The 57,671-nt window shown below is 45.3% G+C and carries 57 protein-coding genes, 1 tRNA gene and 2 pseudogenes (1 of these 60 running past the window's edge); 26 read left to right on the top strand and 34 right to left on the bottom strand.

Annotated features, from left to right (window positions below):
• The 6 genes from VX941_10400 to rfaD all read right to left on the bottom strand — a co-directional run.
• Positions 1-586 carry the 5' portion of a ribose-phosphate pyrophosphokinase gene (locus VX941_10400; protein MEE2933813.1) on the bottom strand. It extends 350 nt beyond the left edge of the window, so only the first 586 of its 936 coding nucleotides appear in the window; it begins with the start codon at positions 584-586; the stop codon falls past the left edge of the window.
• Between the two features lie 189 nt (positions 587-775).
• Positions 776-1,756 (bottom strand): hypothetical protein, encoded by a 981-nt coding sequence (locus VX941_10395; protein MEE2933812.1) that lies wholly within the window; start codon positions 1,754-1,756, stop codon positions 776-778.
• 149 nt (positions 1,757-1,905) lie between these two features.
• The gene (gene pgeF / locus VX941_10390) at positions 1,906-2,688 is read right to left on the bottom strand and encodes a peptidoglycan editing factor PgeF (protein MEE2933811.1); all 783 of its coding nucleotides are present in this window, start codon (positions 2,686-2,688) and stop codon (positions 1,906-1,908) included.
• Complete coding sequence (locus tag VX941_10385) at positions 2,685-3,773, bottom strand: SAM-dependent methyltransferase (GenBank protein ID MEE2933810.1); 1,089 nt, start codon at positions 3,771-3,773, stop codon at positions 2,685-2,687. The genes pgeF and VX941_10385 overlap by 4 nt, the downstream gene beginning before the upstream one ends.
• The gene (gene lgt, locus VX941_10380) at positions 3,770-4,594 is read right to left on the bottom strand and encodes a prolipoprotein diacylglyceryl transferase (protein MEE2933809.1); all 825 of its coding nucleotides are present in this window, start codon (positions 4,592-4,594) and stop codon (positions 3,770-3,772) included. The genes VX941_10385 and lgt overlap by 4 nt, the downstream gene beginning before the upstream one ends.
• 3 nt (positions 4,595-4,597) lie before the next feature.
• Complete coding sequence (gene rfaD, locus VX941_10375) at positions 4,598-5,581, bottom strand: ADP-glyceromanno-heptose 6-epimerase (GenBank protein MEE2933808.1); 984 nt, start codon at positions 5,579-5,581, stop codon at positions 4,598-4,600.
• 144 nt (positions 5,582-5,725) lie between these two features.
• Here rfaD and VX941_10370 point away from each other — a divergent pair, with 144 nt between their 5' ends.
• The 4 genes from VX941_10370 to VX941_10355 all read left to right on the top strand — a co-directional run bounded on the left by VX941_10370 (position 5,726) and on the right by VX941_10355 (position 8,231).
• Positions 5,726-6,022, top strand: coding sequence for an accessory factor UbiK family protein (locus VX941_10370; protein ID MEE2933807.1), 297 nt, complete (start codon positions 5,726-5,728; stop codon positions 6,020-6,022).
• Positions 6,023-6,224: 202 nt separating this feature from the next.
• Positions 6,225-6,728: a YbjN domain-containing protein gene (locus VX941_10365; GenBank protein ID MEE2933806.1), complete on the top strand. Its 504-nt coding sequence runs from the start codon at positions 6,225-6,227 to the stop codon at positions 6,726-6,728.
• Between the two features lie 25 nt (positions 6,729-6,753).
• Entirely contained in the window at positions 6,754-7,578 is an 825-nt protein-coding gene (proC, locus tag VX941_10360) for a pyrroline-5-carboxylate reductase (protein MEE2933805.1), read from the top strand.
• Positions 7,579-7,610: 32 nt separating this feature from the next.
• Complete coding sequence (locus VX941_10355; protein ID MEE2933804.1) at positions 7,611-8,231, top strand: hypothetical protein; 621 nt, start codon at positions 7,611-7,613, stop codon at positions 8,229-8,231.
• Between the two features lie 24 nt (positions 8,232-8,255).
• Here VX941_10355 and VX941_10350 read toward each other — a convergent pair whose 3' ends face one another.
• Both VX941_10350 and VX941_10345 read right to left on the bottom strand, forming a co-directional pair.
• Positions 8,256-9,518, bottom strand: a complete 1,263-nt coding sequence (locus VX941_10350; GenBank protein ID MEE2933803.1) for an ATP-binding protein — start codon at positions 9,516-9,518, stop codon at positions 8,256-8,258.
• Between the two features lie 100 nt (positions 9,519-9,618).
• Positions 9,619-10,317: a response regulator transcription factor gene (locus VX941_10345; protein MEE2933802.1), complete on the bottom strand. Its 699-nt coding sequence runs from the start codon at positions 10,315-10,317 to the stop codon at positions 9,619-9,621.
• Between the two features lie 190 nt (positions 10,318-10,507).
• On the opposite strand from VX941_10345, the gene VX941_10340 reads away from it, so the two are divergent.
• Positions 10,508-11,410, top strand: a complete 903-nt coding sequence (locus VX941_10340) for a branched-chain amino acid aminotransferase (protein ID MEE2933801.1) — start codon at positions 10,508-10,510, stop codon at positions 11,408-11,410.
• A 7-nt stretch (positions 11,411-11,417) separates the two neighbouring features.
• Here VX941_10340 and VX941_10335 read toward each other — a convergent pair whose 3' ends face one another.
• The 11 genes from VX941_10335 to VX941_10285 all read right to left on the bottom strand — a co-directional run bounded on the left by VX941_10335 (position 11,418) and on the right by VX941_10285 (position 22,277).
• Positions 11,418-11,876, bottom strand: coding sequence for a molybdenum cofactor biosynthesis protein MoaE (locus VX941_10335; protein ID MEE2933800.1), 459 nt, complete (start codon positions 11,874-11,876; stop codon positions 11,418-11,420).
• Between the two features lies 1 nt (position 11,877).
• Positions 11,878-12,129, bottom strand: a complete 252-nt coding sequence (moaD, locus tag VX941_10330; GenBank protein ID MEE2933799.1) for a molybdopterin converting factor subunit 1 — start codon at positions 12,127-12,129, stop codon at positions 11,878-11,880.
• Positions 12,130-12,147: 18 nt separating this feature from the next.
• Positions 12,148-12,720: a CDP-diacylglycerol--glycerol-3-phosphate 3-phosphatidyltransferase gene (gene pgsA, locus VX941_10325; protein MEE2933798.1), complete on the bottom strand. Its 573-nt coding sequence runs from the start codon at positions 12,718-12,720 to the stop codon at positions 12,148-12,150.
• Between the two features lie 26 nt (positions 12,721-12,746).
• Positions 12,747-14,666 carry an excinuclease ABC subunit UvrC gene (uvrC, locus tag VX941_10320; protein MEE2933797.1) on the bottom strand — a complete coding sequence of 640 codons (1,920 nt, stop codon included), beginning with the start codon at positions 14,664-14,666 and terminating at the stop codon, positions 12,747-12,749.
• A 676-nt stretch (positions 14,667-15,342) separates the two neighbouring features.
• Positions 15,343-16,500, bottom strand: a complete 1,158-nt coding sequence (locus VX941_10315; GenBank protein ID MEE2933796.1) for a mandelate racemase/muconate lactonizing enzyme family protein — start codon at positions 16,498-16,500, stop codon at positions 15,343-15,345.
• 19 nt (positions 16,501-16,519) lie between these two features.
• Positions 16,520-17,668: a mandelate racemase/muconate lactonizing enzyme family protein gene (locus tag VX941_10310; protein MEE2933795.1), complete on the bottom strand. Its 1,149-nt coding sequence runs from the start codon at positions 17,666-17,668 to the stop codon at positions 16,520-16,522.
• Between the two features lie 131 nt (positions 17,669-17,799).
• Entirely contained in the window at positions 17,800-19,986 is a 2,187-nt protein-coding gene (uvrB, locus tag VX941_10305) for an excinuclease ABC subunit UvrB (protein ID MEE2933794.1), read from the bottom strand.
• 201 nt (positions 19,987-20,187) lie between these two features.
• Positions 20,188-20,913, bottom strand: coding sequence for a hypothetical protein (locus VX941_10300; protein ID MEE2933793.1), 726 nt, complete (start codon positions 20,911-20,913; stop codon positions 20,188-20,190).
• 78 nt (positions 20,914-20,991) lie between these two features.
• Positions 20,992-21,456 carry a glycine/sarcosine/betaine reductase selenoprotein B family protein gene (locus tag VX941_10295; GenBank protein ID MEE2933792.1) on the bottom strand — a complete coding sequence of 155 codons (465 nt, stop codon included), beginning with the start codon at positions 21,454-21,456 and terminating at the stop codon, positions 20,992-20,994.
• A gap of 177 nt (positions 21,457-21,633) precedes the next feature.
• Positions 21,634-21,963: a hypothetical protein gene (locus tag VX941_10290; protein MEE2933791.1), complete on the bottom strand. Its 330-nt coding sequence runs from the start codon at positions 21,961-21,963 to the stop codon at positions 21,634-21,636.
• Between the two features lie 44 nt (positions 21,964-22,007).
• Positions 22,008-22,277 (bottom strand): hypothetical protein, encoded by a 270-nt coding sequence (locus tag VX941_10285; protein ID MEE2933790.1) that lies wholly within the window; start codon positions 22,275-22,277, stop codon positions 22,008-22,010.
• 692 nt (positions 22,278-22,969) lie between these two features.
• Here VX941_10285 and VX941_10280 point away from each other — a divergent pair.
• Entirely contained in the window at positions 22,970-23,770 is an 801-nt protein-coding gene (locus VX941_10280) for an ATP-binding cassette domain-containing protein (protein MEE2933789.1), read from the top strand.
• Here the strand turns inward: VX941_10280 and VX941_10275 are convergent.
• The gene (locus VX941_10275; protein MEE2933788.1) at positions 23,767-24,093 is read right to left on the bottom strand and encodes an EamA family transporter; all 327 of its coding nucleotides are present in this window, start codon (positions 24,091-24,093) and stop codon (positions 23,767-23,769) included. The genes VX941_10280 and VX941_10275 overlap by 4 nt on opposite strands.
• 398 nt (positions 24,094-24,491) lie before the next feature.
• Here VX941_10275 and VX941_10270 point away from each other — a divergent pair, with 398 nt between their 5' ends.
• Entirely contained in the window at positions 24,492-24,620 is a 129-nt protein-coding gene (locus VX941_10270) for a hypothetical protein (GenBank protein MEE2933787.1), read from the top strand.
• Between the two features lie 3 nt (positions 24,621-24,623).
• On the opposite strand, the pseudogene VX941_10265 reads toward VX941_10270, so the two are convergent.
• Positions 24,624-25,259: pseudogene (locus VX941_10265) on the bottom strand (phytanoyl-CoA dioxygenase family protein).
• Positions 25,249-25,497 carry a hypothetical protein gene (locus VX941_10260; GenBank protein ID MEE2933786.1) on the bottom strand — a complete coding sequence of 83 codons (249 nt, stop codon included), beginning with the start codon at positions 25,495-25,497 and terminating at the stop codon, positions 25,249-25,251. Before VX941_10260 ends, VX941_10265 begins: the two are co-directional and overlap by 11 nt.
• A gap of 140 nt (positions 25,498-25,637) precedes the next feature.
• On the opposite strand from VX941_10260, the gene VX941_10255 reads away from it, so the two are divergent.
• The 5 genes from VX941_10255 (at position 25,638) to msrB (ending at position 30,376) form a co-directional block, all read left to right on the top strand.
• The gene (locus tag VX941_10255; protein MEE2933785.1) at positions 25,638-26,840 is read left to right on the top strand and encodes a pyridoxal phosphate-dependent aminotransferase; all 1,203 of its coding nucleotides are present in this window, start codon (positions 25,638-25,640) and stop codon (positions 26,838-26,840) included.
• 164 nt (positions 26,841-27,004) lie between these two features.
• On the top strand, positions 27,005-27,817 hold the full coding sequence (locus VX941_10250; protein MEE2933784.1) for a hypothetical protein: 813 nt from the start codon (positions 27,005-27,007) through the stop codon (positions 27,815-27,817).
• Complete coding sequence (locus tag VX941_10245; protein ID MEE2933783.1) at positions 27,814-28,758, top strand: hypothetical protein; 945 nt, start codon at positions 27,814-27,816, stop codon at positions 28,756-28,758. Before VX941_10250 ends, VX941_10245 begins: the two co-directional genes overlap by 4 nt.
• A gap of 237 nt (positions 28,759-28,995) precedes the next feature.
• Positions 28,996-29,778 (top strand): hypothetical protein, encoded by a 783-nt coding sequence (locus VX941_10240; protein MEE2933782.1) that lies wholly within the window; start codon positions 28,996-28,998, stop codon positions 29,776-29,778.
• A 202-nt stretch (positions 29,779-29,980) separates the two neighbouring features.
• On the top strand, positions 29,981-30,376 hold the full coding sequence (gene msrB / locus VX941_10235; GenBank protein MEE2933781.1) for a peptide-methionine (R)-S-oxide reductase MsrB: 396 nt from the start codon (positions 29,981-29,983) through the stop codon (positions 30,374-30,376).
• 53 nt (positions 30,377-30,429) lie between these two features.
• Here the strand turns inward: msrB and VX941_10230 are convergent, their stop codons facing one another.
• Positions 30,430-31,710: an adenosylmethionine--8-amino-7-oxononanoate transaminase gene (locus tag VX941_10230; protein MEE2933780.1), complete on the bottom strand. Its 1,281-nt coding sequence runs from the start codon at positions 31,708-31,710 to the stop codon at positions 30,430-30,432.
• Between the two features lie 34 nt (positions 31,711-31,744).
• Positions 31,745-32,722, bottom strand: a pseudogene (bioB, locus tag VX941_10225) (biotin synthase BioB).
• A gap of 135 nt (positions 32,723-32,857) precedes the next feature.
• Between bioB and VX941_10220 the strand changes: the two are divergent.
• The 3 genes from VX941_10220 to VX941_10210 are packed head-to-tail and all read left to right on the top strand — an operon-like array spanning position 32,858 to position 35,627.
• Positions 32,858-34,039 (top strand): aminotransferase class I/II-fold pyridoxal phosphate-dependent enzyme, encoded by a 1,182-nt coding sequence (locus VX941_10220; protein MEE2933779.1) that lies wholly within the window; start codon positions 32,858-32,860, stop codon positions 34,037-34,039.
• Positions 34,036-34,722: a dethiobiotin synthase gene (bioD, locus tag VX941_10215; protein ID MEE2933778.1), complete on the top strand. Its 687-nt coding sequence runs from the start codon at positions 34,036-34,038 to the stop codon at positions 34,720-34,722. The genes VX941_10220 and bioD overlap by 4 nt, the downstream gene beginning before the upstream one ends.
• 47 nt (positions 34,723-34,769) lie before the next feature.
• Positions 34,770-35,627, top strand: coding sequence for a TauD/TfdA family dioxygenase (locus VX941_10210; GenBank protein ID MEE2933777.1), 858 nt, complete (start codon positions 34,770-34,772; stop codon positions 35,625-35,627).
• Between the two features lies 1 nt (position 35,628).
• On the opposite strand, the gene VX941_10205 is transcribed toward VX941_10210, so the two are convergent.
• A complete protein-coding gene (locus VX941_10205) occupies positions 35,629-36,831 on the bottom strand; it encodes a CoA transferase (GenBank protein ID MEE2933776.1) in 1,203 nt (400 codons plus the stop codon).
• A 284-nt stretch (positions 36,832-37,115) separates the two neighbouring features.
• Between VX941_10205 and VX941_10200 the strand changes: the two genes are divergently transcribed.
• Positions 37,116-37,412, top strand: coding sequence for a hypothetical protein (locus VX941_10200; protein MEE2933775.1), 297 nt, complete (start codon positions 37,116-37,118; stop codon positions 37,410-37,412).
• Between the two features lie 359 nt (positions 37,413-37,771).
• On the opposite strand, the gene VX941_10195 is transcribed toward VX941_10200, so the two are convergent.
• The 6 genes from VX941_10195 to VX941_10170 all read right to left on the bottom strand — a co-directional run bounded on the left by VX941_10195 (position 37,772) and on the right by VX941_10170 (position 44,261).
• On the bottom strand, positions 37,772-37,909 hold the full coding sequence (locus VX941_10195; protein MEE2933774.1) for a hypothetical protein: 138 nt from the start codon (positions 37,907-37,909) through the stop codon (positions 37,772-37,774).
• Between the two features lie 103 nt (positions 37,910-38,012).
• Positions 38,013-39,440 carry a Na+/proline symporter gene (locus tag VX941_10190; protein MEE2933773.1) on the bottom strand — a complete coding sequence of 476 codons (1,428 nt, stop codon included), beginning with the start codon at positions 39,438-39,440 and terminating at the stop codon, positions 38,013-38,015.
• 30 nt (positions 39,441-39,470) lie between these two features.
• A tRNA-Gln gene (locus VX941_10185) sits at positions 39,471-39,545 on the bottom strand.
• Between the two features lie 276 nt (positions 39,546-39,821).
• Positions 39,822-40,715 carry a 4-(cytidine 5'-diphospho)-2-C-methyl-D-erythritol kinase gene (locus VX941_10180; protein ID MEE2933772.1) on the bottom strand — a complete coding sequence of 298 codons (894 nt, stop codon included), beginning with the start codon at positions 40,713-40,715 and terminating at the stop codon, positions 39,822-39,824.
• Positions 40,712-42,481, bottom strand: a complete 1,770-nt coding sequence (locus VX941_10175) for a tetratricopeptide repeat protein (protein MEE2933771.1) — start codon at positions 42,479-42,481, stop codon at positions 40,712-40,714. The genes VX941_10180 and VX941_10175 overlap by 4 nt, the downstream gene beginning before the upstream one ends.
• Before the next feature lie 133 nt (positions 42,482-42,614).
• Positions 42,615-44,261, bottom strand: a complete 1,647-nt coding sequence (locus VX941_10170; protein MEE2933770.1) for an electron transfer flavoprotein-ubiquinone oxidoreductase — start codon at positions 44,259-44,261, stop codon at positions 42,615-42,617.
• A 99-nt stretch (positions 44,262-44,360) separates the two neighbouring features.
• Between VX941_10170 and VX941_10165 the strand changes: the two genes are divergently transcribed.
• The 3 genes from VX941_10165 to moaB are packed head-to-tail and all read left to right on the top strand — an operon-like array spanning position 44,361 to position 47,556.
• The gene (locus VX941_10165; GenBank protein MEE2933769.1) at positions 44,361-45,200 is read left to right on the top strand and encodes a uracil-DNA glycosylase; all 840 of its coding nucleotides are present in this window, start codon (positions 44,361-44,363) and stop codon (positions 45,198-45,200) included.
• Positions 45,201-45,260: 60 nt separating this feature from the next.
• The gene (locus VX941_10160) at positions 45,261-47,045 is read left to right on the top strand and encodes a lytic transglycosylase domain-containing protein (protein MEE2933768.1); all 1,785 of its coding nucleotides are present in this window, start codon (positions 45,261-45,263) and stop codon (positions 47,043-47,045) included.
• Entirely contained in the window at positions 47,035-47,556 is a 522-nt protein-coding gene (gene moaB / locus VX941_10155) for a molybdenum cofactor biosynthesis protein B (protein MEE2933767.1), read from the top strand. Before VX941_10160 ends, moaB begins: the two co-directional genes overlap by 11 nt.
• A gap of 79 nt (positions 47,557-47,635) precedes the next feature.
• On the opposite strand, the gene VX941_10150 is transcribed toward moaB, so the two are convergent.
• The gene (locus VX941_10150; GenBank protein ID MEE2933766.1) at positions 47,636-48,208 is read right to left on the bottom strand and encodes a TIGR04282 family arsenosugar biosynthesis glycosyltransferase; all 573 of its coding nucleotides are present in this window, start codon (positions 48,206-48,208) and stop codon (positions 47,636-47,638) included.
• Between the two features lie 14 nt (positions 48,209-48,222).
• A complete protein-coding gene (locus tag VX941_10145; protein ID MEE2933765.1) occupies positions 48,223-48,909 on the bottom strand; it encodes a TIGR04283 family arsenosugar biosynthesis glycosyltransferase in 687 nt (228 codons plus the stop codon).
• Between the two features lie 420 nt (positions 48,910-49,329).
• On the opposite strand from VX941_10145, the gene VX941_10140 reads away from it, so the two are divergent.
• The 4 genes from VX941_10140 (at position 49,330) to VX941_10125 (ending at position 54,190) form a co-directional block, all read left to right on the top strand.
• Entirely contained in the window at positions 49,330-50,667 is a 1,338-nt protein-coding gene (locus VX941_10140; GenBank protein MEE2933764.1) for a cation:proton antiporter, read from the top strand.
• A gap of 266 nt (positions 50,668-50,933) precedes the next feature.
• Entirely contained in the window at positions 50,934-52,310 is a 1,377-nt protein-coding gene (locus VX941_10135) for an MmgE/PrpD family protein (protein MEE2933763.1), read from the top strand.
• 33 nt (positions 52,311-52,343) lie between these two features.
• Entirely contained in the window at positions 52,344-52,952 is a 609-nt protein-coding gene (locus tag VX941_10130) for a ribonuclease HII (GenBank protein ID MEE2933762.1), read from the top strand.
• Between the two features lie 137 nt (positions 52,953-53,089).
• Positions 53,090-54,190 carry a site-specific DNA-methyltransferase gene (locus tag VX941_10125; protein ID MEE2933761.1) on the top strand — a complete coding sequence of 367 codons (1,101 nt, stop codon included), beginning with the start codon at positions 53,090-53,092 and terminating at the stop codon, positions 54,188-54,190.
• 2 nt (positions 54,191-54,192) lie between these two features.
• Here the strand turns inward: VX941_10125 and mutY are convergent, their stop codons facing one another.
• Positions 54,193-55,263 (bottom strand): A/G-specific adenine glycosylase, encoded by a 1,071-nt coding sequence (gene mutY, locus VX941_10120; protein MEE2933760.1) that lies wholly within the window; start codon positions 55,261-55,263, stop codon positions 54,193-54,195.
• Positions 55,264-55,366: 103 nt separating this feature from the next.
• Between mutY and VX941_10115 the strand changes: the two genes are divergently transcribed.
• The 3 genes from VX941_10115 to VX941_10105 all read left to right on the top strand — a co-directional run.
• Positions 55,367-55,858, top strand: a complete 492-nt coding sequence (locus VX941_10115; protein ID MEE2933759.1) for a DciA family protein — start codon at positions 55,367-55,369, stop codon at positions 55,856-55,858.
• 135 nt (positions 55,859-55,993) lie between these two features.
• Positions 55,994-56,581 carry a DsbA family protein gene (locus VX941_10110; GenBank protein ID MEE2933758.1) on the top strand — a complete coding sequence of 196 codons (588 nt, stop codon included), beginning with the start codon at positions 55,994-55,996 and terminating at the stop codon, positions 56,579-56,581.
• A gap of 57 nt (positions 56,582-56,638) precedes the next feature.
• The coding region (locus VX941_10105) for an AAA family ATPase (GenBank protein ID MEE2933757.1) at positions 56,639-57,671 on the top strand (1,033 nt) is incomplete at its 3' end.

Genomic DNA, 57,671 nt, shown 5'->3' with positions numbered 1-57,671 from the left:
CTCGCTCCCGGCGCTTATCAATGATGGCCAAATCAGCATCTACACGTCGCGCAATTGCTCTAGCCCGTATTACACCACCAACATCAGGTGAAACTACTGTCAAATCACCATTTTTCTTAATGTTTTCTTCAATGTCTTTACCAAAGACTGGAGCAGCGTAAAGATTGTCGGTTGGTACGTCAAAAAATCCCTGTATCTGAGCCGCGTGGAGATCCAGTGTCAACACACGATGAGCTCCAGCAGTCGTAATTAAATTAGCAACCAACTTAGCCGAGATTGGCGTCCGTGGACCTGTTTTCCTGTCTTGACGCGCGTAACCATAATAGGGAATCACAGCTGTAATCCGCTTGGCGGAACCACGGTGTAGCGCATCCAGACAGACCAAAAGTTCCATGAGATTGTCATTTGCTGGGTAACTGGTGGACTGGATCACATAGACATCCTCCCCACGCACATTTTCAAGTATCTCTGCGAAAACTTCCATATCTGAGAAGCGGCGCACTGCTGCCTCTGTTAGCGGCACATTTAGATAAGCAGATATTGCTTCAGCAAGTGGCCGGTTACTATTGCAGCTTAGAATTTTCATTAATTCACCTCCGAGCGTGCTAGAACCACAGGCTTCATGGAGTCCCACCTCTCTTGATTTTAGGATGCACGGCTATCGTAGACCAATATTGTTTCGTGAAAAGATCTTTAAGCAGATTGGTCTATAACAACACATGGCATGTCTGTAAACGCTGTTACGGCTGGATCATTAAATATATATATTTATTTTTTATCGTGTATGCGAAAAGACCTTTTGGAGAGGGTTTGCAGGTCCAACGTTAGGTACTTCTATTTGTGTCGTTTCCAGCGGTCGAAGTATAGATTCGACGGGAGAGCCCTTCGACCCAATTTCTTTATCCTTTTGAGTCGGTGCAACATAGGGTTCCCACCTACTAGGGGTATGATCTTTCTCCTTAATATTAAGATTCGGTAAAGACATTAAAATATCTTTTATACTATTCCTCATTGCGACAGCTATATCATAGGCGTGAGGCCCCCATCGGTTTTTCAGCAAATTCTTCGGAACCCGATTGCTTTGCCTTAGACGGCCTACAATATCTCCTCTACGATCACGAAAAATCCAGATAATCTCAACTTCATCACTTGCCCTCGTTAAATGCTCGATAGCAATAAAAATATTTATCGTGAGGTCAGCGTTTCCCAATTTGTTAGTTACGTTTACACCTGACTTTCGGAGTACAGCACGTAATGCCACCGGCAATACTTTCGCACCATCACCAGGGGCTCCATATACTATTCCTACTGCTACCGTAGGGGGCTCCACAAATGGACTGTGATGATCCAAATTTGTACGCAGTATACGGGCTGTCTCGCGGCTAACTTCTGATGCGAAAGGCTTAATCCGCTGGCGAAAGTCGCGGGTCGTCACAGAATTTTCCTTTATTTTTAAATTCCCCTGTAATTTACCATTCTCATCTAGAAGTTCCCAATTTATATGAAATTGCACCATGCTGGTTTTTGAGTTTTTGGAACGTACGAACCCCCTAAGCGTATGACCATAGCGATGTGCGTCGCTGACGCTTGCTGGAATATCTATATCATTAAGGTTTTGAATAATTGCCTGCTGCAAAGTTGCGGATATATTCGCTGGTAGCCCGTTTACGGGAGCAATAAACACCCCACCGACATCATCGAGTTGGCGAAGTGCATCACTCAGTTTGGACGGTTTTTGCCCGAAAGGGCGGGGCAACTGCCCACATGCTCCAATTAAATGTGAAACTATTAATAATGCCAAAATGGGGCGATTAAAGCATAACACAGCACACCACTAGGCCTGCTAGGCAAAATATCAGAAGTTGCAGTAAATAAGGCATAAATGTCGTTTCAATTTTTCCTAGTTTATTTTTCGATCATTATGGCTGACAGCATTCGACCATAATCCGGTTGTTCGTGGATATACCCATAACGGTAACTAAAAAACCGCTCATTGTCTGCATACGTATCATGACCAGTCCAACTGACTTTATCTAGTCCTTGGTCTTTCATCAAACTTATGATGTAACCCGGTAAATCGAATAAAAAATGTGCTGCTCGTGATGCCTCGCTGAAAAAAGCTGCATTTTTTTGGTTCTGATCTAAAAAAGGTTCTAGAAATGTTTCACTTACCTCATAAGAATTAGGCCCAATTGTGGGACCAATAGCTGCAATAATGGAATCCGGTTGTGCCCCTATTTTGCGCATTTCATTTATGGTAGCCTCTACGACACCTGTAAGAGCACCGCGCCAGCCTGCGTGTGCAGCGCCTATTATTCTTGCTTTGGGATCACAAAACAGAACAGGCGCACAATCAGCGCTTAATATGCCAATTGCAATCCCAGACTTGTTGGTGACCATCGCATCGGCTCGAGGCGTTTCCTCTCTGGCCCAACTTCCATCCACATATTCAACCCTCTTACCATGCACCTGAAAAACACTGTGCAAACTCGTGGCGCCGAGAGAGTCGATAATTATCTGGCGGTTCTTGGTTACTTTATCGGTGGCATCATTAGACCCATAACCGACATTAAGAGATGCATATATGCCATCACTAACCCCTCCATTACGAGTGAAAAACCCATGCCGAAAACCACTTAAAACTGAAAGTCCACGGTCCGTTAGTATCTGCAAACCTTTGTCTGTCATTTAACAAATCCTGGTGGGACTGGCGACGGCACCTCCTCCCCCGAAGTCACCGCCAGCACCTTGAACAAGGTGCCCATTTCGCTGGGTGCAAGCAAACGATTACAAGCGCTGCGTATTCTGGCCTTTTCTTTTTCAGTCGCAAGCTTTGTAAGGCGTGAGGCCCTAATTTCTATGCCTAAAGACAAAAGAAAATCGCGTTGTGCCACAGGTCCCCAGCAACATACCCCCGAAGGAGCAGCCCGCTTCAAGGCCGAGAAATCTAAATGAGCCGAAATATCCACCTCACCCGGAGAATCAAGAAAATTCGTTGTTTGATGCCCACGTAATCCTTGAAGAGTTGCTTTTGGCTCTTTGAACTCAGAACCGTAATCAATCACCAACGCCGCCCCACCGTTTTTTGTTATCCCTGAGGCTAGAATTTCAAACAGAGAAATAGCAGCAGGGCAAATCTCTGTAATATCTCCAATTTTAGCGTTGCGAGTAATCACATCGTCTATCAAAGCTATATGTGGCGTCTCCCGCGGACTGATAATCAAATCAAGTCCCTCTATGCCTATTCCAACTAAAACTTCGCGCCATCCCGCATCAGTGTAACGAAACTGGTGAATTGGCAAAGCGTCAAAAAATTCGTTCGCAATAATAAGGTTTGGCATATCCGGCAAAGTAGCCACACTGTCATGCCATGTTGGACTATAATCTGATAATTGAGCCTTTTGGGTCTTTCGAAGTACAGGATTTGTTTCTACAAGATGCACAGAGATAGCCTCTAGAAACTCTGGTACAACTTTCGCAGCACGTAGTGCATCTGTCATCAGTGTTCCGCGACCCGGCCCTAGTTCCACCAAGGCAGCATCTGCAGGCGAACCTAACGCCCGCCACATTTCAACAACCCACAAACCAATAAGCTCACCAAAAATTTGGCTAATATCGGGGGATGTAATGAAATCACCATCGCAACCGAATGGATCTGCTGTTCTGTAATATCCGTACTGCGGATGCAACAATGCTTCCGCCATAAAAGCGGCAATTGTCACTGGACCCTGTGTCCTAATTCGCCTTCGCAAGGTCTGGAGAAGTTCGTTCAACCTTTTATCAATTCCTTGTTTACTCTGATAGGCGGTTGACGCAAAGCACGAACCACAACTAGCGTTCCCAGAACGATCATTACTGATGACAATAGTTGCCCCCAGGTTATGTCGAGAGGCAATTCACCAACAAAATGGGTCTGTTCCCGAAAGATTTCTCCTACCGAACGTAAAAACCCATATCCTGCTAGGAATGTCCCACCGATCAGTCCAGGACGCATCAATGCATCACGTCTAAATATTAGCCAGGTCAGGATAACAAAAAGGACTATGCCCTCAAGTCCCGCCTCATAAAGTTGGCTTGGGTGACGCACCTCAGGCCCCGCCCTTGGAAAAATTACACCCCAAGGCACGTCGGTAATTCGGCCCCATAATTCACCGTTCACAAAGTTACCTATCCGGCCAAGAAATAGTCCCACCGGGGTTGCTGCAGCCAACAAGTCGGCCAATGGCCAAAAATCTTTGTTTTTCATCCGCCCGTACAGATATATGGCGAAAATTACCCCTAATAAACCGCCATGGAAAGCCATACCGCCTTTCCATGGTTGTAACACCTCAATCGGATTATCGATGTAATACGCGGGGTGCCAAAGGAGAACAAACCCTAGCCGCCCTCCAATTAAAACGCCTAGGGTCACCCATACGAACAAATCGTCAATATCGACTTGCTTTACAATGAACGGCTGACGCAAAGTCAATGAGATGCAATAGCGCCAACCAAAGACCAAACCTAAAATGTAGGCTAATCCGTACCAATGTATTTCAAAAGGACCAAGGGCAAAAGCCACTACATCGAACTGCGGAAAAACATAAGGGCCCATACTTCAGCGATACCGGTCAGTCGTAGAGAGATAATTACGGATGTATTGTTTGGCGCCGTCCTCAATAGATGTAAGAGGCTTATTGTACCCACTTCCCCGCAAACGCGACATCTTTGCTTCAGTGAAATATTGGTATTTCTCGCGGATGGCTATTGGAGTAGCAATGTAATCAATACAGGATTTTTCACCCATCGCCGCAAAACAGGCTTCCGCAAGGTTTCTGAAGCTCCGTGCCTCCCCTGTACCACAATTATAAATGCCATTTACTTTATTCGTCGAATAAAGCCAAAGCATGATGTCCACACAATCGTTGACCCAGACGAAATCGCGCATTTGGCCCCCATCAGCATAGTCAGGATGGTGGGATTGGAAAAGTTTCGCACGCCCAGTTCTGGAGATTTGTTCAAATAGTTGCACTACTACACTTTGCTGGCCACCTTTATGATATTCATTTGGCCCGTAGACGTTGAAAAATTTTAACCCCGCCCATTTTTTTGGACTAAAGCCCGCTGCTGACATAGACAGCACTTGCTGATCAAACAGCTGTTTAGACCATCCGTAGGCATTTAACGGTCTAAGCTCGGCCAACGCAGCCGGATGATTATCATCGTCAAAGCCTTGTTTCCCATCTCCGTAAGTGGCCGCTGAGGAGGCATAAATAAAAGCTGCGTCATTCTCCACACACCAACGCCAAAGCATCATGGATACGCCGAAGTTATTATCTAACAGGTGGGCAAAATCGGTTTCAGTAGTCTCTGATGTTGCCCCCATGTGGAAAATACCGTCGACTTCGCCAGCACGCTCCATAAGCCATTTGGACAAATCCGCTGGTGCAACAATCTCGGATACATTGTGTTTTTTTAGGTTACCCTGTCTCTCGGCGCAATCAATTCGGTCGCAAACTATTAATGGCCCCTCACCACGATCACTCAATGCAGCAACTAGGTTAGAGCCAATAAATCCAGAACCTCCGGTGATTATAATCATAATACATGCACCCGATTTTATAACTCCTTTTCTTAGCTCGCTAACTAATTTCCTGCAAGCACCATAAACAATACAAGCTGAATGATTGAAACAGTTTTCAGATTCGCTTATATTTATACGTACGATTTGGTTAGAAAGGTTGTCATGCAGACAGAAAATAGATTTTTCGATGACATTGCGCGTGTGGCTAGTGGTGCCACCTCAACGCTGATAAATATTCGTACTGAGTTGGAGAGCATGATCAAACAGCGTTTAGAGCGCATTTTGGCGGATATGGATCTGGTACCTCGTGATGAATTCGAAGCGGTTAAAGCGGTTGCATCCCGGGCGCGGGCCGAGCAAGAGTTATTGGAAGAAAGAGTTGCTGAACTAGAAACATCTCTTAATAAGAACCATTCTAAAAAAGGTGTTAAGCGCTCCAAAAGACCTTCAAAGAAATAGTTATCCACGTCTAATTGGTCAAAAGCTAATTCTCCTATTGCAATAGATAATTCAGATAGTGCAGTCTACCAATAGTATTAGATTGTCTATTAGACACTATATCTGGGCATCTTATGTATCTTTGCGATTTTTTTACACAGTACGTTTGGCATAAAAATATTTTCGTTGTGATCAATCTAAGGCGGTCTGGAGGCAGGAGCGTATGTCCCTAATATCTGAGGAATTTTCTGAGAGGAGATTCAATCCCTTAGATTTGTTAGAAGAGTTAGTTATGGCTAATGAATGGCCATACGAGAGAGCAAGTGAAGATGAATTAGTCGTAGAAACGAGCGGTTGTTGGTGTAACTATAGATTATTTTTTGTATGGCGCGAAGATTTGAGCGCCCTTTATTTTACCTCGGTATTCGAATCTAGAGTCATTGAAGAAAAACGCCTCGCAGTAATCGAACTTACAGGGCTAGTTAATGAAAAACTGTGGCTAGGGCATTTTGAAGTTGGCTCAGAGGATGGCCTCCCCGTATATCGTTACACAATGCTAGCACGTGGACGCAACACCGTGTCAATTGAACAATTGGAGGATCTAGTTGACATAGCCTTAATGGAGTGTGAACGCTTTTATCCGGCTTTACAATTCGTGGTTTGGGCCGGGCGAACTCCCAAAGACGCAATGGCATCTGCTATGATGGAGACAGTCGGCGAGGCCTAGATCTAAAAACTTACGAGTATAAAATATGAACATTGAAACACAGCATCCATTAATTTTAGTGGGATGTGGAAAAATGGGTTCTGCAATACTTTCGGGATTGCTTCCCCAGATCCAATCAAGCGCTTGTATCAAGGTTGTTGACCCAGTTGGTATCCCTGCACAGGCCTGCAGAGATGGTATTTCTGTTTTTAAGGAAGCAAAGGAATTGCCGTCAAACTTGGAGCCAAGTATCATCATCTTTGCAGTTAAACCACAACAAATGGAAAAAGTCGTACCCTATTATTTGCGGTTTGTAGAAAGCGGTGCATTTTTCATTTCTATAGCTGCAGGCACTACTATCAAATTTTTTGAAGGTATTTTAGGATCAAGTGCTCCAATTGTCCGGGCTATGCCCAACACGCCAGCTTTAATTCAACAAGCAATCACTGTTGCATGCCCAAATTCAGCAATAACCGATTCTCAATTGGAATCTGCGAAGCTGCTATTAGAAACAATTGGCGAAGTAATTTTCATCTCCGATGAGAACCTGCTCGACCCCGTTACTGCTATATCTGGTAGTGGGCCGGCCTATGTGTTTTTCATGATCGAGTGTCTCACACAAGCTGGAGTGGAAAATGGCCTACCCCTACAGTTAGCCAGAGCGTTAGCCCTTAAAACGGTTTCCGGAGCGGGTATGCTTGCTTCAGAGAGCTCGGAAACCCCAGAACAATTGAGACAGAATGTAACCAGTCCGGGCGGAACCACTTTTGAGGCACTACAGGTACTAACAGCGAATAACAACGGACTGAAACAATTAATTTCAAACGCAGTTTCTGCTGCTACGCGCCGAAGCAGGGAATTAGCGGACTAGGACTTTCCTACACCTTACGGTATTATAAGAGTATGACTATAGCAAAAAACTTAGATAAAGTTATTATTGAGACTGCATTTGATTTAGCTCTCGAAAATGGTTGGAGAGCATTTTCACTCTCACAGCTTGCTCATGCAGTTGCCGAGAAGACATCAATGAGCCCAATGCTTGTTCGCGCCCATTGCCCTGCTAAGGCAGTCATACTTTCAACTTTTGAACACTACATTGATTCGTTAGTCCTAGCCGAGGAAATACAATTCACTGAACAAGATACGACCCGAGATCGAATTTTTGAAATGCTCATGCTCCGCCTTGAGACAATGCAGGAATACAAGCCAGCCTTAGCCCGAATTAGCCGTGACCTAACTTTGGACCCGTTCAGTGTGTTGGCGAACGGCCCGACACTTCTGCTGTCAATGTCACGAATGCTCAACGCCTCAGGACATTCGACAACTGGCCTAGCTGGTGTAGCCGAAACCCATGGGCTTTTAATTATATGGTTGTCTACTTTTCGCACTTGGCTTACTGATGACAACCCAGATCAGAGCCTGACCATGGCTACCCTCGACAAAAATTTGCGGCGCGGAAAGAGCTTCCTTAATCGATTTAAAGCGCCTTTGTCTTTCAAACCAAACCCTATGGCAAAGGCCTAAGTCTAGACGTCCGTCCCCTTAAACTTATTGCGGAATACGTAATTTAGCTCTAAGACCCCCTCGAGGTGAATCTGTCAGAGAAATATCTCCCCCATGGGCACGAACAATATCTTCTGCTATCGCAAGCCCCAAACCAGTCCCTCCAGTCTTTGAATTACGTGACTGATCTAATCTATGGAATGGGCGAAACACGTCGCCACGATCAGCCTCTGGAATACCAGGCCCATCATCATCGATTGTGATTTCGATCATTCCCTGCCGTTTGCCAGTCAAAGCCCACACGTGTTCACCATAGCGACACGCGTTAGCAATCAAATTATTCAAACAACGCCTTAATGCCTCACGCTTTATGGGTAATTCAAATTTACCTTCTACGTGGCAGTCTATCGCTATACCGTTGCGTTTCCAATCCGCAACTACAGCCTCTACGAAAGCTGAGATCTCCACGGGCTCAGCAATTTCATCACCTTCTCCTCGTGCAAAGGCGAGATAACCATCTATCATTAACTCCATTTCTGTAATATCTGACTTGAGATCCTCTATGCCACTCGCCCCTGCCATCATCTCGAGCTGGAGTTTCATTCGGGTCAAGGGTGTCCGCAAATCGTGACTTACCCCAGACAACATATCTGTACGCTGACGCATTTGACGGCGAAGTCTCCCTCGCATCAAATTAAAGGCAATTCCTGCTTGCCGTACCTCAGTTGCTCCTGCAATATTGATATCTGAACTGATCTCGCGGCCCTTGCCAAATTCATCTGCCGCTGCCGCAAGTCTGCGAATGGGCTTTACTTGATTGCGCATGAAAACTGCAGCCACACCAAGTAAAATAACAGATGTTCCAACCATCCAAAGTATAAAAATGTAAGTGGTATCGCTAAAAACCCTCTCACCAGGAGCTGTAACCTCCAACACGCCATTTGGCATTTGCAAATGTATTAATACTCTCTCTTTAAAAGAGGAAGTATCAATCACAAAAGGTAACTGCACCCGTTCTGTAAGTTGCTTGGCAAGTGCCTTATCAAGAATCCCCAAATGGGATTGATTTACAGAGGGGAGTTCTTGATAAGGAAGAAATTTCATATCTAATAAGAAATGACGACGTGATTGATAAAAGATCTCATCTTTATTATCGCCTTGGAAATCCCAATTTAATTTTTCAATCACGAAACCGATCTCGCCAGCAATGGCACTCGTTAGACGCCGCGTGACAGTCTCCCAATGCCTATCAAAAAAGATTATTGCGGACACCACCTGTAATATAATCAGAGGAGTGACAATGATCATTAGAGAACGGCCCAGTAGGGTTTTAGGTAGAAACCGCTTTAGAAAGAAAAATGGCCTGATACGAAAGATGAAGTTTAATATAGGAATATTTCGCATGTTTTCAGTCCGGCCTTAACACATAGCCACGACCTCGCACCGTCTGCAAGTAGCGAGGTGTTTTTGGATCCTTCTCAAATTTCCGGCGAAGACGGGTCACTTGAACATCAACGCTACGTTCTCCACCTTCGATATCACACTCCTCCGTTAATTCTAATCGCGTTAGGACCACACCGGGTCGAATAGCTAATGCAGTTAACAAACTTGCTTCGGCAGAAGTTAGTTTAATCAAGCCATCTGTACCACTTAACAAGGCTCGTTTAGGCTCAAAACAGAATGCACCAAGCATCACACTCGACGGTATTTCGTCCTCAATATCCGGTTTATGCGATTGGGTCCGTCGCAAGATAGTCCTTATCCGCAAAAGAAGTTCACGCGGCTCAAATGGCTTAGAGATGTAATCCTCAACGCCGGCCTCGAGACCTTCAATTCTGTCTTTAATTTCGCCCATTGCGGTAAGCATTAATATCGGCACCACATTTCTTTTATTAAATTCACGTGCTAAACTTAGTCCATCAAGGCCAGGCATCATGCGATCAAGTACCATTAGGTCGAATTGAATTGACCTTTGAACATCTTTTGCCGATTCGGCGTCATGAGCGGTGGTTACCCGATAACCATTGTCATTTAGGAATTTTTTTAACAAATTGCGTAGTCGTGTATCATCGTCTACCACAAGAATATGTGCGGGATCTAAGTGCATAGATATAAGTATACCAGTTTTTTTAACATTGAAGGTGTTTACCATCGCGTCACATTTTTTTTAAATACGAAATGATAATCCTTAAGTAATGTGTAAAATAAAGGTTAAGAACGACGTTCTGCCCATAGCTTTTGGCTATGTGTTTGAAGAAAAGCCGTAGAATAGCTCGAAAACCCACGGGAGATATAAAATGACTTTTAACCAACCTTTCGATGATCGCCCAGGACGAATCTGGTTTGATGGTGCGTTGGTACCTTGGAAGGATGCTACGGTTCATGTTTTGACGCATGCTCTTCATTACGCATCAGCGGTCTTTGAAGGCGAACGAATTTATGAGGGCCGCATTTTTAAACTACATGAACATACTGAGCGTCTTTTTTATAGTGCGCGCCAACTTGACATGGAAATGCCGTATTCTGCGGCAGAAATCAATGATGCGTGCAATGCGGTAGTAGCTGACCACGGCATCAAAGACGGTTATGTTCGCCCCATTGCGTGGCGAGGGTCGGAGTTAATGGGAGTCTCTGCTCAAGCCACGAAGATACACGTTGCAGTCGCTGTTTGGGAGTGGCCAGCATATTTTTCATCAGATGCCCGAATGGAAGGCATTAGAATGCAATGGTCAAAATGGAAACGGCCAGATCCAGAAACAATCCCCGCGGACACCAAGGCTACCGGTCTCTATATGATTTGCACTCTCTCAAAACATGCGGCAGAAGCAAAAGGTTATAATGATGCTTTAATGTTGGACTATCGGGGTTATATTGCGGAGGCAACGGGTGCCAATATATTCCTTGTTATTAATGGGAAGTTGCATACGCCGAAGCCGGACTGTTTTCTTAACGGTATTACGAGACGAACCGTCATCGCTCTTGCAAAAAAATTCGGATATGAGGTCATTGAACGCCACATCAAGCCAGAGGAACTAGCCGATGCAAGTGAGGTCTTTCTGACAGGAAGTGCGGTAGAAGTGACCCCAGTGAAGGAAATAGGCCAGTATAGTTTTGCGCCAGCTAAAATTACACGAACACTACTAGAAGCTTATGATGAAGAAGTGCGTCGTGAAGTCCCTGTGACACTGAATGCTGCATAGTCCTATTTCACTTTTTCACTGACCAGCGGGCAGATGCTGCATTGTCATCCATGCGCGCCTTAACCCACTTGGCATTTCCGTTCCCCTCTTCGAGCTTCCAGAATGGTGCTTTTGTTTTGAGCCAATCAACAAGAAACTCACAAGCATTGAATGCCGATACTCTGTGCTCACTCGCAGCAGCTACTAATACTATCCTGTCGCCAGGCTCCAAATACCCGTAGCGGTGAATGATCAGACTTGAAGATAAGTTCCAGCGTTCCACCGCCTCAGAGGCTATCTTGCCCAATATTTTCTCTGTCATACCGGGATAATGCTCCAATGTCATTGAAGCCACTGAATCTAGATCACCAAAATCACGTACCAAGCCAATGAAACTAACCAAGCCCCCTACATTGTGCTGTCCGACCGTGAGACCAGCCAACTCGGCATTAACGTCAAAATCATGTTCTTGCACACGCACAGTCATTTTACCCCCCTGTGACCGGGGGAAAAAGTGCGACTTCATCGTCCTCGCTAAGTTTAGCATCAAAATCGACGATTTCGTGGTTAATAGCCACCCTGAGTGCAGCGACGTCTTCAAATGCTCGGGCGTATTGTGGCCCACGCTGGCGCAGCCAATCAATTAACTTACCTACATTATTAACATCATGAGGAGGAGTAACGTACTCTTCGTTAACCCCCGTTTGTTGCCGAACCCATGCAAAATAAAGTAATTTCATGGTAAATCATCCATTGCGCTAAGAATTACTTGAGCCCACGTCTTTCAGGTGCCTTCGGGAAGCACTGAGATAGTCATAACCCGTTATTAAGGTAAACACAGCAGCACTCCAGAGTCCCGTCTCTCCAACTAAAATCGTAGGATAAGCAGCAGGCCCTGCATCATGGATAATGAGATGCCCAAGCGCAATCATTTGTATCACAGTCTTCCATTTTGCAAGACTTGAAACTGGAAGCCGAACCTTCAACTCAGCTAAGTATTCTCGCAAACCAGAAACTAGTATTTCCCTCATCATAATTACCAAAGCTGCCAACACAACAAAGCCGTCAATACGACCATCGGCAACAAGCATTAAGGCGACTGCGACGACCAGAAGTTTATCCGCCACGGGATCCAAAAATCGGCCAAAATTTGATATTTGGTTCATTGAACGTGCGATATAGCCATCAAAGAAATCCGTTAAACAAGCCAACGTAAATAATCCCAGCGCAATCCAGCGCAAAACATGCCCTTCCGCATACAGCAATGCTATCAACGGCACGATAACAAAAATGCGCGAGACAGTTAGCAAATTGGGCAAATTGGTAAACATCAAATAATCTCCTACCTCAGTCTACCTTAAACATCGTCATGAAAATAATCATAAATTTTCTTTGCAACATGCCCACTTATGCCTTCGACTGCCTTAAGGTCCGACAAACCAGCCTCTGAAACACCCCTAGAAGATCCAAATCGCATCAGCAGGGATTTTTTCCGTTTTGCCCCAATACCAGCGATCTCATCCAGTGGGGACATTGCGATAGAATTTTTACGTCGAGTCCGGTGTGCCCCAATGGCAAAACGATGAGCTTCATCACGAAGCCGCTGGCAATAATGCAACAATGGATCGCGAGACGGCATGATAAATGAAGCTTTTCCAAGCATGTGAAACTGTTCTCGTCCAGCATGTCGATCAGGTCCTTTAGAGATTGCAAGAAGAGGCACATCTTGAATGTCTAATTCGCCGAGAACGTCTTTCGCAGCTGACAATTGACCCTTCCCCCCATCTAGAATGACCAAATCAGGCCACTGCCCTGACCGTCTTTCCGGGTCATCTTTTAGGACGCGCGAGAACCTACGTTTCAGTACTTCTCGCATCATTTCATAATCGTCTCCACCACGACTTCTTTTTGAGCGACTTGTAGCAGCATTTTTTGAACGAATATTAAATTTGCGATATGCATTTTTGATAAATCCAGACGGACCGGCAACGACCATGCCGCCAACGGCGTTGTCACCTTGTATGTGACTATTATCGTATACCTCTACTCTATCTAGCCGTCCTTCCAAACCAAGTCTTTGACCTAACTCTTTGAGAAGCCTGATTTGTGATTCCTGCTCGGCTAAACGCCTAGCAAGTGCGTTACAAGCGTTTGTAAACGCATGCTCAACAAGCTTCTTTCTCCTTCCTCGGCTTGCAGTCCGGATACTGACCTTGTGGCCGGCTCTCAAAGAAATTGCCTCAGCGATCAATTTCTGTTCTGGCGCTTCAATACCAAGTACAATCGACTTCGGTGCCGGACTTTGTTCATAAAATTGTCCTAAGAATGCGGCCAAGACCTTCTCTGGTCGGTCGTTACGGTCGTGGCTTGGGAAATATGCCCTGTTACCGTAGTTGCGGCCACCTCGGAAAAAGAATATTTGTATGCAACAATGTCCACTCTCTTGTGCAACTGCTATTACATCGACGTCACCAAGACCAGAAATATTTATATCTTGATGAGCCTGAATCCGACTCAGAGCGCGAATACGGTCACGAATTTGGGCGGCCCTCTCGAAGTCACGAGCATCGCTGGCCGCTTGCATTCGCTCACCTAGAGCTTGCTGAACACGATGCGAACGCCCAGACAGAAAATCATAAGCCTGATCCACTAACGCCGCATATTCCTCTTTATTAATTTTGCCAACACAGGGTGCAGCACACCGCTTAATCTGATACTGGAGACACGGTCTAGTGCGCGTAGAGAAAATATGATCCGAACAATTGCGTAATAAAAATGCACGTTGGAGCGCTGAAATTGTCCTATTAACAGAGCCTGCAGAGGCAAATGGACCAAAATACCGACCAGCCCGATCATTGTTTCTTTTTCGGGCCCCACGATGCTTAACTACCCGCGCAAAATCATGCTCACCAGTTATCAAAATATATGGAAAAGACTTGTCATCCTTGAGCAGTACATTGTAACGCGGTCTCAACTTCTTTATCAGATTGGACTCCAATAACAACGCCTCAGCTTCGGTATGTGTAGTGATGAATTCCATAGAAACAGTTGCGGCCACCATGCGCTGAATTCTTGTGGGCATGCGCATAGGTTTAGTGTAAGCCGCCACTCGCTTTTTTAGGTTACGGGCCTTACCCACATAGAGTGCGTCACCATTTGGGTCTTGCATACGATAAACACCAGGCTTTCCTGGCAATGTTGCTAAGTTTGCCTTAATTACCTCAACACCACGCGCTAAATTTATAGACTGCCCCACAACTGTTTTTTGTTTTTGCATTTGTATTTTGCTGGCGCTCATTCCTCCGGCTTCCTATTGAGTATTTTCGGAACAGTTTTAGGGCGACCACAATTAAAAGTTTCAGGCAGCCACCTTCGACCCTAGCAACTTGGTGGTGCGAGTAATGCAAGCACTTTTTTCATTTGCGCCTATTATGTGGATAACTCTGTTGAAATCCTGTCCTCGACCAACCCAAGCATTGAAATCCCCTGCAAACTGCATTTTTGCACAAAATTTAGGCAAATAAAATAAGGCATTGTTTTATATCAATAAAAGACATTTTTGAAATAATATTTTCGTTAATACCTAACTGAAAAAAAATAAACACCGTGAGTCGTAGTTGTTAAAGGATGCTGTGTACAACTTCCAACTAAAAACTGAGCCGAAAAAGCCTTTCTTTGATAGGGACTTGTACAATCATACAGTTAAGACGCCTAAAAATTGAACCGGAAAAGTCAATAGTTTTGAATAGATCCAACCAAGGCACCCTCAAATACATAATTTAGTCGGGCCAGCTTTTTTAAAGTATCAAGTATACTTTTGACTGCAAAATAGATTCTCCTACTTAAAGGCTTGAATTCCACTTGCCGTATAAGCATCAATATTACAGCCTGCCATTAGTCAAGACATATTAATTTGCAAATCTATACTTTATTTTAGCTTGGAAAGCCTATTCTCAATTATTAAGAGAAACCGACTTGACATAGTCAAAATCAATTTCGAATCCAAAACCCGGCTTTTCATTCAAATGTACCATGCCATCAGGCATGGCTTTGGCACATTCAGAATAAAGCCTATGCTGAATCGGATGACGGTCATGCCCTCCATGCGATTCTGCACCGAATGCGGCTTCTCCGAATGCCGCAACCAAGTGTGCGTGTATTTGCGGAGCCGTATGTGGCGCAATTATAACGCCATTTTGCTCTGCATAATGCGCTACCCTCAAAGATTCGGTAAACCCAGCGTAGCGAGTGGAGTCAAACTGAACGTATCCTAGCGCTCCACTATCTATAAAGTCGCGTACAGTAAACCTACTCCATTCACGCTCACCATGTGCTAACGGTATTGGTGAAGCCTCAGCTAATCTTACGTAGTCAGCTGGTTGAAGGTACCAGTGCAACGGCTCTTCTAACCAGTAAATATCAAATGGCTCCACCGCCCTCGCGAATGCAATGCAATCTTGGACATTATACGGTGCGTTCATATCCAGCATTAGTTTAGTTTGAGGCCCTATCACTTCCCGTACCGCACGAATGCGTTCCAGTTCCCTTTTAATCCCCAAAGCGCCGGTCTTGAGTTTAACCGCACGATATCCTTTCTCCACAAATCCGGCGAATTCTTTTGCACAAGCGCCTAAAGATTCACCTTCAACATAATATCCGCCAGTAGAATATGTGAATACCTTTGTACGGGTACCTCCTAACAGCTTGAAGACTGGTTGGTTTGCGAATTTACCTTTTATATCCCACAACGCAATGTCTATACCACCAATCGCCGCCATTGCCTGTGGCCGCCGCTCTCGAGGAAGGGGCGCCGGCAGTCCATCCCATGAGCCAAGACCTCCAGGTCTTGGTGAGGTCGCAGAGAAAAGCTTTTCCCAAATCTCAATATGCCCGAGTGGGTCCATACCTAGAATACATTCCTTGAACTGCCGCGCTAATTCGCAGATCACATTCTGAGGTCCTCCTTGAACTTCACCGTAACCAACAATGCCTTCATCAGTATGTACTTCAAAAAGTGTCAATGCCGCCGATGCACTTATCTCATGCGCAGTCCAACTCGCCTGTTTGAGATTAACTTTCATTGGATGTGTAATAACTTCAGTGATTTTCATGCCGACTACCCCCCTAAACTTAAGCTGCGATTGATTTTGCAAAAGCCCAATCAAACTCAATACCAAGACCAGGTCTGTCATTTAAATAGACATATGAATCTACCACCTCTGCTCGTTCACGAAAAAGGTAATGCCATATAGGATCTCGTTCGGGATCTCCGTGTGTCTCCAACATGAATGAGGCTGATGGAAATGCAGAAACCACATGGGCATGTAACTCAGCGGCGTGATGAGGAACTATATAAACCCCATATTGTTCACAAATTTGAGCTATTCTTAAACATTCAGTCAAGCCCGAATAACGAGTTGAGTCAAACTGCACAAACGTTACACCTCCTCCATCAACAAAGTCACGAATTGTAAATCGTGTCATCTCACGTTCTCCATGAGCTAATTTAATGGGAACAGAGGTTGCAAGCTTCTTGTAGTCGCGCGGCTGAAGATACCAATGAAGGGGTTCCTCAATCCATGTTATGTTATTCTCAGCAACACGTTTTCCAAACTCAATGCAGGTGCGCAAATCATAGCAAGCATTCATGTCAAGCATAAGCTGAACATTTGGGCCAATAACATTGCGCACAGCAGCAATCCGCTCTAGATCATCTTCCATCGTTTCGAAACCCATTTTGCACTTTACTGCTTTATAACCTTTCGCAACGAAACCAGAAAATTCGTCAACGACGGAAAGCCTTTCTCGCCCCTGTCTGAAATAACCACCAGTAGAATAGCTAAGAATTGGGGACTTCGACCCACCAAGTATTTTCCAGACAGGCATACCTGCTTCCTTACCTTTGATATCCCAAAGCGCGATATCTATTGCAGCTATTGCGGCCGTTATTTGTGGACGAGCTGAGCGCGGCAAAGGATCCGGCAAGCCATCCTCTTGGTACGGCGCACGCGGTCGAGGACAGGCTAATTTAAAGAGGTATTCCCAGATGACCGTTGACTCAAGGGGATCCCAACCTTTAATCAACTCAATAAATTGTTCGATAAACTTACAAATATCCTTTTGAGGTGTCCCCTGTATTTTCGAGTAGCCAGTAATGCCCTGATCTGTTTCAATCTCAGTGATTATCGCGCGCACTCCGTTGCTCGCCTCTTGCGCCGTCCAATAAGGTTCTCTGATTGGGGCAAAAAGTGGATGGGTTTTAACTTTAGTAATTTTCATGTCGGCCTCCCATAGGGTTTAATGTCGAATATAACGACCTGTATCTCCACACACGAGGTCATTGCTTGGCGGTGCCTAATATCCAATTGATGAATTCTGTGAGATAGCTGGTTTTTTGAATCACGAGAGGATTAGTTTCGGCGCTTTTTTTGGCGCTTTCGGCTCTTGGGCAAAATATCGCGCGAGACAGATTTAATTTCAGCAGCAATATTTGGATCTATGGGCAGTGTATCGGCTGGCATATCGAGATCGTAAGCCTCAAGCCTAGAGATCTCATCCCGCAGCTGTGCCGCCTTTTCAAATTCCAGATCCGCTGCGAAAGCCTGCATTCTATTCTCAAGTTCGCTGATATAGCCTTTTAAATCCATCCCGATCAGATGAGCGTGTTCCGGGTCGCCCGTATCTACGGTCAAGTGATCTTTTTCATAAACACTATCTAGAATGTCGCCGATCTCTTTCCGCACACTCTCCGGTGTAATACCATATTTTTTATTATATGCTTCTTGCTTCTTGCGGCGCCGGTTTGTTTCACTAATGGCAGACTCCAGCGAATTAGTAATGGTATCAGCATAAAGGATCACGCGGCCGTCAATATTACGAGCGGCACGACCAATTGTCTGCACAAGCGACGTACGAGATCTTAAAAAACCTTCCTTATCTGCGTCCAAAATTGCGACCAGAGCGCATTCTGGAATGTCTAATCCTTCCCGCAAAAGATTTATACCAATAAGTATGTCAAAAATTCCGAGCCGAAGGTCACGGATAATCTCGATCCTCTCAAGGGTATCAACATCGGAATGGAGATACCTGACTTTGAGGCCTGCTTCGGTCATATATTCAGTAAGATCTTCTGCCATCCTTTTTGTTAGGGTCGTTACCAAGACACGCTGGTTCCGTTCAGCGCAACCTCTGCATTCAGCAAGTAGATCATCAACCTGCCTTTGGATGGGGCGGACAATGCAGACTGGATCAATCAAACCGGTCGGCCGCACCACCTGTTCGATTATCACACCATCCGTGCGCTCTAATTCCCACGGGCTAGGGGTAGCGGAGACGAAAATTGTTTGGGGGCGCATAGCGTCCCATTCTTCAAATTTTAAGGGCCGATTATCAACGCAAGAGGGCAAACGGAAGCCATATTCAGCAAGAGTAGATTTTCGATTATAATCACCACGAAACATTCCCCCTACTTGAGGTACTGTGACATGACACTCATCTACAATTAATATTGCATTGTCGGGTATATACTCAAAAAGTGTTGGGGGAGGCTCTCCAGGATTTCTACCTGTCAAATAACGCGAATAATTTTCAATTCCCGCACAGGACCCAGTTGCTTCTATCATTTCAAGATCAAAGATTGTGCGTTGCTCGAGTCTTTGTGCTTCTAAAAGCTTTGATAATCCGTGCAGCTGGTCCAGGCGGCCCTGAAGCTCGTTTTTAATACCCTTCATGGCTTGACTCAAGGTAGGCTTTGGCGTCACGTAATGACTGTTTGCATATATCCGAACCTTTTCTAGCGTATTAATCTTCTCTCCGGTCAGCGGATCAAATTCGTGGATACTTTCTATTTCATCACCAAAAAAACCAATACGCCAAGCACGATCTTCATAATGAGCCGGAAAAATCTCAATCGTATCACCTCGAACACGGAAAGTGCCTCTGTGGAAATTTCCATCATTACGTCGGTATTGCAGTGCCACAAACTCTTTCAATAAGTCACGAGGATTGATGTGTTGGCTAACTTGCAACGATACGACCATCTCCGAATAGCTCTCCACCGAGCCGATGCCGTAAATACATGACACTGATGCAACTATAATTACATCGTCTCGCTCCAAAAGAGCACGAGTTGCTGCGTGGCGCATACGATCAATTTGTTCGTTAATTGATGCATCCTTCTCAATATATGTATCCGAACGCGGGACATATGCTTCCGGCTGATAGTAATCATAGTAGGAGACAAAATATTCAACCGCATTATCGGGGAAAAATCCTTTCATCTCACCATAAAGTTGAGCTGCCAGCGTCTTATTTGGGGCCAGCATTATGGCGGGCCGCTGTAACTCCTGTATTACTTGTGCAACGGTAAAGGTTTTCCCGGAGCCGGTTACACCAAGCAAAACTTGATCGCGCTCACCAGCCCTCAAACCAGATGCCAATTCGTTAATCGCGTCCGGCTGATCACCTGCAGGCTTGAAATCACTCTTCAATGCAAATGGAATGCCGCCTTCGGACAACGGGCGTTTGTAGCGTTTTTCTGGATGCCACGAGACCAAAAAATCACCCGATTTTCGAATATTCTCAATATCTTCGCCCATCCCTACTTCATAAGGCCCCTAAAAAATGAATTACGATTCTCAACATTTTTACGCATAGAACTTTGATTACCGTTCACAATCTAAACTTTAAATTAATGAGTATAACAGCACGGTTTAACTTTTTGTTTCTAGTCTCAAATGACAACCGCACTACCATTACTCTTTAGTGCCACACTGGGGGTAGCGAATTTAAACATCAGCCTATTTTTTAACCAAAGACCAACTCCTAAAAATCCTCGGATTCTCCTCTCGAAGGTGTATTTGCCGGTCTGGAACTAGCGAGCGCTGGGCATGGTAACGCATAAAATCATCCTTCGATTCCAGATTAATCTCGCGGATTCTCCACATCGTTTCCCCCAGAATTGTATGGCCCCAAATCCAGTTTTCTACTGCGATAGAAGCTTTCATTCCAGGCTGGACTGATATGGCTTCACCGTAAAAAGAGGTGAGGTCCTCACAACACAGTTTCAACATAGGTCCACGTTCAAGGTCATTACGAGGAACTGGGGGATCCCCGCTCTCGATCATTGCTGCTAAGAAACGGGCAGCCTCTAAAATCTCGAGCTCGCTAACGCCAACCGTAGTTCGACGACGCTGGTTAACAGCCATTTCATACCAAGGCGCGAGATGATTAATCTCAGCTTCAAATGCCTTCATTAGATCGCTATCTTTTGAACGTGTTGAGATTGAACTAATTGGACAAAATTGGCCATTCATCCCAGCCTGCCTGTCTTTCGCTTCTCCGTCTGGCACTTCCTCCAGATAGTCCTCTAAGACCGGACCTCCATCGTGCTTAAGGAGATCAAGGACGGCAGAAATTACGCGATGCTGGAATTTGGGATCGTTTGGAACACCCAACGGTCGCCCTAACTCAAACGGCACCCAGAGAGCCCGTGGTGGCCGGATCTTTTCAGAATGTAATCGCACGAGACTTATCTGCAAGGTAGCAATTCCTTCCTGCTCGAAGTAATGTGAAAGCCCGCCAACGGCGCGCGTACATTTCGGTCATATCGGCACGAGGAAAAGAACATCGACATGATCGTTTTTTAACATCCGCGCTATTTCTAGTGCAGCAGGTTTAAGCTGTTCCGGTTCCGAACCACCTATCACTGAATAATGGAATGCCCCCACTGAACCAACAATACCCCTACTAACGAGCTCTTGAAGACGCTCAAGCGGAAAGCAAATATTTAGATCTTGCTGGAAACCCGTCCGATCAAAATTGACAGATGAATGTGACATCACAATATCATTTGGCTCAATATCACCTGGGATAACCCTATAATCTACTGCGCCACGCCAAAATAATTTTTCACCACGCCTCTGTATAGCAGCTGTAGATAACAACGAAATGCGGCATTGGGAGAGAGGTTTGTTTATCCTGACGAACGGTGTGTCTTCAAATTCAGGACAAGGTAATTCCTTGAGCATTTCTCTTTCGCCGGAAGGAATATCCTTTAAGCGTACCATGATAGTTTTCTTCTGAAATGCCGTTTCTCATTACTAGTTATCTTGTACGTCGTTATATCTGTGTCCACCATATTTTCCTATGCATAAACGTCACCCAGGGAGGCCTATTTTCGCGTGCCTTCTTCTGATGATCTCCGCAATGATGTGGGGAAGCAATATCACAATTGGCCGCAGCGTTTACGAGGATTTCCGACCAATTGCACTTACATTCTGGAGAAATTGTGCAGCCTTGCTGCTGATTGGGTTAATAGCTAGGCACCATTGGCACAACATTATACCGGCATTCCAAAGGCAAAAGTGGGTTGTTCTGTTGGGGAGCTTATTCGGTATTACCGGTTTTAATTGTTTATTATAGAGGGCAGTCCAATCTGCCACGGCTGTAAGCGCAGCACTTTCCTTATCACTAACGCCCGCTATCATTCCGGCGTTAGCCTTTGTAATCCTCAGGGAATCATTAAATGTGCGCCAGTGCTTTGGACTTGCATTATCTTTTATCGGCATAAGCATTATCATCACCCGTGGCAAATGGGATACAATGTCGGAGGTCACACTTAGCGTTGGTGATATTTTAATGTTAGCTGCAACTGTTTCTTGGTCGGTTTATTCAGTTTTGGTAAAAAAAAGAGATAAACAAACTCATCTCTTTGCTTTTTGACTGTTGTGTTGACTGTTGCCGTTGTTTTGCTCTTCCCGGTATACCTGTTTGAAAGTCTCTTCATCCAAACAATGCCAGTTACAGAAACATCATTGTATGTTGTTTTATATTTGGGCTTTTCCCCCACCGCACTGGCACTTATTCTGTTTAATAAAGCAGTTGACATTAGTAGGCCCCAACATCGCTGGGTACTTTCAGCACCTAGTGCCGATCTCTGCCGCACTTTGGGCGATAATTTTTTTAGACGAAACACTATAAGTCTACCATGGACTGGGAGGTCTGCTTATTACCATTGGGCTATATAGCGTTACCACTGCATCGAGATCAATTATGAAGCACTGATAGTAATACAAACATATATTGCCATAGGCACTTCGAGTGCGAGTAACGGCGCCCAATAGAATAAGACATATTTGGGTCAACGGTCCTCATTGCATAATTTGCATTCGGCCTTTGAACGAGAAAAATACCAATAAGTGCCATTGTACAATGATATTAACTTACCGTTTTAATACCTATACCTTATGCCAGAGTTTAAGGAACGTTGACTGTTAAACACAGTATTGCAATTGAAATGAAAATGATAGCGGCAGTGGCGAGAACACCAAGGTCGCGCAGAATCCTCCCCTTAGTTGAATGGGGCACCAAAAAAGTTCTTTGTCTATATGGAACCATGCTTCCAAACTCCTTTTAAGTTTAACAGTGTCACTACATAACAAAGAGATTGGGTCGGCTTCTGGGTGAAAATTGGACCGTTTTATGCTCAATTACGTCAAAAACAAGGCACGAGAGGACCCGAAAGTTTTAAGCAACGACAGAGACACTTGACACTTTAATAGAAATCGTAAAAGTGGACCGATGGTGACTGAAAATAAAGTAAGCATTCGTAATCTGCACAAATCCTTTGGAGCGAACCAAATCTTGAAAGGAGTAGATATCGAGGCGCAAAATGGCGAATCGTTAGTGCTCTTTGGAGAATCTGGAAGCGGCAAATCGGTACTAATGAAATGCATTCTTGGATTACTAGATATTAATGCCGGCAACATTTTGATAGATGGCAAAATCACTAATGGCCATGGCGCTGACAAGAAAACCCAGCATCTTAACAAGATAGGAATGTTGTTCCAACGCTCGGCACTCTTCGACAGCCTTTGTGTATGGGAAAATATTGTTTTTCGGCTTCTGCAGTCCAAAATCTGCAGCCGAAGTGAGGGCAAAAAACTCGCACTTCAAAAACTAGCCTTAGTTCAAATGGGAAGAAGCGTGGCAGATCTTATGCCAGCGGAGTTGTCAGGTGGCATGCAAAAGCGTGTCGGCCTCGCACGCGCTATGGCAGGTGACCCGAAAATCTTGTTACTCGATGAGCCCACGGCAGGCCTTGACCCCATTTTAAGTAATGGAATTAGCGAATTGATCTCAAATATCACTAAGGAACTCGATACAACAGTAATCTCAATTACCAATGATATCGATAGCGCACGCGTAATCTCAAACAAAGCTGCTATGCTCAAAAATGGACAGATTAGTTGGCAAGGACCTACTAAATTAATTGAAAAATCTGATAACCCGCATGTGCAAAAATATATCAAAAGCTGGGTTGAAGAACGTTCCCTCCGAAAAAAGACAAAGAAAAAGTCTCCACGTAGCCGTCGATCTTAGCCCGCCGCTGCGCAATGCATTACAATGATGCCCCCAGCAATCACAATGGAAGCTATGATTCGCCTAGTGCCAAATCTTTCCTTCATAAAGCATGTGCCGATAAGTGCCGTGAAAACCACGCTCGTCTCTCGAAGCGCTACCACACGTCCGATTTGCGTAATGCTAAGAGCCCATAACACTATACCAAAATTCAAAAATGCGGCGATACCACAGGAAATGCCAATCTTCCATTCCGCTAAAAGAAGTCCCACTAAATGATTACCGCGGCGAAAATAAGCAAGCACAAACATGGTCTGGGCATCAAATAAAAAAATCCATTCAATGAATGCAAACCGGGCTTCAGGAAGGCGTATCGCGATTGTGTCGGCAATGGTATATACTCAGTGCAATCCCCGCGACACCGGACAGAACAAGCGGCCATATTCGTTTTCGAGAAAATGTGCCGGGCCCAAACACGAAAATTAACAAACCAAGGCAAATAACGATAATGCTGCCTATTTGCTGCAAGTTAGGCACTTCCCCAATAATAGGAATAGCCAGTAAAGTTGTGATCAATGGTGCTATGCCCCTGGTAGTTGGGTATACCTGAATAAGATCACATTCCTCTTACATTGCAACCAAGGCAATCTTATAGATCAAATGACAGAAAGCATGAACGAAAATTAATTGCCAAATTTCTAATAGGGGTAAAGGGAAAAGAATTATTCCGGGAATGGAAACGATGAGCCCGGAGCCATATATCAATGTGGCCATTGCCACTTTATCTGTTGCTCTTTTGATAAAAGCATTCCAGATTGCATGCATCACGGCGGCTGCAAGAATTAGAAAAGTAACAGCAACAGTCATCTAATAATTAAGGTAAGAGGTTTATGGCAAGCCACTGATATAATTTCCACTTGCTATAACCACGACCCGTACCAGCAAATTTTACCTTCGCCATATTGTGAATGATTTGAGAATGATATTCTAATGCTGCAGGATCCATATCTGCTTTTGGAGGACGCTCATGATGGAAATTATTGTAACAATCCTCCCCTCTAACAAGCAGCGCCGTGTCTTCAATTCCTCCGACCTGCCTCACGTGGGGCGGTAAGTAGCGAACGGCAAGGCCTATTCTCCTCTCGTTGGTCCAATTCGGTGATGAACTATGCACCAATGCAACATGGTGAAGCGACATCTCCCCTGCTTCCAAGACAAGATCAATTCCATCAGTGTCGTCTGGATCTTCGACTAACCTCTGCCCGCGACTTAAGAGATTATCCTCTGCAAAAGTATCCTCATGGTCTAACTGAGGCCATTTGTGTGAACCTGGAATGACGCGCATTGGTCCCGTCTCAATAGAAAAACATTATAACGCTATCCAGGCAGTAACAATATCTGGAGAGTCCATACCCCAATACGTAGAATCCTGATGCCATGTGACATGCCCAGGATGATGCGCTTCTTTTATAAAAAAAGTCGAGTTCCAACAGAGTATATCAGGCCCCATTTACATCCTCCACGGAGTCAAGAACTGTTGGCAAGGTTACTAAATCATTTATCCATGTTAAAACTAGGTGCATTTTTGTTTTAATTTTTTGCCGTATGTTCTTATCGTTCTTCGCCTCAAAATCCTCAAGCTTTGTTCTAAAAGATCTGGCCTGACACTTATTCATAACTTGGACGGGAAAATGAAATCCGTCAGAAGCGTAAGATGCCACTTCCTCTTCAGTCAATATTTTACCCATATATTCCTCCCATTCACGTCTTATAACATTAAGGTGCGATAGGCATCCATGGTCAAACACTCACAAATAGCGTTGAATAGCGAACGTCATCAGCGTATCGTTAGACTTATTAAAATAGTAATTCGGTTCGGAGGCCTGTCATGTCCCTTCTCGCTGAGCGCTTAAAGCGCATCAAGCCATCCCCAACAATCGCGATCAACACAAAGGCAAACGATCTCAAACGCGCAGGTAATGACGTGGTAAGCCTTGCCGCTGGGGAACCTGACTTTGATACTCCTATGCATGTCGTAGATGCGGCAATTGACGCCATGCGACGCGGTGAAACAAAATATCCACCACCAGCTGGCATTCCTGAGCTTCGCGAGGCCATAGTATCTAAGTTCAAACGGGACAATAATCTTGAATATAGTATTGATGAAGTTTGTGTGACGGTTGGTGGTAAACAGGTTATTTTCAATGCGATGATGGCGACGCTATCAGCTGGAGACGAGGTGATAATCCCCGCGCCATATTGGGTGAGTTATACCGATATTGTTCTGCTTTGCGACGGTGAACCGATAATTGTGAATTGCGGTCTTGCGGAGAATTTCAAGCTAACACCAGAGAAATTAGAAGCAGCGATAACACCTAGGACCAAATGGTTTTTTTTAAATAGCCCCTCTAACCCAACAGGTGTGGCGTATTCTTCTGCTGACTACAAGGCGTTGGCTGAGGTGCTAGAGAAACACCCACATGTTTCCATATTTGTAGACGATGTATACGAGCATATTATTTATGACGGCTTTAATTTTGTTACTTTTGCAGAAGCAGCCCCTCAGCTTAAAGAGAGGACGCTGACCCTCAATGCCTGCTCAAAAGGCTACAGCATGACAGGGTGGAGAGTTGGTTTCGCGGGTGGACCGATGGAGTTGATAAAAAAAATGAACATGGTTCAAAGTCAAGCCTGCACGGGCACCAGTATCATTAGTCAATGGGCCGCTGTCGCTGCATTGGAAGGCGATCAATCTTTCCTAAAAGAATGGGTCCAGACATTTCAAAAACGGCGTGATATTTGCGTCTCTATGCTCAACCAGACGAATGGATTAGAGTGTCCCACTCCCGAAGGGGCTTTCTATGTATATCCTTGCATTGCTGGATGCCTGGGAAAACAAACACCTGCCGGACAAATAATAAAAACCGATGAAGACTTTTGTAATTATATTTTAGAAACAGAAGGCGTGGGCATCGTGCACGGCGCAGCATTTGGACTTGAACCTTTCTTTCGTCTGTCATATGCCGCCGCAACAGATGTGGTTCAAGATTGCTGTGCACGGATCCAACGGGCATGCGCAGCATTAGTGTAATAAAATTTTTAAATTTCCTTTCTTTAGCACATCAAAAGGCCCGAGATCGTTTTTCACGTGACTGATAAGAAAAACTAAATAAGATATCAGCCCAAAAATATGGATATGCTTTGACAAATATCTTTCGGTATGACTGAGCTTTAATAATGCTACTGTAAAAAGCCATGCACCTTACAGTGCAAAAATATAACGAAGAGGATCAAACATTGGATATCTCCGCCACCGCTAATGAACTTATCGCCGCCCGTAAATCCGACACAATTATGCAAATCGAGGAATTTCCAAAAAATCTTGCCGACGCCTACGCAATTCAACGTGCCGTAGCTAAGGACTATGGCGAAGCTTTAACGGGTTGGAAAGCTGCTTTTACTGCGGCGCCAGCAATGGAGATGATGAAAACTGATGAGCCCGCTTATGGGCCCCTCTTTGAGGGTTCAACTTTTATCTCCGGAGATACCTTAAAATCGCCCGACCACTGTTTGCGCCGAATTGAATGTGAGTACGCTTTTAAACTAGCCGCCGACTTCGGGCCTCGCGACGAGAAATATTCTCTAGATGAGATTATCTCTGGCGTGGCATCGCTCCATCCAGCTATTGAGGTTGTACATGTGCGTGTTAATGGTGCATTTGACATAGGCGCACGGGCCGTTGTCGCCGATCATTGCGGTAATTATGCATTTGTGGCTGGCGCTGGAACATCGGAGTGGCACTCTCTCGACATAATAAATCAACCGGTGACACTCAGCGTCAATGATGAACAAGCCGCGATAGGGGGGGGCAAGAATGTGTTGGGCAATCCACTTAAGTCCCTCGTCTGGACAATTAATCGACTTTGCGTTGACGGCTACACTGTGACAGAAGGCCAATATGTAACAACTGGAAGTTGCACAGGGATGCATCCAGTACCACAATCTTGTGAGCTAATTGCTGATTTCGGACCGCTTGGACAATGCGAGTTAAACTGCAAAGCACAATGAGAATAACACTTCTTTCCATCATAATGATTTTCACATTTCTTGGAGTGCGGGTAGCCGCACAGCAAGAAGACAAACCACACGAGGGTGGCTGGGATGAAATGATGGGCCGCAGTGAGATGTCCCGAGAGCTTGGCGATTGGATGTCTACAGTCGGATACCTTGAACATGCAAGGGAAAGGGCCTCCGACGGACTACCTATGGCAGTGACAAACCTCCAATTAGCTGAGGCCCTAGCTTTTAGTGGTTTGCTGGATGAGGCCGGAAATGCAGCAAGAAAAGGTCTCAATACAGGCACTTTGCTCGATCCCTTACCGCAAGTTCGCGGCCAATTACTCGAAGTGCTTGCTTATGCTCTTCACAACAAGGAGGGCAAAGCCGGTGAAATACAAACACTGGTGAATGAGGCTATAAAAATTCGAGAAAACAGCAATTCCCCCTTTGTGCCGCGCAGTCATGACTTCGGCTTGCGTCATACGACAACAGGATTTCTATTTGGAGCAAATATCTCAGAATTTCATCGCACAAGCTTAAGAAAAATCAAAACCGACATGCCGCACGTCAAAGGGAAGTATGCCAAATGGCTTGGTGAAAGTGCTGTTTCCGCTGAAATCTTAATATACCCCAAACAAAAAGAAGCACTTCGCCAACTGTTTGATCAAATACGCTTGATGATTGTACAACGCTACCGCGATGCACGTCGTCAGAGCAGAGGCACTTATAGCGTCGCAAAAACACATGGCTTAAAGGGTCTCCAAGCACAATGGTTAGTGAATGATCCTAAGAATAGAACTGAACTTTGGACCGGACTATATTTGCTAGAGAAAAATAACTTCATAATTCAGATAAATGCGCGTGCCCAAGCGAAAGAACTAGAGAACGCGTCACAGCTTGTGGATAAATTTGTACGAGCTTTCAAATGGGCTAAGCCTTTTAAGGATTAGTTTTTTATTAAACGGCATAGAAATTTGTGGAATGCTTTTATTCAATTACAACGCATATTCTTTTAATATTGTGGCGGAGGATAGAACCTCGGAACCCTATACACAAACAGCTGAGTTATGGAAAAGAATTGAGCCGTGTTAAAGGCTAGCATACATTTTTGACTTGAGGCAGAGTAGTGAGACAACCACGCTGAGAAAATCAAGAAATGAAAATTAGGATTAGAGGAGGACTTCGTTATGGTTGACGCGATTAAAGCTGCTGACATCCTTATTACCGCGCACCTTCGGAATGAACTACTAGAAGATATCCCAGACGATTGCAAAGCACAGACACCGGACGAGGCGATAGAAGTACAGCTTGCAATTATGAACCACGATAAGGTGACTCATAATGGATGGAAAGTGGCTCTAACAAATAAGGAACTGCAGGAAAAAGCAGGGGTCACTGAACCTGCCTATGGACCAATTTTTGAAGAGTTTGTTTTTGATAATGGTCATATTTTTTCCGACGGCCAACCCACCATAGGTGGCATTGAGTGTGAATTCGCGGTAATTCTCAAAGAAGATCTTCCAGCCTCTGGCGCACCTTATACAACAGCACAAGCTGCGGAAGCAGTGGGCAGTGTCCATCCGGCCATTGAGATTACGGGCATGAGGTTCAAGACAAGAAGCAATCTTGGAAGGCCGGGCTCGACAATGGATTTCGCTGGTAATTTTGCCTTCGTATTTGCCGAGGGAAGCGCAGACTGGCAGCGCTTTGATTTGCCCAGTCACAAAGTCCAACACATAGTTGATGGTGAATTAATAAAAGAGTCTACTGGTGCTTGGGTACTAGATAATCCATTAAACTCAATATCGTTTCTCGCAAATAAACTTGCTAATCGTGGCATTGACTTGAAAGCCGGAGAGTGGATAAGCACTGGCGCTGCCACAGGGCCAATACCAATTGGCGCCGGCTCAAAGGTCGAGGCTAACTTTGGCGAACTTGGAAGCTGTTCTTGCATAATGCCAAACGTATAGTACGAAACTTTTTTGACTGTGTTCGTAAAAATTAGATCAGAAATATGGATTTCTTAAATTCCGCGCCCAGAAAGAGCAAATGCAGAAGCGTTAATTGTCTGATGCAATATTCTCAACCCCTTTAGATTATATAATGAGACAAGTATATTGGCTGAGCTAGAACATTGATGGTGTAGTTTTGCACAACACCAAGGAGAGGAAAATGCCGGGAGAAGTCATCAAGTCCGATATTGAATGGCGCAAACAACTGACTCCAGAGCAATATCACATCACTCGGGAGGCAGGCACTGAGAGGGCTTTTACGGGTGAATATTATGATTGTACCATCGACGGCACGTACGAATGCGTTTGTTGCGGACAGGACTTGTTCAGTTCAAAAGCCAAGTTCAACTCTGGGACCGGTTGGCCAAGTTTTTCCCAACCAATAAAAGAGGATAGTATTACCGAACGACAGGACATCAGCCATTCAATGGTACGCACGGAAGTAATGTGCTCTCGCTGCAATGGGCATCTCGGGCACGTATTTTCTGATGGACCTCATCCAACTGGCCTACGTTACTGCATTAACTCGGCGTCTTTAAAACTAAACCCTAAGTAAGGAAAGTGCCGTTTTCAATATTAAAAACGTATAATTGATGCCGTTTCGAGCCTCTACCCTTCATTAGACCATTGTGAAATAACCTTGTATACCGCTCGAGTTAGAACAGTAAGATCATTTGGTTCAATTATAAGGGGAGGCATCAGATAAACAAAATCTCCGAAAGGTCTAACCCACACCCCCTCCAATGTAAATTGCTTGCGCATGGCAGCTAAATCAGGCACGCGGTCTAGCTGAACAACGCCAATGGCGCCTTTTACGCGGACATCAATCACCCCGTTAAGTCTGGCGCATTCATGGAGTTCTTCCGATAGTTGGGTTTGTATTAAATCGACCTGTGCCAATCGATCCTCACTTTCAAACAAATCCAGCGAGGCGTTTGCTGCGGCACAGCCCAATGCATGCCCAGTATAAGTAGGACCGTGCATAAATGCTTTACCTGAGTCCTCTGATAAGAATGCTTCGTAGACCCGATCATTAGCAACAGTTGCCGCTAACGGCATTGTACCGCCGGTGAGCGCCTTAGATAATGTAATGATATCTGGAGTAATGCCTGCTTGTTCGCAGGCAAACATGCTACCGGTGCGCCCAAAGCCTGTCGCAATTTCGTCAAGGATCAGCAGTAAATCATAGCGATGGCAAAGTTTGCTTACACGCCGTAATATTTCGGGTGAATGAAATTTCATGCCACCTGCCGCTTGCACTAACGGTTCTAAGAGTACTGCTGCAAGGCGGACTGATTCATCGGCGAGAAAGGACTCAAAATCTTCAAATTCTTCATCAGTTCTCGGTAAAGGCATCACGAACTGCTCGGGTAATACCCCCTTGAACATCGAATGCATCCCCTCTTCGGGGTCGCAAACCGACATCGCTGTCATAGTATCGCCGTGATAACCGTTAAGAAAACTAACAAATTTAGCCCGCCCGCGCTGACCACGATTAAGCCAATATTGCACGGCCATTTTCATCGCGACCTCAATAGAAACTGACCCTGACTCAGAATAGAAAACATGACCGAGATCACCAGGTAGTATATTAGCTAAGCGCTCTGACAGCCGAGCAACCGGCTCGTGAATAAAACCTCCGAGCATGACATGCGGTAATTTCTCAAGTTGCGATGCAACGGCCTGACGAATATGAGGATGCGAATAGCCGTGGCACGCCGTCCACCAAGATGCAGTGCCGTCAATTAAACTAGTGCCATCAGCTAGCTCAATCCGAACTCCGCTCGCACGAACCGCTGCTTCCGGATTTGTTTGTGTTTGCATCTGAGCGTACGGTAACCACAAATGAGGATATCCATCCCTCGCCCAGTCTGGCCAAGCATTATCCATCACAAAATAATCACTCGTTCAGTGGCATCTCTAGAGGACAAATACCTAGGCGCGCGAATAGAGCATCATCCTCATCAACTTCGGGATTAGACGTAGTCAAAAGCTTTTCACCACAAAAAATTGAATTCGCCCCAGCCATAAAACATAAGGCTTGAGCTTCACAACTCATGCTTTCACGTCCAGCAGAAAGACGCACAAAACTTTTAGGCATCAAGATACGCGCTACTGCTATGGTTCTAATGAACTCCAGCACATCAAAGTCTTCGTTGTTGTCAAGTGGTGTTCCCTCCACCTTCACCAACATGTTTATTGGAACACTCTCGGGGTGCTGTTTCATGTTTGCAAGTGTCATCAACATGCCTGCTCGATCTTCTCGTTCCTCGCCAAGACCAACTATACCGCCAGAACAGACATTCATGCCGGAATTTCGAACATGGTCTATGGTATCAAGCCTATCTTGGTAGGTACGACTTGTAATTATTTCTGAGTAAAATTCTTCTGATGTATCAACATTATGATTATAATAATCAAGACCAGCTTCGGAAAGTCGAGAGGCCTGCTCTTTAGTTAGCATTCCAAGTGTCATGCAGCTTTCCATTCCAAGATCTTTTACACCTTTTATCATGGCAATTATCTTATCGAGATCACGATCCTTCGGATTACGCCACGCCGCCCCCATACAAAACCGTGAGGCACCAGTATCTTTTGCAGCCCTAGCTTCGGCTAGCACTGCTTCCACTTCTAGTAATTTTTCGGCCGATAATTCCGTATGATAGTGTGCACTTTGCGGACAGTACTTGCAATCCTCTGGGCAACCGCCAGTTTTGATTGATAGCAAACGACTTTTCTGCACGTGGTTAGGGTTGAAATGCCGACGATGGACTGTTTGAGCTTCAAATAGAAGATCATTAAAGCTGAGTGCAAAAAGCTCCATTATTTCTCTACGGCGCCAGTTATGGCGTAATCCATCATTTTCAGTGAAAGCGACGGGATCTATTTCAGCTAAACTCATTCAAAATACTTTCAATTCCAGATACTATAAATGTGCATATTCATTAACCGCAAGGATAAAGTCAAATAACTGTTCGAGACCTCATTGAGAGACGCATACTCGTGCAGGGCTTTAGACAGAATAAAGGAGATTGATTTGAATTCACTCGATCAGTTTTGCCAAGGAAAACTCGACGACATGGAGGCAAAAAAATTACGCCGCATCCTCGTCGAAACCGATCGCCATGGTCCGGCAAAAACACGGCGCACAGGAAAAGATATGGTTTCATTTTCTTGTAATGACTACCTGGATCTATCGCATCATCCAAAAGTTCTTTCTGCGGCTAATTCAGCACTATATCGTTATGGGGCAGGATCTGGAGCATCACGTTTAGTAACTGGCAACACTCCGCTTTACGCAAAACTAGAAGCTAAGCTCGCAAACTTTAAGGGAAGTGAGGATGCCATTGTTTTCGGTAGCGGGTACTTAACAAATCTTGGCGCAATCCCTTGCCTTGTTGGACGCGATGATCTCATAATCGCCGATGAACTCTGCCATGCATGTTTATATGCTGGGGCGCACTTAAGCAGATCAACCTTTAAAACTTTTCACCATAACGATGTCAATCAATTGACAGCAATACTTGAAATATCGCGAAGTCAGTATCCAAAATGTATGATTCTTGTCGATGGGGTGTACAGTATGGACGGTGACCGAGCGCCGGTTAAAGAAATTGCATCATTAGCTGAGAAGTACGATGCCTGGCTATTAATCGACGATGCTCATGGGCTCGGCGTTGTTGCAGAAGGCAAAGGCAGTTCCTACGTTGATGGAAATCGAATTCCGGTGCCCTTGCAAATGGGCACTCTATCGAAGGCGATTGGTGGTTACGGGGGTTATCTATGTGCCTCTAAACCTGTAATCGACTTCATCAAAACCCGTGCACGCAGCTTTATCTATACCACAGGTCTACCACCCGCAACATTAGCCGCTGCGATTGCCTCTCTTGAGTTAATTTCTACGGACAAAGAATTGGTGAAAAAACCTATGATGCATGCCAAACTATTTTCTAATACCCTCGGCCTATCAGAGCCTGAAAGCTGTATTGTGCCAGTGATCCTTGGTTCCGCAGAAAAGGCGCTCGAAGCTAGCTCAGCACTTGAAAACGAAGGGTATATTGTCACGCCAATTCGCCCCCCGACCGTCGCAGAGGGTACATCTAGGCTACGTATTACTTTTACTGCCGAGCACAAAGAGGCCGATGTGCGTCAGCTTGCTAATTTGTTACGACCTTTTCTACCTGAAAAGCCTATTAATCCTTTCAAGGTTAGCTCATGAAGAAACTCTTTATAACTGCTACAGGCACTGAAATCGGGAAGACGGTTGTCACTACAACGCTCGCTTGGCAGGCTCGGAAAAAAGGTAAATCGGTTCGTGTATTAAAGCCAGTGATTAGCGGTTTTGATGAGAAAACATGCAACCAAAGTGATACAACGCAAATTTTGCAATGCCTTGAGATTGAACAAACAAATGCCGCGATAGAGTCGATTTCGCCATGGCGGTTTAAAGCACCACTTTCTCCAGACATGGCAGCAGCACGAGAAGGTATGCGCCTAGACTTCGAATCTATTGTAGAGTTTTGTCGGGAAGCAGAAGCCGGGTCGGACGATCTCCTGCTAATCGAGGGTGTAGGGGGATTGATGGTACCCCTGACAGATTCCAAGACTGTCCTAGACTGGATCCAAGCGTTGAAATACCCCGTTATAATGGTTGCCGGTTCATACCTTGGGACAATCAGTCATACGCTAACCACTGTAGAGACTGCACAAAAGTTCGGGTTGAATGTCGCTTCCATAGTGATCAGCGAGTCAGAATATAGCCCGGTCCCTATCCACGAAACAGCTAATTCTATAAAACGGTTTCTGACCAATATTCCTATATTAGAGTTACCGCGCCTTGCCCCCAGCTCAACACCGTGGCAAAAAGCACCTGAATTGACAATTAAAAACTCCGTAACTTAAAAATATATCGCACTACTAGAAATTTAATCTGACATGGGAGAAAGGCGATGGAAGTTATTCCCTCTGGCGGCGCTCACGGCGCTGAGATAATCGGTGTTGACCTTAGTCGGCCGCTTGACGACAACACTTTCGATTCAATACTAAATGCTTTTCACACCCATTCAGTCATTGTTTTTCGGAATCAGGACATTTCGGAGGAGGATCACATCCGGTTTTCCCAACGTATTGGCGAAATAGACAATGATATCTATGGCCACTTTTCTCATCCGAATCACGGCGAGATCGTTATAATTTCTAATGTCCTCGACGAAGACGGCAAACCGATCGGCGTGTCCGATGCGGGTAAATTTTGGCATACTGATCTCGCATACACCAAAACACCGAGCCGGGCATCACTTCTCTATTCCTTTGAAGTGCCTATTTCAGATGACGGAACCGTGCTCGGCGATACATTGTTCTCCAACACAGCTGCAGCCTACGACGAGCTGCCCGATGACATCAAAAGCCGCATTGATGGTAAATCAATCATCAATCGACATGCCTACGCCTATTTCAAATCTGGCCAAGGAGAGCAATTTGCGAAATCAGCAGAAGCTCTCAACGACGTTGAACACCCACTAGTAATCAAGCATCCCTTTACCGGACGGAAAATTTTATTTTGCAATGAAGCCATGACTGTCCGCATAAATGATCTGCCAACAGAGGAAAGCGAGCATTTGCTGGGCTTTCTGGTTGAGTGGGTAAAAAAACCAAGCTTTGTCTACCGACATAAATGGCAGGTGGGCGATTTATTAATATGGGATAATTTCCCAACACAACATTTTGTTGAACACAACTTCGAGCTACCACTGCGACGCAGGATGCAGCGAATCACAGTGCGCGGTACAGTCCCAGTATCGGCCTAATCTACTTTGAAGGCTTGTCATTACAATAACCTCCTATCACTCCCTTGGCTCTAAGTTGATCTGTATAAGCTTGGGAGTAACCCAGTTCGCTTAGTATTTCATCATTGTGCTCCCCCAAATGTGGGCTGTGGGTAAGCGGATGACCATCTTCGGGCAGAGGTTGCCCGGCAATTGTCGCCATGGGTAACATACCAAGGGTGTCATTCTTAACCCAATGCACTGCCCTCATTGCCTTGACCTGTGGATCTTTAAACAGATCATTGTGGGTGTGCACTTTTGCGTTCAATACATCGATCCCATCCAGAGCCTCATTCCATTCATCACAAGTCTTCGTTTGTATGATGGGGCGAATCTCTTCTAAAAGTTTCTCCCGGTGGGTAACCCGATCGAGCGCATTGGCAAAGCGTGGATCATCTATCCATTCTTCTTTTTCAATCAGTTCACAAAATGCTTTAAAATGGGGATCCCGACGCGCATTGATGCTCATAAAGCCGTCTTTGGTCTTGAAACATCCAACCGGCATGCCGATCGGTTCTGCATCGCCTTCTTGAAGGTAAGACTCCATCATTGCCGCCTCCTGGAAAGTTAATGATGCCTCGAGCAGACTAGTTCGAATATGCTTTCCACTACCTCTAATGGCCTGTCTGTAGAGCGCGGCTGCTACTGCCTGAAAACAATAGAGCCCAGCGCCGAAATCAATAGTCAACATGTCCATCCGTTGGGGGGTACCGTTATAGTCACGATTGATCGACATCATACCGGTGTATGCCTGCATCACAGAATCTGTAGCTGGCAAATTACGGCGCGGGCCCTCATGGCCAAACCCTGTGACCGATAGATACACGACTGATGGATTCATCTTAGAAACGCTAGCATAATCAAGACCGAATTTGTCAATTTTACCAACACGGTAGTTCTGCAGAACAACGTTGCATTGGGCAGCAATTTTTTTTGCGATCTTCAAGCCCTCATCTTTCTTAAGATTGAGACCTAATGATCTTTTGCCGCGGTGCACAACGACTGAATGCGCAGTCTGGTCCCCCTTATGCTTACCAAGCTGACGGCTCCAGCAACCGGTTCCAGGCGGCTCTACTTTAATTACACTAGCGCCATTACGCGCCAACATCATTCCGCAATAAGGAGCCGCTACACCTTGACTAAGATCAAGTACTTTTACGCCGTTGAAAGGGAGATCATCGTCCATCCATTGTCCTCAGGAGTTATTCAATAGCCACCAATATAAATTTAACAGTCAAGTAGAGAACAGACATGCGACCCACACTGTTCTGCGTTCTCCTCAAAACTAGTATATGATCGATCAAATTAGTCTAAAAAAAACGCACACGATAGTAATTAAATGAAATTTACGCGTATTTATATTTAGCGTAACTGATTATATATCTTGAAAGGTACAGGGGCTCGGCTGGTGCTTTTCCTTATGACATGTGAATTTGGAATTAAGAAACGTTGTTATGGTCAAAAAGCTTTATGCCCGACAAATTAGAACAATACTGGGAAGATAGTGTTACCGTTACAGATAGGCCTTTGCCAACTAGCTTGTTAGATAAGATTCTGAGATTAAGGGATAAAATAGTAGAAGATGCTAAAGGATTGACTGAAAGCAACGAATTCTACGATCTTGAACAAACACACTCGTCACATAAGCCCAGGGTTAGGCGTCTTAAATCACCATTCACGTGTTGGGCTGTTTTCAATGAATGCCTGCGCAGTGACATCGCCCTAAACCCAGTAGAGCAAATTATTGGTCCCAATATTAGGCCCTAGAATAAAAAAATGAATATGAAAGCGCCGGGGTACGGTGCGGCAGTTGAATGACATTCTGACTGGGCATTCTATCAACACACTAACGATACAGGCCTAGCATTGGGTGTCTATCTTGATGACGTTGATGAAGATAATGGGCCTAAGATGGTATTTCCCGGCTCCCACAAGGCTGGCGTAATCGATCATCACAGTGAGGGGTATTTCTGTGGAGCGATCGATCCAATTAAAACACCAATGGCTTTTTCATAAGCTGTACCCCTGACAGGAGCGGCCGGCCCGTTAACGCTCCATCATGTACGCTCTGGGCACGGATCGGCTTCGAACGCTTCTACGAAACCACGCCGGTTATTGATCCAAGGCTATTTTTCTGCCGACGCATGGCCGCTGAATGGCATTCGTGATGGGCAAGGTATAGATAACTTTGATGCCTTAATTGTTCGCGGTGTCTCCACATTGGAACCAAGACTTGCAAATATTCCCGTGAAAATGCTTTCCATTAGCACTCCATCAAGGTTCTATCTATGAGAATCAGCAAACACTCAAGACTCGATGTTTTGGACCTATGGGCTCTGACAAGCGGGCAACCAAATAACCTTATGTTTAAACTGATATCTCACGTGCGCGAGTGTCCCGCTTTGAGAACATGGCACCGAGCAAAAATCCCCCGGTGCAAACTAACAGGCCATAGATGTTAACGCCAAGATCATCTGCGTATTTGCCTGCCCCTATGTCAAGAGCTGCAGGGAAAACTTGGATATTGAATGCGCTCTCCAGCGTCAGTAACACCCCGAAGAACAAACCTGGCCAAAAGGCCAGATGAAAACTTAGTTTTCCAGCCGTTCTAATCCATGACAGAAGAAATATTGGTGCCAATCCCATTACCATAGTTCCACTTATTGTAGTTGCAGCAATGACTGCAGGCCCCAAAGAATCTCCGAGGTAGATGCTTAGTAGCGGCAAATTTCCTAAAAAGGCAAGCGCCAGCATCAGGCGCCGACCAAGCGCCGAATGTTTATCCGTTGGATGTTCTTGGTTATTTGTCCAATCTCGCGCCCCTAATTTCGCCGTTGATGCGAACGTTGAATCAAGCGTCGAGCCGGCACTCGTCAACATAATGGCATTAAACACCAGAAGCATCGGAAGACCGAATACGCCTGGCACCACAACAACTGCCACACCATCTAGGCCTTGGGACAGTGCGTAAAGTCCAATTATAGAGAAAAGTAAAATGAAGCTACCAGCTACTAAGCCCGCTAAGAAAAAGCCTTTAACCATGCGTTTTGGGCTAGTGATAAAAGCACGATCAGTCATCACGGGATCATGAAACCCGTAGCTGAATGCTTGAACAAGGGCGAGACACAAAAAGGTCGACCCTGCAAGCATAGTTGAATTGTTAACCCTTGGTGGCCCAGCTGCAAATAGACCCGGCCCAAGCGTTGAAAGCACAACAACCAGCAATACCGCAGCCAATAGCATCTGCGCGCCATCAGTAACCAGACTTGAACGCAAACCTCCTCGCCAAGAATAAAATAGAGTGAAACCTGTGATAACTATGACTGCAATCCAATACCCGCTACTGCCTTCAATGCCAAAATAAAGTGCGCCAACCTTTGTATTTGACCAAATTTCATTGATAAGCCGAATTGCTATAGCTACCATAAAGAGTTTGGTGCAGGTTCGGCCGTATTTGTGTATTAAGAAGCTGGGTAGAGACTCCCAGCCACCTCGAGTACGAATAAAATAGATTGTAACGCCGACAATAATAAAACAAAGGTAATAAGCAGAGTATCCTATTGCCCCAATCCACCCATAAGCAGCGCTTAAATCAGCAACATTTGTGATAGACTTTGCGAAAATCCAGGAAATTGCAGCACTTGCTGTTAGTAGCACTAAACTCGGTTCGGTACCGCCTTTGCTACTACCGCTAAAAAATTGAGTGCTTGTAATTCCCCTTGGCATTACCAGCCAAATTAGAAGCCCGTAACTAAGCAAAATCAGCCACGGGGCAATCAATAGAACGTCCATCATGATTTCACACTCCGCCTAGCAGCAACATGATGGCAGGGGCGGCAGGATTCGAACCTGCGCATCACGGGATCAAAACCCGTTGCCTTACCGCTTGGCTACGCCCCTTCCTGACTTGAAAGATAGAAGTGAATGACGACGAGGGCAAGCGACCATGTGTACAGCCCGACATCGATATACATCTGTACAGCTGACAGAAACCCAGCTGTTTCAAGTCGTAAGGCTTTGCTAGCCGAAACCAACTCTTAGCGCAAAGAAAAAAGCATCTATTTTATAAAATAGCCTACCCTGATATCCTTTAAAAAGTGTTGGGCCAGAACTACCATATCAACGACCGATCGTACAAACCTCCACGCCCCCACAGTATGCCTAGCACAAATTTGGCTAAAGATTTTCCCATGGGCGCTCTGCTTTTGCAGTAATAGTAGCTTCTGCCCACCAACCTCGTTTCTTGAGTAATGCAGCTGCCTGCTTGGCCTCTACAATATTCTCATAAATTCCGAAGCAAGTGGCTCCGCTGCCGGAAAGTCTAGCCAGCAAACACCCCTCCGTTTCATTAATCACGTGTAAAATCTCGGCAATCATTGAACATTTTTCAATCGCTGGCCGCTGAAGGTCATTGTGTCGAGTTTGAAGAAGACTTACCAAATCAGGGATTGTGGATGGAACTTCTGGAAACCGCGCAGTTTCTGAAAATTTTGTACCAAAAGTTCTAAAAACAGAGCTCGTTGCCAATTCTAACCCTGGATTTACTAATAATAAGGGCAAGGCCGGCAGACAAGGAACCGGTTCTATCTGCTCGCCAATGCCGCCTACGTAGCAAGGCTCGCTAAGAAGGCAAGCTGGCACATCTGATCCAATACCTAATCCCAGTAGCGTGAGATCGACCGCTGAGGGCGAAATTCTCCAAAGTTCTGCCAAGGCCCGAAGTACTGCCGCAGCATCGGCAGAGCCTCCACCAAGACCCGCAGCAATTGGCAAATTCTTCGTTAATGTAATTTTTGTCTGCGGCTCTATTTGCACGGCATCTGCGAGCAGACGGGCTGCCCGGAGCACGGAATTATCTTCTTCAGCTGACAATTTTCCAGCAAATGGGCCCAGTATTTCCAAACTCAATGAACGTGCGGGAGTAACCGCAATCACGTCCGCTAAATCTCCAAAAACGAAAAGGCTATCTAATTCATGATAGCCATCCTCACGTCGGTTTAAGACATGAAGGTATAAATTTATTTTTGCTCGGGCATATACTCGTATCGCATCGTCTGCGCGGGCGGTCATTTACTATTTCCTAATATTTCTGGTTTACCGAGACCAGTTTGAATTTTTATGACGATTTCCTCACGTTCCTCCTTTTCCGGTTTAAAGCTGAGAGCCCGCCGCCACTGAAATTGGGCCTCTTGCTTGCGCCCAACACGCCAGTATGCATCGCCTAAATGATTGTTAATAATCGGGTCATGTGGCCTTATTTGTACAGCTCGTTCGAGATGCGGTACCGCTTTATCGAATTCTCCGAGCCGATAAAGAACCCAGCCCATAGAATCGACAATGTAACCGTCATTGCGCCGTTGAGCAACGGCGTTCTCTATCAATTGTCTCGCTCGTGTTAGATTTTTCCGTTTCTCCACCCATGAATAACCTAGATAGTTTTGAACGTACGGTTGATTAGGATTTAATTCTAACGCCTTCAGAAAGTCTTTTTCGGCCCTTTCCCAATTTTTTGATCGTTCTAGCGCAATACCTCGTGCATAAAACAGGTTCCAATCTTCCTTCTTTGGCGCTTCTAATCGAGCAAACATGCGATCGTAGACTTCGACAGCTTCTAAATAGCGTTCCTTAAATCGAAAGAAGTTACCAAGTCGAAGTAATGCATCTAACCTACGTGGCCGGAGGTTTCCCATTTTCTCAAGAAGCACCTGTGCCTCATTCAAGCGTCCGTCCTCATACAATGCGTCAGCAGTCCGCAGCTGCGCAGTCCATGAATAACCTGACGCAGAAGCCACTTTGCTATAACTTTCAACTGCATCTTTAAACCGCTGTCGTGACATTAAAATGTCACCTATCAAAATTTCCGCAAGCGGAAAATGCGGCTTAAACATGCAGGCAAGCCGCGTGTAGAGTAAAATCATATTGCTGGCTCGGTCACGTGGCAACGCACTAGCCAAACTGAATAAACCCTCCGCTAATCCTTGTGCGGGCGTCTCCACTAGAGATGCAACAAGTTTTCCACTCTCTATATTCTCGCGTAAACCTGAAAAGATAACGTCATCAACATCCGACTCCCGTTGCCCATCAATAATTTCTAATGCCTCTTTTCTTTTACCTAGTTTTTGGAGTATTGGAATTACAATCCGCTGGACACGGACTGGCGCAGTCAAAAAATTCCCATCGTTATTGACTTTTATAAGCTGTTCATAAGCTGCATCAAGATCGCCCGCCAGGTAATAAATTAAACCCATATTCAACCGATATATCGAGTTTGATCCTTTTTCCTGTGCCATTACAGCGAGGGCATTTCTGGCCTCAAAAAATTTTTTTTGGCCCGCTAGGCTCCAAGCTCTTGCCAGCGGCACGACATAAAGGCCCAAACCACTAGTCTCAGCATTCTTTAACCTGCCCAACGCTGCAGAATAGTTTTTCTTTCTAAAATCAAAAGCGATTTGAACAATCCGAGCAGTTGAATCATAACCAGATCTTCCCTCCATCTGTCGAGCAAACTCTAGTGCTTTATTATTAAATCCGGCACTCACAGCCAGCACAAATGCTCGACTCAAGAACAACTCATTTTTGGGCTCCTCTTGTTGTACTTCTTCCATTAATAGTGCGGCATGCTTCAAATCACTGCGTCGTTCGGCAAACCGCCCAGCTAAGAACCTGCCAAAAATCGAGGGTTTTTCAATGGCCAATGACGGGGGGGTAATAACTTCTGATTTCGTAATAATTTTCCCGGATTTCTTGTCGGTTAATAGCAGTAAATAAGCCAACACACTAATAACCACTGCGATTGACGTAAGTCCGAGAAATACCTTCGCAACTGATCTTGTCATGAATTTATCCAATAAAGATTTTAAACACAGATCCAAAGGACGTGGCACCACCGCCACAAACTAATTTACGTCAAATTCAACACAATGTGGCGGATGTCGTAGACAACGACACACAACCGCCGAACACTACTTTCTACATATTGGGGTAGTTGGGCCCCTCTCCACCTTGTGGTGTAACCCAATTTATATTTTGGGTCGGATCCTTAATATCACAGGTCTTACAGTGAACACAATTTTGTGCGTTGATTTGTAGCCTGGGAGCAGCGTCACCATCGCCCGGGATAATTTCATATACACCGGCTGGGCAATAGCGTTGTTCTGGAGAATCATAAGTTGCAAGGTTGTGATTAATCGGCACATCTGGATCCTTTAAAGTCAAATGTACTGGCTGATCTTCCTCGTGGTTGGTACCTGAGAAAGATACGTTTGTTAAACGGTCAAAAGTAATAACACCATCAGGTTTTGGATAATTGATCGGGACACAATCAGCAGCCTTCTCTAAACTCTCGTGGTCGGCATGAGCATGGCTTAGTGTCCAAGGAGCCCTGCCACGGAGAAGAATTTGGTCTATACCAGTGTAAAGTGTGGCGGCCCAGAGACCCCATTTAAAAGCAGGACGAACATTACGCGCTTGTTTAAGCTCATCATATACCCAACTTTTCTCGAACGCATCTGCATACGCAAGTAGTTCGGCAGGAGCATTCCCACCGGTTAACGCGTCAAAGGCTGCCTCAGCCGCTAACATACCCGTTTTCATGGCGGTGTGACTGCCTTTAATTTTGGGCATGTTTACGGTCCCGGCTTCACAACCAACAAGAACCCCTCCGGGGAATACTAATTTCGGCAACGATTGGAGGCCGCCCTCGTTTATGGCCCGTGCCCCGTAAGCCACTCTTCGACCATTTTCAAAGAACGGTCTGATTTTTGGGTGTGTTTTAAAACGCTGGAATTCTTCGTAAGGGGAAAGATATGGGTTTGAATAATCCAACCCTACTACGTAACCAACAGACACCTGATTGTTTTCGAGGTGATATAAAAATGATCCGCCATACGTATCGCTCTTCAGGGGCCAACCAGCACTATGCAAGATGAGGCCTTCTTGATGCTTGTCTGGATCAATTTCCCATAGCTCTTTCAGCCCGATACCATAAGTCTGTGGTTCGACGCCAGCACGAAGCCCAAACCGTTCCATCAAAATTTTTCCTAGATGACCACGACATCCCTCGGCGAAGAACGTATATTTTGCGTGAAGTTCGATCCCAGACTGAAACATATCGCTCTTTTCGCCTGTCTTTGACACGCCCATGTCACCGGTAGCAACACCACGCACAGCACCATCGTCGCCATAAAGAATTTCTGATGCAGCGAAGCCAGGATAGATTTCCACGCCCAGCGCTTCAGCCTGCTCTCCGAGCCACCGGCAAAAGTTTGCCAAACTGACTATATAGTTACCCTTATTGTGCATTGCCGGGGGCAACAAGAAAGTGGGGATATTAAACGCTGATGATTCGTTAAGTAACATAAACTTTTCATCAGTAACTGGTGTGTTGAGTGGAGCGCCCATGTCCCTCCAGTCAGAAAAAAGCTCGTTTAAAGCCCGAGGTTCCAAAACTGCACCTGACAGGATGTGTGCGCCAACTTCTGACCCTTTTTCCAATACGCAAACGCTTATTTCCGCGCCATTCTCAACACATAGCTGCTTAAGTCGGATTGCAGCAGAAAGGCCTGCCGGCCCTCCGCCAACAATAACCACATCATATTCCATCGAATCACGTTCCATGTGCCCCTTCCGGATATCACAGATTTATTCTTTTACGTTATCTCTTTATAGCAAATCGGTATACTACACTACATAGTTACAGAGGGGGCCTCCGACAAGATGGTAAGCTATACTGACCGCTCAAAACTCTACGCTACCCAAGCCCTTAAATGGCTGATTGAAATGGGAGCTGATGAATTAACTTCAAAAACGCCAATCGATCGTTTTGTAAACACAAATCAGAATAATAGACCAAAAATTAAAGACACCGCAACGCGAATAGTTCAGCCGGCAAATGGGTTAGTGTCGCGTCCTGCACCGGTTGGCAAAAACCAGATGGCTCCCGCTGAGGGAGCGCATGACGCCGCCACAGGAGCATCGGCTGCCACAGACATCGAAAAACTGAGAGCTGTAGTTGAGAGATTTGAAGGGTGTGCACTAAAGTTCACAGCTACAACCACCGTGTTTTCAGACGGCAATCCAGCTGCGGATTTGATGATAATCGGAGAAGCTCCCGGAGTTGAAGAAGATAAGTGCGGCCGCCCTTTCGTTGGTGCAAGCGGAATTCTTCTTGATAAAATACTGCATAGCATTGATCTAGATAGATCTAATGATTGTTACATCACGAATATACTTTTCTGGCGCCCCCCCGGCAACCGCAATCCTACAAAATCTGAAATCGCAGCATGCCTACCGTTTGTTTGGCGTCACATCGAGTTGAAAAATCCAAAGGTCATTATTTTGTTGGGTGGAATTGCTGCCAAGACTATTTTAAACACCCAGGAAGGCATAATGCGGTTACGTGGAAAGTGGTCAAATATTCAACTTGCGAATGTGAACCATGAAATCCCATGCATGCCAACGTTTCATCCCTCATTTTTGTTGCGTCAACCTAACCAAAAACGACAGGCTTGGCGGGACTTCCGCGCAGTTAAAACAAAATTGCTAGAACATTGCTAATTTGATATGTCCGGTTGACTCAACAAAGGAGCAGTCGGCGGGCCCGACCGTATTTTTTAAATGGATATTGGATACATACGAAAAGGCCTCGTTGTATTTGTGTTTCTAAATTTTGCACTGATTGGTATAGCAACAGCCGCTGACCTGAGAGATAATTCGGCAACCAGCTTACCCAATGTGCTTTCAGTGAGAGACGCTCACCTCTATCAGAGAGTTTTTGCACTTCAACAAGTTGGAAAATGGGCTCAAGCCACTAAGTTCTTTGAAAAGATTAATGACAAATCTCTGGAAAGCCACGTATTGTTTCAACGTTATATGCATCCAACAAAACACAGAGCTCTATTCCATGAACTGAAATCTTGGCTTGAAAAATTTTCCGATCGGCCTGGGGCAATACGAATCTATCGATTAGCAAAGAAACGAAGGCCCACGAAGCATACGATAGTACCTCTACCTAAGTTACCAAAGGTACAAGGTGTTTTGTCTGAAGAAATTATTTTTAGCCATGGAGCACCTCAAAAACGCAAAATATCAAATAATAGCTCGAGGGAAACTCGCCGGTTCCTGCGCCGTTTAAATGGGTTAATTGCAAAACGTAAGACGAGGAATGCCCACGCCCTTCTTAAATCCAGAAGGAATTCTAAAGTTTTAGGAAGTCGTGGGCTTGCTAAAGCCTACGCGGCATTGGCAAGAGGTTATTACCATGAAAAAAGAGACAAACTGGCAGTGACTCTCGCTGACCGTGCTGCAAAACGGATGGTTATTGGTAATGAAGACGCAAATTGGTGGGCAGGCTTAGCAAGTTGGCGCTTAGGTAACTTTGAAAAATCTGCTATCTACTTTTCAAAAGTGTCTAAAGACAGAACGATAATAACACCTCTTAAAACAGCTGCAGCTTTTTGGGCAGCACGTGCTTACTTGAGAGCCGCACAGCCAAGTCAAGTCAATCAGTACCTTAGTATCGCGGCTCAGAAACCTCGTACTTTTTATGGAATGCTGGCATGCCACCTGCTCGGCGCCGCCCCAACACTTAATTGGCATATACCTCCACTAAAGGCGCAAGATGTCGATGCAATGAAACATCACCCTCGCCTCAGACGAGCTCTAGCTCTAATTCAGCTCAATCAATGGGTACGAGCTGAAGCTGAGATGCAATTTGTTGCGCTTCGAGAATCCAAAAAAAACACTCGTATACTTTTAAATATTGCAATTCGAGGCAAGCTTCCTCAACTTTCCTATCGCCTAGGGCACACATTCATTGATGAAGATGGCAAACCGTTCGATAGTGCCTTATATCCATTGCCTGCTTGGAAGCCGGCAAATGGTTTCCTTATAGATAACGCTCTGATCTTTGCGTTGATGCGTCAGGAGTCAAGATTTCGTTCGCGTGCTCGAAGTCGCATGGGAGCCACTGGGCTCATGCAATTAATGCCTCGCACAGCCCGCGATATTGCGGGCCACAGTATGTGGAATGGCCGACGCTCATCTTTGTCTGATCCAGTGCTAAATATAACGTTAGGTCAAAAATATCTGCGCCGCCTTATTAGGAATGATTTTATCGGCAAAAACCTTTTTTACTTGATTGCTGCATATAACAGTGGGCCAGGTAATCTTTCTCACTGGCAAAAAGAAATAGATTACCAGTCTGACCCCCTTTTATTCATAGAAAGCATTCCAGCCCGTGAGACGCGCACCTTTGTGGAGCGCGTGTTAGCAAATTATTGGATTTACCGTGAGCACCTTAAACAAAAAGCACCTTCGCTGAACGCTCTTGCTTCAGGAAAATGGCCCACTTACATTGCGCTTGATAAAAACGCCAAGGAAAACACGAGACATGAACAATAAAAATTCGATCACCTCAGTCAATATTGCGATACTTACCGTCTCGGACACCCGTAAGAAAAAAGATGATCGATCCGGCGATTTGCTTGAACAACGCATAACTGAAGCCGGTCATAACCTACTGTTCCGTGATATTGTAGAAGATGATGTAGAAAAAATCGTTACCAAACTAGCTTTATGGATTAATGAAACGGATGTAGACGTCATCATCACTACTGGCGGCACGGGGATAACCGGACGGGATGTAACGCCAGAGGCCGTAGGGCGGATTTGGGATAAAGAAATCCCAGGTTTCGGCGAATTATTCCGCTGGATAAGCTATCAAAAAATTGCTACGTCAACGATACAAAGCCGAGCCTGCGCTGGGGTCGCCAACGGCACCTATATTTTCTCCTTACCTGGTTCACCCAACGCATGTCGCGATGGCTGGGACGAGATTTTAATGTATCAATTAGATAGCCGGCACAGCCCATGTAACTTTGTCGAGCTGATGCCTCGATTGAAAGAACATTAGTATTTGCTTCAATATAATCATCGAATACGTTGCCTTCTACCGAGCCAATAATGATAGAATTTTTAAGTCATAAATTGTATTATTTATTCATTTTACGCCAAGTATCGTAACTTTTACCGTCATCTACATCCAATAATTCTCTAATGAACGAATATGCGTGACGGTAGTCGAGATTATCCAACGTATCCTTAAGAGTGTATTGGCTTGACCACCGAACATTTCGAAAAATAGGGGGTAATAGTCGGCGGCGGGCCTCGCCTATAAGCCAAAACCCCCCATCAGGGGCTGGCCCTAACACTACATCATTACGACCCAGCTCTGAGAATGCTTCGTAAATATCATGATGCGAAATATTCGGAATGTCGCTACCTATTATGATAACGGGCCCAGAGGGCATGGCTTCCATTACTCGATTCATCCTATCGCCCAAATCACCGTGTCCTTGTTCCATTATTTGAACATTGCGAGGAGTGATGTTCGACCAACGAGTTGGTGCGCCAGTGGTTGCCAAGCTTGTGCGCCAACGGCGGTCTCTGGAAAGTCTCCTCAAAGTTGAGCGCAAATTACGTTCATAGAATTGAAGTGCGGCTAAACTGCCAATGTCGTGCCCCAGCCGACTCTTAACTGCCCCTAGGTGTGGGGCTTTCGCCATTATCACAAGATGCCTCATATGGCCTCGTATATATTTTTTATTTTTGCAGGCGGCACACCAAAAAAGAAAAGTAACAAACAAAACAAGTTGTGTATTATACGAACCATATATCCGTATCGCTGGTACCGAACGGCAGAGGTTGTAGCGGTAACACGAACTTCTCGAAGGGTTTTTCGCCCTATCCGGCGAACAAGATCAACATCCTCCATCAAAGGGATTCCAGCATACCCACCAACCGCGTCATAAAGGTCTCTCGAGACAAACAAACCTTGATCACCGTAGGGCAAGGAGAAGACGCGACAGCGAAAGGATACTAGCCGAGCGAGTAAATATGGCCGTATTCCGGTGTCGTCCAAGGCAAATTGGAAATATCCAGCGTGGCATTTATGCTCCTGCATGAAATTTTGCAGATGCTTTTCCCACCCCGAAGAAAGCTTGGTATCCGCATGCAGTATTAACAGCCATGACCCCGTGGAAGCTTCCACACCGCGCTGCAACTGCCTGCCTCGACCGGCAGGTCCCTTAATGAACTCTGCCCCACATGCCGAAGCAATTTCTTCAGTAGAATCATCAGAGCCACCGTCAGAGAAAATCACTTCCCGAATCAAATTAAGCCCATCCAAAGTCCCAAGAGATTGAAGCGTAGCACCCACCACATGTGCAACGTTAAGAGTGGGTATAATGATACTTATTTTATCCACCTTGTATTCCTGTTTTGTAAATTTCCTTTAAGCTCTTTCCGGAAAGAAATGTATAAATGTCGCGACTTCTTTCTTACAAGTTAGGTTTAAGTTTTCAATTTGCGGAAATAAATATTCCAATATTTATAATGACATTTGTATTATGACTTCTTTTAAAAAGTTATCACCTTGCTAGTACATTAGTTTGCGCATGTAACTTAAGAGTTTAGGTAGAAGAAAGGCAACATAGCATTGCGATCTCAAGCAAATAGAATTGGATTACTCCATAGAGTTTCAATAATGTACATGCCACATCAATTTGTATCAGCGTATTAAAGCGTCTGTCCGTACTGAAAATGTGCACAAAGACAGATTGTAAATACCTCAAATGAAGAAATATCTCGTAGTTTGCTGGGCAAGTTGAGTAAGAAGCAATAAAACATGGAACACGGAAGCGATTTTACAGGGCTAGCAATCGTAGCTGCGGCTGCCACACTATGCGGAATGGCCTTGGCGCGCTTAAAACAACCGCCAATAGTCGGTTATATCTTTGCTGGCATTATACTCGGACCCTCGGCATTTGCTATTGTAGAGGACCGAATGTTGATTGGACCGCTAGCAGAACTAGGCGTTTTGATGCTGCTCTTTTTCATCGGCATGGAGCTTTCACTTCGCAGCTTCCGGCGCATTTGGCGGATTGCGGTTGGAGTAGCCGCCTTACAGATTGTTGTTTCTCTCATCGTGATGCTGTTATTTCGCTGGGCTCTGGACTGGCCACTTGAACACGCCATCCTATTTGCATTCGTCTTAGCGCTGAGCAGCACTGCCGTCGCTATACGATTACTAGAGGATACCGGTGAACTACGAAGCCGGGTTGGCATGATTGCGGTTGGAATCCTCATTGCGCAAGACCTTGCCGTAGCACCAATGCTTTTAGTTCTAGAAAGTTTGAGCAAGGATGTGACCGTTTTTAATGTGATTTTGAAAGTCGGCATGACCATTGCACTTCTCATTTTCGCAGTTCTCTACTTCAGTCGGCGCCAGGCTATAGATTTACCGCTTGGGAAAATTGCAGAGGATAAAAAGGAGTTAGTCCCTCTGGCTGCTCTCACGGGGTGTTTTGGTTCAGCCGCCCTGGCTGGCCTGCTCGGCCTCTCGCCAGCATTCGGTGCTTTCTTGGCGGGGCTATTTGTAGGCAACAGCCGACAACGATCATTGTTTTTTGATTTAGCTAAACCTATAGAAAATATCCTACTAATGGTTTTCTTTCTTTCAATCGGTCTTTTAATTGATCTCCAATTTTTGTTAGATAATCTCAGTTTGGTGATAATCTTATGGCTCTTTGTTTCGGTATTTAAAACTGCTTTAAATGTTGGGCTTTTGCATTTGTTCGGTGAGCCTTGGCGTCACGCATTCCTCGCAAGTTTAATGTTAGCACAAATTGGCGAGTTTTCCTTTGTGTTGGGCGCTGTTGCAATAGACCACAGGATAATAGCGAGCGAAACACATCGTTTAATAGTTGCCATTACGGTACTTTCACTGATAATCAGCCCACTTTGGCTAAATACCATGCATCGATTGCAACATCGCGCTACTGATCGAATACAAAGTCTTGGGGATCTCCTGCATTTTGTCTATTACCGTGAATGGCATTTTGTCGACGAATTTAGCCGAAATACCATAATCAGAACAAAGGTCATTTTACGCAATCTTAAGCAATTCTGGATAAAAATTTCAGATCAAGCTTCTAAGCGGATAAAAGGCTACGGGAAAGATTGAAGAAAACATGTGCATATATGCGAAAAGTGATCGGTTTTAAGGCGGGACCGCCACCGCGAATATGGCTTGATAGTCCTCCTTCACACCTGCCTTTATTTGCACTTCATAATGAATATCTGGTATAGTCTAGGCTAATAATTCGCAGTTTCGAAAGAATATGAAATATATTCTTCTTCACAAAAGCGCTGCGCAGGGACTGGTGAAATACTAGATTTGATTTGCTCAGCCTTTAAGGCAGGCAACAGAGATGCACCAAAGGGGGGAAAATGGCGCGACATGCTGTTGATGTGGGCTCTTACGCTGAAAATATAACACGGCAACTCGCAGCTTACTCGAGTGGATTGAAATTCCAAAACCTCCCAAGTAACGTCGTTTTAGTAGCCAAACAGTGCGTTCTCGATGGCCTAGGTGTTATGCTCGCAGGCTCGCGTGAACCGCTTGCCAAAAAGGTCATATCATTTGTTCGAGAAGAGGGGGGCAATCCAAAATCGACGGTTGTTGGATATGGGGACCGCACCTCTCCATCACAAGCTGCTTTTGTAAATGGAACTGCTGCCCACGCACTTGATTATGACGATGTCTTGCGTCCTTTACACGGGCATCCAACAGTTACTGTACTGCCGGTTGTTCTAGCCCTCGGAGAAAAGCTCGCAGTCGGTGGCAAAGAAATGATAACGGCTTTTGTTGCCGGGGTTGAGATTGATGCACGCGTGGGCGCTATGATGGGAGACAAACATTACGAGAAAGGTTGGCATGCAACGGGTACCGTGGGCACTTTGGGAGCTGCTGCAGCTGCCGCTCGCTTAATGAATCTAAACGCGGACCAGACTGCCCATTGCCTAGGCATTGCAGCTACTCAAGCTGCAGGCTTGAAGTGCATGTTTGGAACCGAATGCAAGCCCCTCCATGCAGGGAAAGCCGCAATGAACGGCGTGATAGCGGCTGAACTCGCAGCCCGTAAATTTATCAGCAGGGCCGATGTCCTTGAATGTAGACAGGGCTTTGCAGATACTCAAACAGACAGCTTTCAACCGCACGAAGCACTAGAAGGGTTAGGAAATATATTCCATACATTGGATGTAAAATTTAAATACCATGCATCATGCTTCGGGACCCACGCAATGCTGGAAGCATTAGCAACGATTAAGAAAAATCCAGCTTTTGATGCAGAAAAGCTGGAAAGAATTGAGCTGCGAGTGCCACCATTTGCGCTCGATGTTTGCAATATTCAGGAACCAAAAACCGGTTATGAGGCAAAATTTAGCTACCGCCATAGTGCAGCATTGGCAATCCTTGGAGAAGAAACAAGTAGTCTTAGAAGCTACAATGACGTTGCCGCCCAACGTGCGGATATTGCAGAGATGAGAAAAAAAGTTTTTGTTAGTTCTGCAAAAAATCTTGATCGCTATGCAAGTGATGTCTTCGTTTATCTTGATAATAAAACCGTTATTACCGAACATGGAGACATGGGACCGCCAGTGGAGGATTTTGGCACTCAAGGTGAAAAACTCGAACACAAGTTCAGGGCGTTGGCAGGACCCCTAATCGGCCATTGTAACACTAATCAAGTTATCGATGCAGTTTGGTCATTTGAATGTCAGTCTGGTATATGCACGGCGCTCTCTGGACTGAAAATTGCTTAGGAAAGTTTGATAACTTGCTCTGCATAACTCATAGTGCCTGATTTAAGCCGCGAGATTTCCATGGGCGGCCGAGTTGCTGGTATTGATGAAGCAGGCCGTGGTCCTTGGGCTGGCCCAGTTGTCGCTGCTGCCGTTGTCCTGCACCAGAGCAAAATGCCAGATGAATTAAGATTTGGAATTAGAGACTCAAAAGTTATTTCCTCGGCAAAGCGTGAACACCTTTTCTCTTTGCTTCACTTATGCGCAGAAATTGGTGTCGGCCGCGCAGAGGTAACCGAGATCGATGACACTAATATTCTAAGTGCAACGTTTATGGCTATGAAGCGAGCATTACAAGCACTCTCGATTTCAGTTGATATTGCGCTAGTCGATGGCAATCAGGCACCAAATCTTCCCTGTAAAGTCGAAACATTGGTGAAAGGCGACTCCCTATCCCTTTCAATCGCAGCGGCCTCAATTGTTGCAAAAGTCCATCGCGATCGTGAGATGGCCATGCTAGCCAAAACCTTTCCCGGGTATGGCTGGGAGAAAAATGCGGGCTATGGAACCAAGGAGCACCGGGAGGCGCTTGCAAAGATAGGGGTTACACCGCATCACCGAAAGACATTCTCTCCTGTCGCTAAAATAATATCAAAATTTTAATGTTCGATACAATATATTGTGTAAGTATCTTTATGTAATACAAAATGTATTACTTAGCATTGCATAAGTATTGTATATTTTAATATTGTTTATTACTTTATCACGCAGGTTTAAGATAATAGGATGCAGGCGATATAATGGCCTTGAGTGTAAAACATTCTCCCAAAGAAATGATTAATTCGAAAATCATTCTTGGAAACAGCGCAACAGTGATGTCTAAACTGCCTGATCAGTGTGCAGATATGATTTTTGCTGACCCACCCTATAATCTACAGCTTAGAGGCGATCTTCACCGCCCAAACAACACCAAAGTCAACGGTGTCGACAATGCATGGGACAAAGTTGGAACTTTTGCAGATTACGATACCTTCACTGGCAAGTGGCTTGCCGAAGCGCGGCGCGTTTTAAAAGATGATGGTACTATATGGGTCATTGGCACTTATCACAATATCTATAGAGTAGGAGCAACGCTTCAGGACATGGGATTTTGGTTTTTGAACGATATAGTATGGATCAAAACCAATCCAATGCCCAACTTCCGGGGCACTCGTTTTACCAACGCCCACGAAACGCTTCTTTGGTGTGCAAAATCAGAAACAAGCAAACCCACCTTCAATTATGATGCTATGAAAGCGCTCAACGAAGATCTACAAATGCGCAGCGATTGGCTCCTTCCAATCTGCACGGGCTCGGAAAGGTTGCGTGATCAAAAAGGAGATAAAATCCATCCTACTCAGAAGCCGGAAGCGCTAATCTATCGCGCTATTTTGGCTGCGACTAATCCCGACGATTTAGTTCTAGACCCCTTTTTTGGAACTGGCACCACTGGGGTGGTGGCAAAAAAGTTGGGACGACGATATCTTGGCATCGATAGTGATCCTGCATATGTCAAGGCAGCCCGAGAGCGAATTGGAGCGACTCCGGAGCCACATTCATTAGAATTGATAAGAAGTCCCTCGAAGCGGCGCCAACCTCGAATTCCCTTTGGTTGGCTTGTAGAGCGTGGACTACTCTCTGCGGGCGATGTGCTGGTAAGCCCCGATCATCAACATACTGCAAAAGTAAGGGCGGACGGCACGGTAATTTCTGCGACACATCGGGGTTCCATTCACCAAGTTGGCGCAGCAGTTCAAGGTGCCCCTAGTTGCAATGGCTGGACATTTTGGTGCATGAACGTTGAAGGTAAAACAATTCCGATTGACTCGTTGCGTCAGCAGTTACGGTCGGAACTCAACTGATATCACCTTCGAAGATTTGTTACTGCAAGCCTTGCCACCTTACGCATTACTGTAGGTAACGCTTGTTCTTCGAGTTCTATCAGTTGACACCATATGCAATCCTGCGGCACCGTGTGCACCCTGTCCACTGAAGCTGTAACCACGTTTAGCTCAAGATGAAAATGACTAAAAGTGTGCCTTACTGTTCCAGAAATTTCATCCCAAGAAGCCATCTGCAGCGGTGCTGCCATGGCTGCTGTTTTCCTGTCTGGCAAGGCACCTTCAACCCAGTTTGTGCTGGGTACCTCCATCATTCCACCAAGTAAGCCTTTTTCGGGCCTCCTTCGCAAAAGCACCGCGCCTTTGGGATTTGTTATCCAAAATGCTATCCCACGCCTTGTTTGACGTTTTGGCTTCGACCCTTTCAATGGAATGAATTCTGCAATGTTCTTTCCCTGGCATCTTTTTGTCCAGGGGCATAGATCACATTTTGGCTTCCGCACTGTACATACGGTTGCTCCAAGGTCCATGACCGCCTGAGCATAGTCCCCGGGCCTAAAAGTTGGAGTCATATCTGACACATGGCTGTAAAGTGTTGGTTTACACGCTGGCAACGGGTCAAGCACGGAGTGCAGACGAGCCATCACACGCTCTACATTGGAATCCATTACCGCAGCTGGCCTTCCAAAAGCGATTGCAGAAATTGCAGCTGCGGTATAACGCCCAATACCCGGAAGTTTTAAAAGCTCCGCCTCGTGATCAGGGAAGTGGCCATCATACTTATCAACAATTATTCGCGCACATTTATGAAGGTTTCGCGCCCGCGCATAATAGCCTAGGCCAGCCCAACCCATTAGAACTTCGTCGAGTTCAGCTCGCGCCATGTCTGCCACCGTTGGCCAGCGAGCAATAAAGCGTTTAAAATAAGGTCCGGCAGTCGCGACAGTCGTCTGCTGCAGCATGACCTCACTCATCCAGACAAAATAAGGATTTGGTTTTTGGCTCGAGCTCACACGCCATGGCATGTTACGGCGATTTGTGTCATACCACTTGAGTAACTCATTAGCGGCAGTCATGTAATCTTTCGTTGACACAGCTAATCTTCCATTGAAGAGAGTTAGAGCAGGATAGTGACGATATACTTTACTAGCTGGAAATCAATCTACAATCTAAAACAATCAAAAAGTTTTCAGGTATATGCAAGATTTCGAAGATGCTTACAAAAGGCGCCGGAGCGGACCATTACCGCTCGCCGCGCTTTTGCCAACACTGACACGAAAAGCGCTCGGTAAATTCGGGTTTTCCTATATTGGGCTCATTACTGACTGGCCAACCATAGTTGGGCCTGATATTGCACAAATGAGCGCACCAGAAAAACTCACCTTTCCACGAAATAAACGAGATTCTGGTGTGCTTAGTCTTAAAGCTGAGGGGGGGGCAGCACTAGAAATTCAACACCTAGAACCCCAAATTCTCGATCGCATAAATACCTATTTTGGTTACCGAGCGGTAATGCGATTGAATATTATCAATGGCCCTGTAAACAAACCCAAGAATGAAGCAGTCACTTCAACCGAGTTTATTTATAAAAAATCCCTCGACCAAAAAACCAGTGCTCCAAAGTTAATGCACTTACTAGAACGGTTTGGCCGATCTGTAAAAATGCGCGAATCAAGTAAAAAAGACTAATTTTTGAGAATTGCTTGAGTTATATATCGAAAAAATCATCCGGTTTAACTTATTAGGTTCGATAATGGAGGGCACCTTGATTGAGCCACATTAGTTTCCTTATAATCGCTCATTAGAAAAACTAAGGATTAAACAGTGACCCGTGCTTTCAAAATATTTCTATTATCAGCTTTGATTATCGCCATTCAACCGGTAGAGACCAAAGCTCTAGACACCAAATCACAGTTAAAAGACATCGTTATGGGTGACCCCGAGGCTCCCAATACTATCATAGAATATTTCTCTCTAACGTGTGGTCAGTGTGCGAAATTTCATGCTAACGTACTGCCGAAAATAAAGAAGAACCTGATCGACACAGGAAAAGCAAAATTCATTTCGAGGGACTTTCCGCTCAATAATCTAGCAGTACTTGCCCATATGGTCAGCAGATGCGCACCACGCAAATATTATCGACCTTACGTAACTACATTGTTTAAAAATTTTAGCAGCTGGACACGTAAAAGTGACCCCGTCGCAGCGCTCAAAAAAATAGCTAAATTAGGTGGTATGGGATCAGAAGAATTTGATTCTTGCCTCAAAAATGAAGAACTTTACCAAGGCATGCGGAAAAAGATGTCAGAATACGCAAAAAAATTTGGCGTTGACTCTACTCCCACAATTATTGTCAACGGAGAAAAGGTGGATGGAGATTACTCGTCTATAGAAAAAATCATCAATAAATAAAACACCTGCAGAACTCAGCTTCATTACCAAACCCATTAGAATTGAATTTGATTAAAAGTGCATTTTACAACCCTCCGCCTTATAGGATTTAAATCCTTTGTTGAACCAGTAGAATTGCCCATAGAAACTGGAATGACAGGTATTGTCGGACCTAATGGTTGCGGAAAGTCCAATATAGTCGAGGCTTTGAGGTGGGTAATGGGAGAAACCTCAGCTAAAAGGATGCGCGGCGCTGAGATGGACGACGTTATATTCGGCGGAAGTGCTAGTCGGCCAGCGCGTAATATTGCCGAGGTAACCTTATCACTCGATAATTCCGACCGAGGCGCCCCTGCACGGTTTAACGACGCGGAAGTATTAGAAATCTCACGGCGTATAGAGCGAGACTCTGGCTCTCAATATCGAGTAAACGGCAATGATGTACGTGCGCGGGATATTCAATTGCTTTTTGCTGATCTGGCCAGTGGGGCCCACTCCACAGCAATGGTCAGTCAGGGCAGGGTGGGTGCTTTAATCAGTGCAAAACCATCAGAACGACGTGCTCTTCTAGAGGAAGCAGCGGGCATAACCGGGCTCCACTCGCGTCGCCACGAGGTAGAGCTTCGTTTAAAAGCCGCTGAATCTAATCTAGAGCGGCTTGATGATGTTATCGGCGCGCTTGACGATCAGAGCCGTGGCCTACAACGTCAAGCTCGACAAGCTCAGCGTTACAGGAAAATTGCCGCAAAAATCTTAGAAAAAGAAGCTATTCTTCTGCATTTACGCTGGAGGGATGCATCAAATGCTAAGGAATCCTCGTTTGCAAAATTAACGAGGATAGAGCACCTTGTATCGGAGCGAACTCGAGCAGCAGCTTCTGCCTCACGACGAAGAGCTGACGCCCAGCAGGCTTTACCGCAACTACGCAATACTGCCGTGCAAGCGGCAGCCGAGTTGCAAAGACTTACCGTGGCCCTTAAAGAGCTTGATAATGAAGAATCTCGGATCTCAGAAGCTAGTGCTGAGATCTCCCGCCGGCTTGATCAAATTGAAAGAGATTTAGCTCGTGAAAATGATCTTGCGAAGGAAGCAGCTGAAACCATTGCTCGGC

The sequence above is a fragment of the Pseudomonadota bacterium genome (genome assembly GCA_036339585.1).
GTDB lineage: Bacteria > Pseudomonadota > Alphaproteobacteria > UBA8366 > UBA8366 > UBA8366.
The sequence above is the reverse complement of the archived record's forward strand: the minus strand, read 5'-3'. Positions and strand labels throughout refer to the sequence as shown.

What these genes read in the sequence shown, in the direction of transcription:
- pgeF (MEE2933811.1), bottom strand. Translation starts at nt 2,688, where the DNA reads ATGACAGACAAAGGTTTGCAGATACTAACGGACCGTGGACTTTCAGTT.
- lgt (MEE2933809.1), bottom strand. Translation starts at nt 4,594, where the DNA reads ATGGGCCCTTATGTTTTTCCGCAGTTCGATGTAGTGGCTTTTGCCCTT.
- rfaD (MEE2933808.1), bottom strand. Translation starts at nt 5,581, where the DNA reads ATGATTATAATCACCGGAGGTTCTGGATTTATTGGCTCTAACCTAGTT.
- VX941_10370 (MEE2933807.1), top strand. Translation starts at nt 5,726, where the DNA reads ATGCAGACAGAAAATAGATTTTTCGATGACATTGCGCGTGTGGCTAGT.
- VX941_10365 (MEE2933806.1), top strand. Translation starts at nt 6,225, where the DNA reads ATGTCCCTAATATCTGAGGAATTTTCTGAGAGGAGATTCAATCCCTTA.
- proC (MEE2933805.1), top strand. Translation starts at nt 6,754, where the DNA reads ATGAACATTGAAACACAGCATCCATTAATTTTAGTGGGATGTGGAAAA.
- VX941_10355 (MEE2933804.1), top strand. Translation starts at nt 7,611, where the DNA reads ATGACTATAGCAAAAAACTTAGATAAAGTTATTATTGAGACTGCATTT.
- VX941_10350 (MEE2933803.1), bottom strand. Translation starts at nt 9,518, where the DNA reads ATGATCATTGTCACTCCTCTGATTATATTACAGGTGGTGTCCGCAATA.
- VX941_10345 (MEE2933802.1), bottom strand. Translation starts at nt 10,317, where the DNA reads ATGCACTTAGATCCCGCACATATTCTTGTGGTAGACGATGATACACGA.
- VX941_10340 (MEE2933801.1), top strand. Translation starts at nt 10,508, where the DNA reads ATGACTTTTAACCAACCTTTCGATGATCGCCCAGGACGAATCTGGTTT.
- VX941_10335 (MEE2933800.1), bottom strand. Translation starts at nt 11,876, where the DNA reads ATGACTGTGCGTGTGCAAGAACATGATTTTGACGTTAATGCCGAGTTG.
- moaD (MEE2933799.1), bottom strand. Translation starts at nt 12,129, where the DNA reads ATGAAATTACTTTATTTTGCATGGGTTCGGCAACAAACGGGGGTTAAC.
- pgsA (MEE2933798.1), bottom strand. Translation starts at nt 12,720, where the DNA reads ATGTTTACCAATTTGCCCAATTTGCTAACTGTCTCGCGCATTTTTGTT.
- uvrC (MEE2933797.1), bottom strand. Translation starts at nt 14,666, where the DNA reads ATGCAAAAACAAAAAACAGTTGTGGGGCAGTCTATAAATTTAGCGCGT.
- VX941_10315 (MEE2933796.1), bottom strand. Translation starts at nt 16,500, where the DNA reads ATGAAAATCACTGAAGTTATTACACATCCAATGAAAGTTAATCTCAAA.
- VX941_10310 (MEE2933795.1), bottom strand. Translation starts at nt 17,668, where the DNA reads ATGAAAATTACTAAAGTTAAAACCCATCCACTTTTTGCCCCAATCAGA.
- uvrB (MEE2933794.1), bottom strand. Translation starts at nt 19,986, where the DNA reads ATGGGCGAAGATATTGAGAATATTCGAAAATCGGGTGATTTTTTGGTC.
- VX941_10295 (MEE2933792.1), bottom strand. Translation starts at nt 21,456, where the DNA reads ATGGTACGCTTAAAGGATATTCCTTCCGGCGAAAGAGAAATGCTCAAG.
- VX941_10290 (MEE2933791.1), bottom strand. Translation starts at nt 21,963, where the DNA reads ATGCTTATGCCGATAAAAGATAATGCAAGTCCAAAGCACTGGCGCACA.
- VX941_10285 (MEE2933790.1), bottom strand. Translation starts at nt 22,277, where the DNA reads ATGTCAACTGCTTTATTAAACAGAATAAGTGCCAGTGCGGTGGGGGAA.
- VX941_10280 (MEE2933789.1), top strand. Translation starts at nt 22,970, where the DNA reads ATGGTGACTGAAAATAAAGTAAGCATTCGTAATCTGCACAAATCCTTT.
- VX941_10270 (MEE2933787.1), top strand. Translation starts at nt 24,492, where the DNA reads ATGAGCCCGGAGCCATATATCAATGTGGCCATTGCCACTTTATCTGTT.
- VX941_10260 (MEE2933786.1), bottom strand. Translation starts at nt 25,497, where the DNA reads ATGGGTAAAATATTGACTGAAGAGGAAGTGGCATCTTACGCTTCTGAC.
- VX941_10255 (MEE2933785.1), top strand. Translation starts at nt 25,638, where the DNA reads ATGTCCCTTCTCGCTGAGCGCTTAAAGCGCATCAAGCCATCCCCAACA.
- VX941_10250 (MEE2933784.1), top strand. Translation starts at nt 27,005, where the DNA reads ATGCACCTTACAGTGCAAAAATATAACGAAGAGGATCAAACATTGGAT.
- VX941_10245 (MEE2933783.1), top strand. Translation starts at nt 27,814, where the DNA reads ATGAGAATAACACTTCTTTCCATCATAATGATTTTCACATTTCTTGGA.
- VX941_10240 (MEE2933782.1), top strand. Translation starts at nt 28,996, where the DNA reads ATGGTTGACGCGATTAAAGCTGCTGACATCCTTATTACCGCGCACCTT.
- msrB (MEE2933781.1), top strand. Translation starts at nt 29,981, where the DNA reads ATGCCGGGAGAAGTCATCAAGTCCGATATTGAATGGCGCAAACAACTG.
- VX941_10230 (MEE2933780.1), bottom strand. Translation starts at nt 31,710, where the DNA reads ATGGATAATGCTTGGCCAGACTGGGCGAGGGATGGATATCCTCATTTG.
- bioD (MEE2933778.1), top strand. Translation starts at nt 34,036, where the DNA reads ATGAAGAAACTCTTTATAACTGCTACAGGCACTGAAATCGGGAAGACG.
- VX941_10210 (MEE2933777.1), top strand. Translation starts at nt 34,770, where the DNA reads ATGGAAGTTATTCCCTCTGGCGGCGCTCACGGCGCTGAGATAATCGGT.
- VX941_10205 (MEE2933776.1), bottom strand. Translation starts at nt 36,831, where the DNA reads ATGGACGATGATCTCCCTTTCAACGGCGTAAAAGTACTTGATCTTAGT.
- VX941_10200 (MEE2933775.1), top strand. Translation starts at nt 37,116, where the DNA reads ATGCCCGACAAATTAGAACAATACTGGGAAGATAGTGTTACCGTTACA.
- VX941_10195 (MEE2933774.1), bottom strand. Translation starts at nt 37,909, where the DNA reads ATGGAAAGCATTTTCACGGGAATATTTGCAAGTCTTGGTTCCAATGTG.
- VX941_10190 (MEE2933773.1), bottom strand. Translation starts at nt 39,440, where the DNA reads ATGATGGACGTTCTATTGATTGCCCCGTGGCTGATTTTGCTTAGTTAC.
- VX941_10180 (MEE2933772.1), bottom strand. Translation starts at nt 40,715, where the DNA reads ATGACCGCCCGCGCAGACGATGCGATACGAGTATATGCCCGAGCAAAA.
- VX941_10175 (MEE2933771.1), bottom strand. Translation starts at nt 42,481, where the DNA reads ATGACAAGATCAGTTGCGAAGGTATTTCTCGGACTTACGTCAATCGCA.
- VX941_10170 (MEE2933770.1), bottom strand. Translation starts at nt 44,261, where the DNA reads ATGGAACGTGATTCGATGGAATATGATGTGGTTATTGTTGGCGGAGGG.
- VX941_10165 (MEE2933769.1), top strand. Translation starts at nt 44,361, where the DNA reads ATGGTAAGCTATACTGACCGCTCAAAACTCTACGCTACCCAAGCCCTT.
- VX941_10160 (MEE2933768.1), top strand. Translation starts at nt 45,261, where the DNA reads ATGGATATTGGATACATACGAAAAGGCCTCGTTGTATTTGTGTTTCTA.
- moaB (MEE2933767.1), top strand. Translation starts at nt 47,035, where the DNA reads ATGAACAATAAAAATTCGATCACCTCAGTCAATATTGCGATACTTACC.
- VX941_10150 (MEE2933766.1), bottom strand. Translation starts at nt 48,208, where the DNA reads ATGGCGAAAGCCCCACACCTAGGGGCAGTTAAGAGTCGGCTGGGGCAC.
- VX941_10140 (MEE2933764.1), top strand. Translation starts at nt 49,330, where the DNA reads ATGGAACACGGAAGCGATTTTACAGGGCTAGCAATCGTAGCTGCGGCT.
- VX941_10135 (MEE2933763.1), top strand. Translation starts at nt 50,934, where the DNA reads ATGGCGCGACATGCTGTTGATGTGGGCTCTTACGCTGAAAATATAACA.
- VX941_10125 (MEE2933761.1), top strand. Translation starts at nt 53,090, where the DNA reads ATGGCCTTGAGTGTAAAACATTCTCCCAAAGAAATGATTAATTCGAAA.
- VX941_10115 (MEE2933759.1), top strand. Translation starts at nt 55,367, where the DNA reads ATGCAAGATTTCGAAGATGCTTACAAAAGGCGCCGGAGCGGACCATTA.